The organism is Trichococcus sp. TS_SC_9, from assembly GCF_056156325.1.
In genome coordinates, this window is record NZ_CM149591.1 from 910001 (window position 1) to 967671 (window position 57671).

Annotated in this window: 52 protein-coding genes, 1 riboswitch and 1 other annotated feature; of the genes, 11 read left to right on the forward strand and 41 right to left on the reverse strand. The window is 48.4% G+C overall.

Annotated elements, in window-relative coordinates; all coding sequences use genetic code 11:
• Nucleotides 1-37: 37 nt before the first annotated feature.
• The 33 genes from msrA to purE form a co-directional block, all read right to left on the reverse strand.
• Nucleotides 38-571: a peptide-methionine (S)-S-oxide reductase MsrA gene (gene msrA, locus AC0J5I_RS04205; RefSeq protein ID WP_475304088.1), complete on the reverse strand. Its 534-nt coding sequence runs from the start codon at nucleotides 569-571 to the stop codon at nucleotides 38-40.
• Between the two features lie 83 nt (nucleotides 572-654).
• Nucleotides 655-1956: a serine--tRNA ligase gene (gene serS, locus AC0J5I_RS04210; protein WP_475304093.1), complete on the reverse strand. Its 1302-nt coding sequence runs from the start codon at nucleotides 1954-1956 to the stop codon at nucleotides 655-657.
• Nucleotides 1957-2009: 53 nt separating this feature from the next.
• Nucleotides 2010-2243: a binding site (T-box leader), on the reverse strand.
• A gap of 98 nt (nucleotides 2244-2341) precedes the next feature.
• Nucleotides 2342-3685 (reverse strand): serine hydrolase, encoded by a 1344-nt coding sequence (locus tag AC0J5I_RS04215; protein ID WP_475304097.1) that lies wholly within the window; start codon nucleotides 3683-3685, stop codon nucleotides 2342-2344.
• A 116-nt stretch (nucleotides 3686-3801) separates the two neighbouring features.
• Nucleotides 3802-4941, reverse strand: a complete 1140-nt coding sequence (locus AC0J5I_RS04220; RefSeq protein ID WP_475304100.1) for a sensor histidine kinase — start codon at nucleotides 4939-4941, stop codon at nucleotides 3802-3804.
• Between the two features lie 56 nt (nucleotides 4942-4997).
• Nucleotides 4998-5690: a response regulator transcription factor gene (locus AC0J5I_RS04225; protein ID WP_475304104.1), complete on the reverse strand. Its 693-nt coding sequence runs from the start codon at nucleotides 5688-5690 to the stop codon at nucleotides 4998-5000.
• Nucleotides 5691-5869: 179 nt separating this feature from the next.
• Entirely contained in the window at nucleotides 5870-7354 is a 1485-nt protein-coding gene (gene guaB / locus AC0J5I_RS04230) for an IMP dehydrogenase (protein WP_475304110.1), read from the reverse strand.
• A 271-nt stretch (nucleotides 7355-7625) separates the two neighbouring features.
• Complete coding sequence (locus AC0J5I_RS04235) at nucleotides 7626-8312, reverse strand: DUF1129 domain-containing protein (protein WP_475304114.1); 687 nt, start codon at nucleotides 8310-8312, stop codon at nucleotides 7626-7628.
• A gap of 207 nt (nucleotides 8313-8519) precedes the next feature.
• Nucleotides 8520-9620, reverse strand: a complete 1101-nt coding sequence (gene ychF, locus AC0J5I_RS04240; protein WP_475304117.1) for a redox-regulated ATPase YchF — start codon at nucleotides 9618-9620, stop codon at nucleotides 8520-8522.
• A 50-nt stretch (nucleotides 9621-9670) separates the two neighbouring features.
• On the reverse strand, nucleotides 9671-9877 hold the full coding sequence (locus tag AC0J5I_RS04245; RefSeq protein WP_086628836.1) for a DUF951 domain-containing protein: 207 nt from the start codon (nucleotides 9875-9877) through the stop codon (nucleotides 9671-9673).
• A 37-nt stretch (nucleotides 9878-9914) separates the two neighbouring features.
• Nucleotides 9915-10808, reverse strand: coding sequence for a ParB/RepB/Spo0J family partition protein (locus AC0J5I_RS04250; RefSeq protein WP_086986306.1), 894 nt, complete (start codon nucleotides 10806-10808; stop codon nucleotides 9915-9917).
• Entirely contained in the window at nucleotides 10798-11562 is a 765-nt protein-coding gene (locus AC0J5I_RS04255; RefSeq protein ID WP_086628685.1) for a ParA family protein, read from the reverse strand. Before AC0J5I_RS04255 ends, AC0J5I_RS04250 begins: the two co-directional genes overlap by 11 nt.
• A gap of 315 nt (nucleotides 11563-11877) precedes the next feature.
• On the reverse strand, nucleotides 11878-12594 hold the full coding sequence (gene rsmG, locus AC0J5I_RS04260) for a 16S rRNA (guanine(527)-N(7))-methyltransferase RsmG (protein ID WP_475304126.1): 717 nt from the start codon (nucleotides 12592-12594) through the stop codon (nucleotides 11878-11880).
• A gap of 137 nt (nucleotides 12595-12731) precedes the next feature.
• Nucleotides 12732-13394 (reverse strand): HAD family hydrolase, encoded by a 663-nt coding sequence (locus tag AC0J5I_RS04265; protein ID WP_475304130.1) that lies wholly within the window; start codon nucleotides 13392-13394, stop codon nucleotides 12732-12734.
• 329 nt (nucleotides 13395-13723) lie between these two features.
• Complete coding sequence (gene thiD / locus AC0J5I_RS04270) at nucleotides 13724-14506, reverse strand: bifunctional hydroxymethylpyrimidine kinase/phosphomethylpyrimidine kinase (RefSeq protein ID WP_475304135.1); 783 nt, start codon at nucleotides 14504-14506, stop codon at nucleotides 13724-13726.
• A 7-nt stretch (nucleotides 14507-14513) separates the two neighbouring features.
• Entirely contained in the window at nucleotides 14514-15155 is a 642-nt protein-coding gene (locus AC0J5I_RS04275; RefSeq protein WP_475304139.1) for an HAD family hydrolase, read from the reverse strand.
• Nucleotides 15152-15793, reverse strand: a complete 642-nt coding sequence (gene thiE, locus AC0J5I_RS04280; protein WP_475304142.1) for a thiamine phosphate synthase — start codon at nucleotides 15791-15793, stop codon at nucleotides 15152-15154. Before thiE ends, AC0J5I_RS04275 begins: the two co-directional genes overlap by 4 nt.
• On the reverse strand, nucleotides 15780-16604 hold the full coding sequence (thiM, locus tag AC0J5I_RS04285; protein ID WP_475304144.1) for a hydroxyethylthiazole kinase: 825 nt from the start codon (nucleotides 16602-16604) through the stop codon (nucleotides 15780-15782). Before thiM ends, thiE begins: the two co-directional genes overlap by 14 nt.
• A gap of 75 nt (nucleotides 16605-16679) precedes the next feature.
• A riboswitch (TPP riboswitch) is annotated at nucleotides 16680-16787 on the reverse strand.
• 213 nt (nucleotides 16788-17000) lie between these two features.
• Entirely contained in the window at nucleotides 17001-18896 is a 1896-nt protein-coding gene (gene mnmG / locus AC0J5I_RS04290; RefSeq protein WP_475304146.1) for a tRNA uridine-5-carboxymethylaminomethyl(34) synthesis enzyme MnmG, read from the reverse strand.
• A 65-nt stretch (nucleotides 18897-18961) separates the two neighbouring features.
• Nucleotides 18962-20353: a tRNA uridine-5-carboxymethylaminomethyl(34) synthesis GTPase MnmE gene (gene mnmE, locus AC0J5I_RS04295; RefSeq protein ID WP_475304149.1), complete on the reverse strand. Its 1392-nt coding sequence runs from the start codon at nucleotides 20351-20353 to the stop codon at nucleotides 18962-18964.
• 189 nt (nucleotides 20354-20542) lie between these two features.
• Nucleotides 20543-20752 carry a hypothetical protein gene (locus AC0J5I_RS04300; protein WP_475304152.1) on the reverse strand — a complete coding sequence of 70 codons (210 nt, stop codon included), beginning with the start codon at nucleotides 20750-20752 and terminating at the stop codon, nucleotides 20543-20545.
• Between the two features lie 118 nt (nucleotides 20753-20870).
• Nucleotides 20871-21863, reverse strand: coding sequence for a zinc-binding dehydrogenase (locus tag AC0J5I_RS04305; RefSeq protein ID WP_475304156.1), 993 nt, complete (start codon nucleotides 21861-21863; stop codon nucleotides 20871-20873).
• A 97-nt stretch (nucleotides 21864-21960) separates the two neighbouring features.
• A complete protein-coding gene (gene purD / locus AC0J5I_RS04310) occupies nucleotides 21961-23235 on the reverse strand; it encodes a phosphoribosylamine--glycine ligase (RefSeq protein ID WP_475305514.1) in 1275 nt (424 codons plus the stop codon).
• Between the two features lie 148 nt (nucleotides 23236-23383).
• Complete coding sequence (gene purH, locus AC0J5I_RS04315) at nucleotides 23384-24925, reverse strand: bifunctional phosphoribosylaminoimidazolecarboxamide formyltransferase/IMP cyclohydrolase (RefSeq protein WP_475304160.1); 1542 nt, start codon at nucleotides 24923-24925, stop codon at nucleotides 23384-23386.
• Nucleotides 24926-25040: 115 nt separating this feature from the next.
• Nucleotides 25041-25613: a phosphoribosylglycinamide formyltransferase gene (purN, locus tag AC0J5I_RS04320; RefSeq protein ID WP_475304164.1), complete on the reverse strand. Its 573-nt coding sequence runs from the start codon at nucleotides 25611-25613 to the stop codon at nucleotides 25041-25043.
• Nucleotides 25610-26659 (reverse strand): phosphoribosylformylglycinamidine cyclo-ligase, encoded by a 1050-nt coding sequence (gene purM / locus AC0J5I_RS04325; RefSeq protein WP_475304168.1) that lies wholly within the window; start codon nucleotides 26657-26659, stop codon nucleotides 25610-25612. Before purM ends, purN begins: the two co-directional genes overlap by 4 nt.
• Nucleotides 26659-28119 (reverse strand): amidophosphoribosyltransferase, encoded by a 1461-nt coding sequence (gene purF / locus AC0J5I_RS04330; RefSeq protein ID WP_475304170.1) that lies wholly within the window; start codon nucleotides 28117-28119, stop codon nucleotides 26659-26661. The genes purM and purF overlap by 1 nt, the downstream gene beginning before the upstream one ends.
• Nucleotides 28095-30323, reverse strand: a complete 2229-nt coding sequence (gene purL, locus AC0J5I_RS04335; protein ID WP_475304172.1) for a phosphoribosylformylglycinamidine synthase subunit PurL — start codon at nucleotides 30321-30323, stop codon at nucleotides 28095-28097. Before purL ends, purF begins: the two co-directional genes overlap by 25 nt.
• Complete coding sequence (gene purQ, locus AC0J5I_RS04340; protein ID WP_463274864.1) at nucleotides 30323-31003, reverse strand: phosphoribosylformylglycinamidine synthase subunit PurQ; 681 nt, start codon at nucleotides 31001-31003, stop codon at nucleotides 30323-30325. The genes purL and purQ overlap by 1 nt, the downstream gene beginning before the upstream one ends.
• Nucleotides 31003-31254: a phosphoribosylformylglycinamidine synthase subunit PurS gene (gene purS / locus AC0J5I_RS04345; protein WP_068562113.1), complete on the reverse strand. Its 252-nt coding sequence runs from the start codon at nucleotides 31252-31254 to the stop codon at nucleotides 31003-31005. Before purS ends, purQ begins: the two co-directional genes overlap by 1 nt.
• A gap of 70 nt (nucleotides 31255-31324) precedes the next feature.
• Entirely contained in the window at nucleotides 31325-32035 is a 711-nt protein-coding gene (gene purC, locus AC0J5I_RS04350) for a phosphoribosylaminoimidazolesuccinocarboxamide synthase (RefSeq protein WP_475304181.1), read from the reverse strand.
• Nucleotides 32036-32227: 192 nt separating this feature from the next.
• The gene (gene purB / locus AC0J5I_RS04355; RefSeq protein ID WP_475304186.1) at nucleotides 32228-33526 is read right to left on the reverse strand and encodes an adenylosuccinate lyase; all 1299 of its coding nucleotides are present in this window, start codon (nucleotides 33524-33526) and stop codon (nucleotides 32228-32230) included.
• 1 nt (nucleotide 33527) lies between these two features.
• A complete protein-coding gene (gene purK, locus AC0J5I_RS04360) occupies nucleotides 33528-34670 on the reverse strand; it encodes a 5-(carboxyamino)imidazole ribonucleotide synthase (protein ID WP_475304191.1) in 1143 nt (380 codons plus the stop codon).
• Nucleotides 34654-35142: a 5-(carboxyamino)imidazole ribonucleotide mutase gene (purE, locus tag AC0J5I_RS04365; RefSeq protein WP_475304195.1), complete on the reverse strand. Its 489-nt coding sequence runs from the start codon at nucleotides 35140-35142 to the stop codon at nucleotides 34654-34656. Before purE ends, purK begins: the two co-directional genes overlap by 17 nt.
• A gap of 379 nt (nucleotides 35143-35521) precedes the next feature.
• Between purE and treR the strand changes: the two genes are divergently transcribed.
• Nucleotides 35522-36238, forward strand: a complete 717-nt coding sequence (treR, locus tag AC0J5I_RS04370; protein ID WP_475305518.1) for a trehalose operon repressor — start codon at nucleotides 35522-35524, stop codon at nucleotides 36236-36238.
• A 53-nt stretch (nucleotides 36239-36291) separates the two neighbouring features.
• Here the strand turns inward: treR and AC0J5I_RS04375 are convergent, their stop codons facing one another.
• Complete coding sequence (locus AC0J5I_RS04375; protein ID WP_475304198.1) at nucleotides 36292-37428, reverse strand: GerMN domain-containing protein; 1137 nt, start codon at nucleotides 37426-37428, stop codon at nucleotides 36292-36294.
• Nucleotides 37429-37609: 181 nt separating this feature from the next.
• Here AC0J5I_RS04375 and AC0J5I_RS04380 point away from each other — a divergent pair, with 181 nt between their 5' ends.
• On the forward strand, nucleotides 37610-39115 hold the full coding sequence (locus tag AC0J5I_RS04380; protein ID WP_475304200.1) for a DUF438 domain-containing protein: 1506 nt from the start codon (nucleotides 37610-37612) through the stop codon (nucleotides 39113-39115).
• 368 nt (nucleotides 39116-39483) lie between these two features.
• On the opposite strand, the gene treC is transcribed toward AC0J5I_RS04380, so the two are convergent.
• The 7 genes from treC to rpmH all read right to left on the reverse strand — a co-directional run bounded on the left by treC (nucleotide 39484) and on the right by rpmH (nucleotide 46481).
• Complete coding sequence (gene treC / locus AC0J5I_RS04385; RefSeq protein WP_475304203.1) at nucleotides 39484-41139, reverse strand: alpha,alpha-phosphotrehalase; 1656 nt, start codon at nucleotides 41137-41139, stop codon at nucleotides 39484-39486.
• Between the two features lie 79 nt (nucleotides 41140-41218).
• The gene (treP, locus tag AC0J5I_RS04390; RefSeq protein ID WP_475304208.1) at nucleotides 41219-42664 is read right to left on the reverse strand and encodes a PTS system trehalose-specific EIIBC component; all 1446 of its coding nucleotides are present in this window, start codon (nucleotides 42662-42664) and stop codon (nucleotides 41219-41221) included.
• A 228-nt stretch (nucleotides 42665-42892) separates the two neighbouring features.
• Nucleotides 42893-43900 (reverse strand): oxidoreductase, encoded by a 1008-nt coding sequence (locus tag AC0J5I_RS04395; protein WP_475304211.1) that lies wholly within the window; start codon nucleotides 43898-43900, stop codon nucleotides 42893-42895.
• A 155-nt stretch (nucleotides 43901-44055) separates the two neighbouring features.
• A complete protein-coding gene (gene jag / locus AC0J5I_RS04400; RefSeq protein ID WP_475304215.1) occupies nucleotides 44056-44880 on the reverse strand; it encodes an RNA-binding cell elongation regulator Jag/EloR in 825 nt (274 codons plus the stop codon).
• Nucleotides 44881-44915: 35 nt separating this feature from the next.
• Nucleotides 44916-45746 (reverse strand): membrane protein insertase YidC, encoded by an 831-nt coding sequence (gene yidC / locus AC0J5I_RS04405; protein WP_475304219.1) that lies wholly within the window; start codon nucleotides 45744-45746, stop codon nucleotides 44916-44918.
• Nucleotides 45747-45777: 31 nt separating this feature from the next.
• Entirely contained in the window at nucleotides 45778-46122 is a 345-nt protein-coding gene (gene rnpA, locus AC0J5I_RS04410; protein WP_475304222.1) for a ribonuclease P protein component, read from the reverse strand.
• A 224-nt stretch (nucleotides 46123-46346) separates the two neighbouring features.
• On the reverse strand, nucleotides 46347-46481 hold the full coding sequence (gene rpmH, locus AC0J5I_RS04415) for a 50S ribosomal protein L34 (protein ID WP_072763781.1): 135 nt from the start codon (nucleotides 46479-46481) through the stop codon (nucleotides 46347-46349).
• Between the two features lie 571 nt (nucleotides 46482-47052).
• Between rpmH and dnaA the strand changes: the two genes are divergently transcribed.
• The 9 genes from dnaA to rpsR all read left to right on the forward strand — a co-directional run bounded on the left by dnaA (nucleotide 47053) and on the right by rpsR (nucleotide 57434).
• The gene (gene dnaA, locus AC0J5I_RS04420) at nucleotides 47053-48384 is read left to right on the forward strand and encodes a chromosomal replication initiator protein DnaA (protein ID WP_068562126.1); all 1332 of its coding nucleotides are present in this window, start codon (nucleotides 47053-47055) and stop codon (nucleotides 48382-48384) included.
• Nucleotides 48385-48561: 177 nt separating this feature from the next.
• Nucleotides 48562-49713 (forward strand): DNA polymerase III subunit beta, encoded by a 1152-nt coding sequence (gene dnaN, locus AC0J5I_RS04425; RefSeq protein WP_475304226.1) that lies wholly within the window; start codon nucleotides 48562-48564, stop codon nucleotides 49711-49713.
• A gap of 363 nt (nucleotides 49714-50076) precedes the next feature.
• A complete protein-coding gene (gene yaaA, locus AC0J5I_RS04430; protein ID WP_320163836.1) occupies nucleotides 50077-50343 on the forward strand; it encodes a S4 domain-containing protein YaaA in 267 nt (88 codons plus the stop codon).
• The gene (recF, locus tag AC0J5I_RS04435; protein ID WP_475304230.1) at nucleotides 50340-51461 is read left to right on the forward strand and encodes a DNA replication/repair protein RecF; all 1122 of its coding nucleotides are present in this window, start codon (nucleotides 50340-50342) and stop codon (nucleotides 51459-51461) included. Before yaaA ends, recF begins: the two co-directional genes overlap by 4 nt.
• Before the next feature lie 4 nt (nucleotides 51462-51465).
• A complete protein-coding gene (gene gyrB, locus AC0J5I_RS04440; RefSeq protein WP_475304234.1) occupies nucleotides 51466-53403 on the forward strand; it encodes a DNA topoisomerase (ATP-hydrolyzing) subunit B in 1938 nt (645 codons plus the stop codon).
• 54 nt (nucleotides 53404-53457) lie between these two features.
• Complete coding sequence (gene gyrA / locus AC0J5I_RS04445) at nucleotides 53458-56049, forward strand: DNA gyrase subunit A (RefSeq protein ID WP_475305522.1); 2592 nt, start codon at nucleotides 53458-53460, stop codon at nucleotides 56047-56049.
• A 215-nt stretch (nucleotides 56050-56264) separates the two neighbouring features.
• Entirely contained in the window at nucleotides 56265-56558 is a 294-nt protein-coding gene (gene rpsF, locus AC0J5I_RS04450; RefSeq protein WP_086628719.1) for a 30S ribosomal protein S6, read from the forward strand.
• Nucleotides 56559-56596: 38 nt separating this feature from the next.
• A complete protein-coding gene (ssb, locus tag AC0J5I_RS04455; RefSeq protein WP_475304242.1) occupies nucleotides 56597-57148 on the forward strand; it encodes a single-stranded DNA-binding protein in 552 nt (183 codons plus the stop codon).
• A gap of 43 nt (nucleotides 57149-57191) precedes the next feature.
• A complete protein-coding gene (gene rpsR, locus AC0J5I_RS04460; protein ID WP_068562133.1) occupies nucleotides 57192-57434 on the forward strand; it encodes a 30S ribosomal protein S18 in 243 nt (80 codons plus the stop codon).
• Nucleotides 57435-57671: the final 237 nt, after the last annotated feature.

A 57671-nucleotide genomic window follows, 5' to 3' on the forward strand; every position in this document is an offset into this window, starting at 1 on the left:
GGGCTCTTCTTTACTATATGTGGCCTCGAAAAGCTTTCTACTTTTTCCAATGCGATTCGATATACGAATCTCTGCCTGAATGGGAACGATACCCATGATAATGCGCACTGCTTTTTTTGTAGAAATCCTGATGATATTCTTCCGCCGCATAAAACGGTTGTGCCGGCTCGATGGAAGTCACGATTGGTTTAGTGAATTTCCCGCTTTCCTGCAGTGCTTGTTTCGAAGCTTCCGCTATCTCTTTTTGTTCCGGTGAATGATAAAAAATAACCGGACGGTAAGAAGCACCACGATCTACGAACTGACCCATAGCATCAGTGGGATCTGTTTGCTGCCAATATACCTCCACTAAATCTTTGTAGGGAAACAAAGCTGGATCAAATGTGATTTGGACGGCTTCCGTATGCCCGGTCGTTCCGGCACAAACTTCTTCATAGGTCGGATTCTCTGTGTGGCCGCCGGTATAGCCCGAAACAACTGATTCTATGCCCGGAAGGCTATCAAACGGTTTGACCATGCACCAAAAACAGCCTCCGGCAAAAGTAGCTTTTTCCAATCTTGGTTCTGTCACTATCCTCATTCCTTTCGTACGCATTTTCGTCTGAAATGATTGTATCACATGACCAAAAGCTTACTCGCATATCTTGCTTGCGATCAGCGTTTGTTGCTTGCATTTTCTTTGGTTATTTTTGTGATGCCGCCCATGTATGGCACAAGTGCATCAGGAATCGTAACGGAACCGTCCTCGTTTTGGTAATTCTCAAGTATCGCAGTCACAGTGCGGCCGACTGCCAACCCGGAGCCATTCAACGTGTGCACGAATTCCAGCTTCCCTGTTTCTTCGTTGCGGTAACGGATTTTCGCGCGGCGGGCTTGGAATGCCTCTGTATTTGAACAAGAGCTGATTTCCCGATAGGTATCTTGAGCTGGGATCCATACTTCTATGTCATACGTTTTGGCTGCGGAGAAGCCCATGTCCCCCGTGCATAATGTGATAGTGCGGTGCGGCAACTTCAAGCCTCTCAGCACAGCTTCAGCATCGTCTGTCATTTTTTCCAATTCTTCATAGGAAGTTCCCGGTTTGCTGAATTTCACCATCTCTACTTTATGGAACTGGTGCATCCTGATTAGGCCCCTTGTGTCGCGTCCTGCACTTCCGGCTTCAGAACGGAAAGACGGACTCATCGCCGTGAAATAGACAGGCAGTTCTGCTTCATTCATGATTTCATCGCGGTAATAATTCGTCAAAGGAACTTCTGCTGTAGGGATCAGCGTGAAATTGCGCTCATCCGTCAATTGGAAAACATCCTCTTTGAATTTAGGGAATTGTCCGGTACCGAACATGGAAGCTTCGTTCGCCATGTATGGAGGGATGATTTCCGTGTAGCCATGTTCTTCGGTATGCAGATCCAGCATGTAGTTGTAGCAAGCGCGTTCCAGGCGAGCTCCCAAGCCTTTATAGAAGACGAAACGGCTTCCGGTCACTTTAGCGCCGCGTTCAAAATCCAGGATATCCAACGCCTCGGCGATATCATAGTGGGCTTTCGGTTCGAAATCGAACGCGCGCGGTGTCCCCCATCTTCTTACTTCCACGTTATCGTCTTCATCCGCACCGACAGGAACAGAGGCATGCGGCAAATTAGGCAATCTTGTGGCGATGTAGGTCGTCTTCTCTTCGATTTCATTCAGTTCTTCATCCAGCGCTTTGATTTTGTCGCCGACTTCTTTCATTTCGGCAATCTTATCATCCGCATTCTCTTTATTGCGTTTCAATTGCGCGATTTCCTGGGAAACGCCATTGCGGTATTGCTTGAGGTTTTCCGTCTCAACGATTTTCTCGCGGCGTTGCGCATCCAATTCCTGGAACGTCGCCAATTCTTCCGCTTTAACGCCACGTCCAGCCAACTTTTCTGCAGTGGCTTCAAATCCATCCCTTAAAAATTTTACATCCAACATATACTTTCCTCCTCATTAATGTGTACAAAAATAGCCACTCCATCCCTAGAATAATCTGGGACGAAATGGCTTTAACGTTCGCGGTACCACCCAACTTCAGCCAATCCTTTAAATGGACGGGCTGCGCTTCATTGCGTTAACGGACGGATCCGGAACAATTTAGTCAATTTCTTGTTTTCATTGTTCGCTTCATGTGGGGATTCAATAGGTGAAGGGTCAGTTCTCACCGAACCACTGACTCTCTGGGGCGCTTCACATTATCTACTGGTCACATGCATGGCTTTCTCTATTCAATTAGGCTAAGCTTCGATACCCTCATTTTACTGAACAAACCTTGTGCTGTCAATAAAGCGGCCGGTCCAAATTAGCCTGCAGCTATTCCGGATCAGTCAAAGAATCCTCCGACAAAATCGGATACCGTTTGCCAAGCTTTACCGAACAAATCTCCGACAACACGGCCGCCGCGCACAAAGATATTGGCTTTCTCAACGCTGCTTGCGACTGCGACTTTGACATCCTCGGAGGTCGCTCCATCCAGGTAGCCCAACTCGTCGCCTTCGACTGTCACAGCGACGGACCCTACTTCTGTGCCTTTTTCGATAGGCGCTTCAATCTCGCCGTCCTCATTCAGACTCTTTTCCGCCGGTGTGAAAACAGTTGTGAGCGCGAGCTCTTCGGCACCTTTTTCGGTAACGGTCACAAGGTCTTCGTTGTAGACAAGCCCGACCTCAGTTTGCTTCCCTTTGGCCACCGTAATCGGTTCTTGCGTGGAAACAGCATCGCCTTTTGCCGCTACCGTCGTCTTCTCGAAGGTCGAGAAGGCATAGTCCATCAAACGTCCTGTTTCTTTAAAGCGTTTGGTGCTCTCATCCGCGCCGATGACCACGGTGATGATCCGCATTTCATCTTGCATTGCGGTACCAGTAAAGGATGCGCCGGATTCCAGCGTTGTTCCGGTCTTCAGACCATCCACACCTTCACGGTAATAAAACATACCAGGCAACATCACGTTATAGCTGTGCATCATGATTTCGTCGGACGTTCCCGCTTGGAAAGCCAACTCCGGAATGGAAGTCGTTTCCAAAACTTCAGGGTAATCATCGATCAGATGATCTGCAACCATCGCGACCCCACGCGCAGTCATTTTATTGTAGCCGTCAGACGATGCACCGGGATATAGGTTTTCTTCCGCGACATCGCTGTTCGACAAGCCGGTTGCATTATAGAGCTCATAGTTTTCTACGCCCCACTCATCCAACTGAGCCTTCATCAGATCGACGAATTTCGCTTCGGAACCAGCCAAAGCTTCTGCCAAAGCGATCGTCGAGCCGTTTGCAGAATAGATCAATGCGGATTGGTACAGCTCTTCCACAGAATACGTGATATCCTGACGCAAAGGCACATTCGAAAAATTGTAGTTCTGGCTGACTTCATAGACGTAATCACTGACAGTGATTTGCTTGTCCCAAGTCAATTTGCCTTCCTCGATGGCTTCCAGTATCAAGTAGATGCTGAGCATCTTTGTCATTGAGGCTATGCCCAGCGCTTCTTCCCCATTTTGGTTGACAAGCACTTTGTCGGTCTCGTCTTCTATCACGAAAGCTGCTTTCGCATCGACAGACGGTTGTTCAGCAGCCAAAGCAACCGGTGCTGCAAACAAGCTGCTCACCAATACAGAGGCAGCCGATAGTGTTCCCATAATCATTTTTCTGTTTTTTATAGTTATCATTGTTTGTAGTTATCTCCATTCAGTCATTTCATTCAGTTCATATACCCTTCTATGTTAGCGGAAATAGTATAAAAAGACAACCAAAAAAAGGAACGTACCCAGAAAGTGTACGTTCCTTATTCCTTAACAGGCGGAGTCTGCTTCAAAGGGAGATGCAGCACAAATTTGGTTTCCGCCTCATCCGATTCCGCATAGATATACCCGCCATGAAGGGTGACGATGCTTTGGGCGATCGCGAGCCCCAGCCCGGTCCCACCGGTCTCTTTCGAACGGGAATTTTCCACCCGATAGAAGCGACCGAACAATTCCTGCAGCGATTCTTCAGGGATACGCTCCCCGTTATTTTTCACGGCAACAATCACCTCAGAACCGATCTTTTCCGCTTCGATATGTACCCAAGTGCCGCCATGCGCATACTTGAGGGCATTGGAAATGAGATTATTGAAGACGCGGGCCATTTTATCGACATCCATTTCGATCATCAAAGGACTCGTCTTCATGATCACTTCGGTCTCCATATGGCGTTTGCGCGACTCCAGTTCATAATCCGCGACGATCTGCTCCAAAAAGTTCCCGATATTGATCGTCTTCAACAGCAGCGGAGTCGTTGGTTGCCGCACTTTCGTATATTCGAAAAGATCATCGACAAGCACCTTCATCTGCAGCGCTTTTGTATAAGCGATATGGATATAACGCAGGGCATCCTCTTCACTCGTGAATTGCTTGTCCTCTATCAATCCTAGGTAGCCGATGATGGAAGTCAAAGGGGTGCGGATATCGTGACTGACGTTCGTGATCAATTCATCTTTCGATTGCTCAATTTTTCGTTCCTCTGCCATCGCTTGGACAGTGCTCTCCACTAGTGTATTGATGCTGTCCACAACATCAACATAGCTGCCGGCATTGTTTGCGTCGATCCGATGATCGAAGTGTCCCGCTGCGATATAATGCAACTCGTCCAGGATATGCGTCAGCTGCATCTGCTTGTATCTTCTGGCCAAACGCCAACCGGTGAAGACGGCCGCAAAAATCGCCGCTATCCATTGGAAAACATTATCATAAATGGTCAGAAATGCGTCAACCACCATTACGAATCGTCTTAAAGAGGGAATTTCCCTCAAGAAAGCGGGAGGAGTCGCAACCAGCCGGTTGAACATCAGCTCCATCCCGATGTAGAGCAGATAGACGATGCCGAGCGTCAAGGCCCCTTCAAAAACGAGTTCACTCAATTCTTTCTTCTTCAACTTGTTAAACAAAGCTGCACCCTCCCGACTCAGCTGATTTTTCCAGGCCAGCCTGCAGGCAGGTCTGCCTATTCCCCAATCTTATAGCCTACACCCCATACTGTCTGGATGACTTTCTCGCCACCTGTAGCCTCTTCAATTTTATCGCGAAGATGGCTCACATGCACCATCACTGTTTTGGCCGATACGATGCTTTCCTGTTGCCAAACACGTTCAAAAATCTCATCGGCACTGAAGACGCGATTCGGATGGCTCGCCAATAAATGCATGATGCCGAATTCCAGCGCGGTCAATTGGATGCTCTTTCCGTTCAGTGTCTTGACTTCATGGGAATCCTTCTTGATGATCAGCGGACCTATTTCGATCGCGTCCATCTCCGAAGCATCCACCTGCATATTCGTCCGGCGCAATAGCGATTTGATGCGGGCCATTACTTCCAGCGGGTTGAATGGCTTGGAAACATAATCGTCCGCACCTGTCGTCAAGCCTTGGATTTTATCCATGTCTGTGGATTTGGCGCTCAACATAAGAATCGGGATCGGGTTATTCTGTTCCCGCAGCTCCCTCACCACCGATATGCCGTCTTTTTTTGGCATCATCACATCCAAAATGATGAGTTGGATGTCCACGTTTTCCTCAAGCTTCCGGAAAGCATCGGTGCCGTCATAAGCCTTTATCGGTTCGTACCCTTCATTTTTGCAATAGATGCTCAGCAAATCCACGATTTCCCTGTCGTCATCGACGATCAAAACTTTATTCATATAGGACAACCCTTTCCTAAAAATACATATTTTCCCTCATCGTACCAAATTCTTCTAAATTTTTGCTTAAGGAAGCATAAAGAAATTCCATTTTAATTATATCAGAAAGTTCCAACAAACCGTGAACATAAAAAAAATGCCCGGGAACAGTGTCCCGGACATTTTGATTTCTTGCAGTTTTATCTTTGGATGGAGTAGTTTGGTGCTTCTTTTGTGATTTGGATGTCATGCGGATGGGATTCAATCAATCCGGCACCGGACATCTTGATGAATTGCGCATTATCACGAAGCTCTTGCAAATTAGCTGCACCGACATAACCCATACCGGAACGGACACCACCGAGCAATTGGAAGATGATATCGCTGGCTGCCCCTTTATAGGCTACACGACCTTCGATACCTTCCGGCACCATTTTCTTCGCTTCATTTACGCCGCCTTGGAAGTAACGGTCGCTTGAGCCTTTTTCCATTGCTGCCAGACTGCCCATACCACGGTAAGTCTTGAAACGACGGCCTTGGAAAATTTCGAATTCGCCCGGAGACTCATCCGTACCTGCCAACATGCTGCCCAGCATGACTGCGTGTCCACCGGCAGCCATCGCTTTGACGATGTCTCCCGAATACTTGATCCCGCCGTCAGCAATGATTGCTCTGCCGTATTCTCTCGCTACGCTTGCGGCATCATAGATGGCTGTTATCTGAGGAACACCGACACCGGCTACGACACGAGTTGTACAGATGGAGCCCGGTCCGATTCCGACTTTGACTACGTCGACCCCGACGTCAAAGAGTGCGCGGGTCCCGTCGGCAGTCGCTACGTTTCCGGCAATCAAGGTTGCTTCAGGGAATTGTTCGCGGATTTCTTTAATTTTACGGATAACGCCGGCGCTGTGGCCATGCGCTGTATCGATGACGATTGCATCTGCACCTGCATCCAATAAGGCTTGGGCGCGTTCAAATGTGTCACTTGTCACACCTACTGCAGCCGCAACGATCAAACGGCCGTGTGCATCTTTTGCGGAGTTGGGAAACTCGATTACTTTTTCGATATCCTTGATTGTGATCAGGCCCGCCAGACGTCCGGTTTCATCGACTAAAGGCAGTTTTTCGATTTTGTATTTTTGCAGAATGGATTCAGCATCTTTCAAAGAAGTACCTACAGGAGCGGTAACCAAATGTTCTTTGGTCATGACATCGCCGATTGGAACTTGGTAATCTGTAATGAAGCGCAGATCGCGGTTCGTCAAAATCCCTACCAACTTGCGTTCTCCCATATCGTTAACGATAGGAACGCCGCTGATGCGGTATTTGCTCATCAGATTCTCTGCTTCAGCAACCAAGTGATCAGGAGTCAGGAAGAATGGGTCGATGATGACGCCACTTTCGGAACGTTTTACTTTGTGCACTTCTTCAGCCTGCGCTTCAATGGTCATGTTTTTGTGGATGACGCCCAAGCCGCCTTGGCGAGCCATTGCGATTGCCATTGCCGCATCGGTAACAGTATCCATACTTGCGCTCATTATAGGAATATTCAAGTGTAAATTTTTAGCTAAATCAATCGATAAATCCACATCGTTAGGTAATACATGGCTTTCAGCCGGGACTAATAATACATCATCAAAAGTAAAACCTTCTTTAGCGAATTTTGTTTCCCAATTTGACATTTTCGATGAACACTCCTTTTTATTTATGCTGATTTTTTATCATCTAAAATACCACCACCAACAACCTACGTCAAGCGCAAACCTCCCTTTATCATACAATTCTCATATAGAAGCGTTTTTATCGAATACTATGCATTCACAACTACCTCAATGTTCGGAATTAATGCGTATGATTGCATCCAGGGATTCATCTACAGTTTATTTCTGTCAATATACGAAAATAGCCGAGATACAAGTTTTATTTGCATCTCGGCCTCCACCCATTGACGGCCTACAAAATGCCGCCCACGATATGATATTTTTTCTTCAGATATACTTTTGCAGCAAAACCTACACCCGCGATTCCAAGGTACAACCATGCAGGCAAAGCGATATTGATTGTGGCTGGGATAAGCATCATGGAAACAGTCATGATGAGCATCCAAAGCAACATAGCGCCGGTCGTCGCAAAGATGTATTTCCCGAAGCCTTTTTCGCCTTTTGGCGCATCCGGATTCGGCGTGTATTTGGAGATGATGAGCATGGCGATGCCGCCCACGATAAAGTTCAGGATTAAGCTGATCAGACCCATTCCGATTACGTCTTCGCCACTGTTGGTCAGCAAGGAAACGCCTGAAATCATCGCGAAAAGAGACCCCAGCAATAAGCCGCCATCCAAAGCGATCAACCAATCAGTCGAACGGACTTTAACTTCGTTATCTGTTGGATTGACCAAGATGTTTGATGCGCACTCAGACACTGTGCCGTATAATTGGCGGGCAGTTTTCCCGGTTTTTTGGGCGTCCAACAATTCCCGCATCATTTTGTTGTATATTTCCTCTCTGCGCCCCTCTTCCAGGTTTGCAGCTCTCAAGGTTCTGTCCAGCCCCAGCATGTATTGTTCATTTCTTTTTGTCAAACTCTGCCATAACGCTTTGTTTTCGAACTTCATTTGTTCAACGCTCTTCGTTTCTTCCAATGGTAAATCCTCCCTTGATTACATGCGGCATCCTTTATAGAACGGTTCTAAATCCTATAGTTGAGTTCTGATTCGCAGATACCACTCCCGTTTTGTCATGGCTCTTGCGATTTTTAATCGCTTAGAGACATGATACACTTGACCGGTACGGTCACAGTGCTTCCTTACCCAACGTCTGGGTATCTAAACGCGAATCATCACATCCTGTTATACGTTAAAGCGGAATTCCATTACGTCGCCGTCTTGGACTACGTAGTCTTTTCCTTCAAGTCTTACTTTTCCTGCTTCTTTGGCTGCTTGCATGCTGCCGTATGACAGTAGGTCATTGTAAGAAACTGTTTCGGCACGGATGAAGCCGCGTTCGAAGTCGGAATGGATGATGCCGGCTGTCTGCGGTGCTTTCATCCCTAATCTGAATGTCCAGGCACGGACTTCTTTTTCGCCTGCTGTGAAGTATGTTCCCAGCCCAAGCAGCGTGTAAGCTTTTTGGATCAGTTGATCAAGTCCGGATTGTTCGATGCCTAACTCCGACAGGAATTCGGCTTTTTCTTCATCATCCAATTCAGCCACTTCTTCTTCGATACGGGCACAGACGGTAACAACTTCTGCACCTTCTGTCGCCGCAAAATCACGGACAATTTTCACCATTTCATTGTCTCCGCCGGCTATTACGTCCTCTTCAGAGATGTTTGCGACATAAAGAACAGGTTTTGTCGTTAAAAGGAACAGGTTTTTCACGTACACTTCTTCTTCCGGTGTAAATTCGATGGTACGTGCGGATTTACCAGCTTCCAGCGTTTCTTTGATTATATCCAATATAGCTAATTCGTAAACAGCATCTTTGTCCTTCGTACGCGCAATTTTGCTGATGCGTGTATAGCGTTTTTCGATGGATTCCAAATCCGCGAAAATCAGTTCCAAGTTGATGGTTTCGACATCATCCAATGGATCCACTTTACCGCTGACGTGTGTGATGTTATCGTCTTCGAAACAACGGACGACGTGACAGATGGCATCCACTTGACGGATGTTGGCCAAGAATTTGTTTCCCAGACCTTCCCCTTTACTGGCGCCTTTAACGATTCCGGCAATGTCCGTGAACTCAAAAGTGGTCGGGACGGTTTTTTTGGGTTTCACCAATTCTGTTAGTTTATTCAAACGTTCATCGGGAACTTCGACTACTCCGACATTTGGGTCGATCGTCGCGAATGGGTAGTTTGCGGCTTCCACTCCCGCTTTGGTGATGGCGTTGAACAAAGTGGATTTACCGACGTTCGGTAACCCTACGATTCCTGCTGTTAATGACATTTCTTCACACTCTTTCCACTTATATTGCTTTTATTTATTTCTTCAAAGACCTATTCGACAGTTTCTTCTGCCTTAGTCAGTACTTTTTTCATCTTCTTCTCGAATTCACGGCGCGGCATCATGACCATCTGCCCGCATTTCAGGCATTTGATCCGGATGTCCATACCCATTCGGATGATTTCCCATGAGTTGTTTTTGCAGGGATGCGGCTTTTTCATTTCCACCACATCATGCAATCCATAATCTTGTTGTACCAAGGCTAGATGCACCTCTTTCTGATGTCTTCGTCTATTCTTAATCGTCCAGGGAAATTTGCAGGATATCCAAAATCCGGGTCAGGTCGGCTGGAGAAAGATATTCGATCTCGATCTTGCCTTTTTCGCCCTTGCTGGATATTTGTACGGATGTCCCGAATTTGTCCATCAAGCGTTCTTCGCTCTCTTTGATGTATACTGGCTTCGTTTCTTTTTTCTTCTTGGTTGTCTTTTTAGCGACATCTCCAGGATTGTTCAGCTGTTGGACCAGCAATTCCAGATGTCGGACCGTGATACCTTCTTCGGCAGCACGTTTCGCCAATTCGCTGATCAACGATTCATCGTTCAAGCCTAAAAGCGTGCGGGCTTGCCCCATGGAGACCAATCCCTCTTGCAACATCCGTTTGACGTCCTGCGGGAGGTTTAACAAGCGCAGGTGGTTGGCAATGTACGGACGGCTCTTCCCTAATCTTTGGGCTACATCCACTTGCGTAAGATTCAGCTTGTTCATCAATGTTTGGTAGCCTTCCGCTTCTTCCAACGGAGTCAGATCCTCACGCTGCAGATTTTCCAGAATGGCGACTTCTATCATGGCTGTTTCGTCAAATTCACGGACGATTGCCGGGATTGTTGTTTTGCCGGCCAAGCGGGACGCGCGGACGCGGCGTTCGCCTGCAATGATTTCATAGCCTTTCACGCTGGATTGGCGCAGGATGACCGGTTGGATGACGCCGTTCAGCATGATCGAGTCAGCTAATTCCCGCAAAGTCGAGTCATCGAAGGTTTTCCGTGGCTGGTAAGGATTGGGACGGATTTCGTCTAAAGGGATCTCCTGTACCTTCTCTGTCTTTTCATCGATCTTCTCGATATCTTCAAAGTTGCTGAAGAGCGCGTCGATGCCGCGTCCTAGCCCTTTGCTGTTTTTATTCGCCATCTGCTAACACTTCCTTTGCCAACTCAAGATAAACTTCCGCTCCTTTTGAACGGATATCATAGTCAACGATCGATTGTCCATAGCTTGGCGCTTCGGATAAACGGACATTTCGTGGAATGATTGTCTTGTATACTTTTTCTTTGAAATATTTTTTGACCTCATCAACGACTTCGAAGCCGAGATTCGTACGGGCATCCAGCATCGTCAATAAGACCCCTTCCAATTTCAGGTCCTTATTGAAATGCTTCTGAACCAAGCGGAAGGTGTTCAACAATTGGCTCAGCCCTTCCAAGGCATAATACTCGCACTGGACCGGAATCAATACCGAATCACTGGCGGTGAAAGCATTGATCGTCAAATGCCCCAGTGATGGCGGGCAATCGATGAAAATGAAGTCATATTCGTCACGCAACGACTGCACTGCATCATAAAGGCGCGCTTCACGATGCGGTTGATTCGTCAACTCGATTTCAGCCCCTGCCAATTGGATGGTTGCCGGCACGACCCATAAGTTTTCCCGCGAGGATTCTCGGATGACATTCTCGATGGGCTCTTGGTTCACTAATACATCATATATATCTTTTTCAACATCTGCTTTTGAAATGCCGAGTCCGCTGGTAGCGTTCCCTTGGGCATCACTATCTATCAATAACACTTTTTTGCCTAAGTAGGCCAAAGAAGCTGCTAAATTGACGGTGGTCGTCGTTTTTCCGACGCCGCCTTTCTGATTTGCGACTGCAATAATCCGTGCCATCTGTTCTCCTCCACTTTCTGTCGTTCATTTGAAGCTGCTGTGCCGCCGTTCCACTTTTTTGCCTAAAAAAAGAGAAAAAACGATACCTGCGCCTTTTCCCCTACGCATTTCTTCAAAATGAATCATCATTTATCGCTCAGTATGTCTATTTATAAAAAAGGCTATAACTTTACCAGACTATTGTAACAAAAAAATTTGGAAAAATATAGGATAGATAAAACCGATGCCATAAAATCACTTTTTACGCGCATCTTAACCCCAAAAAGCCCGGCCTGCCTGCAAAGAAGCAGACGGTCGGGCCGTTCCTTTTCCGATTTACAATGGATTTTTGTTCGGTGTCCCGGCTTTTCTCGGGTAGGTCTTCGGAGTTTCTTTCGTCTTCTTGATCTTCACGATGTGGCGTTCGCCTGCTTCGTTCGGCAGTTCAAAAAAGATATCCTCCTCGATTTTGCCGCCCAAAATCGTGATGGCGCGCTCTGCATCGCGGAGTTCCTCTTCCGTGCTGGCTGCTTTCATCGCCACGAATGTACCGCCTTTTTTGGCCAAAGGCAGGCACAGTTCGCTCAGGACGCTCAAGCGTGCGACCGCACGCGCCGTCACCACATCGAATTGGCCGCGGAATTTCTTGTTCTGTCCAAAAGTCTCCGCACGGTCATGGAAGCAGGAAACGCCCGTCAAACCTAATTCGGAAACCAAAGTCTCCAAGAAGGTGATCCGTTTGTTCAATGAATCCACGATCGTCACCTGCAATTTCGGGAAGGCGATCTTGAGTGGGATGCTCGGGAAACCGGCGCCGGCACCGACATCGCAAAGTGTGACTTCCGCTTGGGTGAAATCCATGTGGAAGCCTAACGAAATCGAGTCATAGAAATGCTTCAGATAGACTTCATCCGGCTCCGTGATCGCCGTCAGGTTGATTTTTTCGTTCCATTCGCGCAATAAACGCAAATAAGTTGCATACTGTTCGAGTTGCGTTTCATTCAAAAGGATCCCTTTTTCGGCAAGTGCCTGGGTAAATTGTTCTGGATTCATAATGTTTCCTTTCCTCATTGGCTTCGTCTGTTTTTCTACCTCTCTACTTTATCCTGAAAGAGCGGTCTGTACAAGGGCTAAATCAACTTTAAAGCCGCTGTCCCTTATTCGGGGAACAGCGGCTTTTTCCAATCTATTTAAGCAACAAGCAAGTTTGCAAGAATGATTTCCAGTTCGACGAATGAGTTGGCGATGCGATCGGGATGCTCCGCGCGCAGGGTTTGGGCGGAACTTCCGCCCCAGGTGATGCCGATGGTCTTTATGCCTGCCATTTTCCCCATCTGCATGTCATAAATGGTATCACCGATCATGACGGTCTCTTCTTTCGCCATCGGGATTTTCTCCCAGGAGGTGAAAATGCCTTCCGGATTTGGTTTGTGCTGGTTCATGTTATCCAAGCCAATGACCACATCCATCAGGTCCAACAGATCCACTGCAGCAAGACTGCGCAACAACGCCTTGGTTGCTTTGTTGGAAATCACGCCCAGATGGTGCCCGTTCCCTTTCAGTTCCATTAAGGACTCCCGCGACAGATCGTATGGTTCCAACAGCATATTTTCATATTTTTCGTAGTTGTCCCAAAAGACTTCCATCAGCTTATCCATCTCGACCGGAGAGAGTGCATACTGCTTCAGATAGCCGCTAAACTTCACAAAATGGGGCTTTCCTCTATCCTTACGCAGCTGCTCAACAGTTGGGACGGGATACCCGAATTGTTCAAATGTATCCATCGTAGCCATCTCGCTGATTTTGCATGTTTCTGCCAAGGTACCGTCAAAATCGAATAATAGTAATCCCATCTTCTATCTTCCCTTCGATCGCGAATATGAACTGAATGCGGACAATAGCGATGTAAGCCACTATGACGCAAAAACTCAAAATTCCGAATGTTCACTATAATCAAAATTATAACAAACAAAAACAACAGAATAATGAGGTTTTATTTAGAATTTGGAAAGAATTCACTCGTTTTCGCTATCTCAAAACGCCAATTTCCGAACGTTAGGAGTTAGGCACTTTATCAATGTACTGAATTTACCCATCCAGTGCTTGCCCGTTGACGTCTCCATCTTTGGATCGGGGCAATTGACCGAATTAAGGGCTACCTCGAAATGAGATAGCCCTGTTTTTATGTGATGCGGTACGCGTGATTGAGCGGGCCGCTACCCTTGCCTAGATCCATTCCGTCGCGGAGCGCGCCGGTGATGTAGACTTTGGCCAGGCGGATGCTCTCTTCCATTCCGTGACCCAAAGCCAGATTCGCGGCGATGGCTGAGGAAAGCGTGCAGCCGGTGCCGTGCGTATTCGGGTTTTCGATCCGTTCCGACTCGAACCAACTGACTTTCCCGTCCCTAAAGAGCAGATCATCGGCGCTGTCCTTGAGATGGCCGCCTTTCAGTAGCACGCTGGTTCCCGCAGCCGAAGCGATACTGTCCGCTGCAGCCAGCATATCCGCCTTCGTCTCGATTTTGATGCCGCTCAGCACCTCCCCTTCCGGCACATTGGGGGTGATCACATCAGCCAAAGGCAACAACAGCGTCCGCAAATCCTGGCTGGCATCGTCCTGCATCAGGCTGCTGCCGCTTGTTGCCACCATGACGGGATCCACGACGATATTTTCCGCTTTGTATTCGAGCAGCTTCTCGGCGATGACTTTGATGATTGCGGCATTCGATACCATGCCGATCTTCACCGCATCAGGGCGGATATCCTTGAACACGCTATCCATCTGCTGCGCCACAAATTCGGGCGTCACTTCCATTATTCCGGCCACACCTGTCGTGTTCTGCGCCGTCAGCGCCGTGATCACGCTCATCCCATAGACTTTATGCGCCATCATCGTCTTCAGGTCCGCTTGGATGCCCGCTCCGCCGCTGCTGTCCGAACCGGCGATCGTCAATACTGTTTTCATGTTTTGCTCATCCTTTCCAATCCGAAAATGAATAGATGTACTGCTCCGTCAACGCTTTGATGCGCTCCATATCCTTTGTTGCCGTCTCATCATGGACGCCGACTACCCGGAAACCGGCTGCCGTTGCCGTTTCGACGGCGTGCAGCGCGTCCTCAAAGATGACGGTCTTCGTGAGGGGCGCCCCAAGGTGTTCGAACGCCCGCTGAAAAATGAGCGGATCCTCTTTGCCTGCCTTTACTTCACTGCTGGTCAGGATGGCGCTGAAATATTTCCGGATGCCCAACCGCTCCAAGGCGCTCTCGGCCAAATTCCTTTCGGTCGCGGTGGCGATGCACATCTTCACATTCTGCTCCTGCAATGTCTGAAGATATTCCGCTGCTCCGGCCTTAAGCGGGACTTCATAACGGTAAAGATCCGCAAGCAGCGTTTCGATTTCCGCAATGATCGTCTCTTCATCTTCACGCAATCCATAGGCCGATTGAAAATATTGTGCGGCTTGCGGCAGGCTCATCGTCTTCAACACATCCTGCAATCCGGAAGCTGGCTGCAGCTTTTTCTGAAGCAAATAATTTTCCCCCAGCCCCTGCCAGATCGGCATGGAATCCAGCAGCGTCCCGTCCAGATCGAAGATGGCAGCTTCCATTGTCATGGCTGCACCATTGCTTCGGCTAACGGGCGCAGTCTCTTCACCGCCGCTGTGATGTCCGGCTGCGCAAAGATGGCGGATACGACGGCAATCCCGTCGATGCCGCTGCCCTTGAGCTCGAGGATATTCCCTTCAGAAATGCCTCCGATCCCCACAACAGGTATGCTCACCGCCCGGCAGATCTGCTGCAGTGTTTCGATCGACAGCGCGTCGACATCCAGCTTCGTCGCTGTCCCGTAGATCGCACCTACGCCCAGATAATCGGCCCCGTTCCGTTCCGCCGCCAGCGCCTCTTCGACGGAATGCGCAGAAACGCCAAGGATTTTCCCCTCGCCGATCCGGCTGCGGACGTCTCCAGCCTGCATATCGCTCTGTCCCACGTGAACGCCATCCGCATCCAGCGCCAAGGCCACATCGACTGCATCATTGATGATGAAAGGGATGCGGTGGCGTTTGGCCACGGCCTGCAGTTCTTTGCCCAGGGAGACAAAGGCATCGAAATCCAATTCCTTCTCGCGCAATTGCACGACGGTAACGCCCGCTTGGATAGCTTCTTCAAGCTGTTCCGCCAAGGACGCGTTCCCCAGCCATTGGCGATCGGTCACCGCGTAAAGCAGCAAATCGTTCTTATCTACTCTCAATTTTAGCGCTCCCTTCCAGTTTTTCGACCGACATCTTGCTGATTTCATCGATGATGTAGCTGCGGTAGGATGAAGTCCCTGCGGCATTGCTTATCATCCTTTCGTAAGCCAGCTCGCCGCTGACTCCCATCAGGCACACCGCTGCCGCCGTGGCATCCAGCAACTGCTCCGGGTTTGCTCCGCAATAGGCTGCGATCAATCCCGACAGCATGCAGCCAGTTCCGGACACTTTTGCCATCCGCGGATGCCCGTTGCGGATGATGTAGGCTTTGTCCCGGTCCGCGACGATATCGATCGCGCCGGTGATTGCGACGACCGCATCATTCCGATCGGCCAATCGTTTGGCGAAAGCGACTGTTGCCTCGAGCGTTTCCTCGGTCACCGCATCACTGATGTCGGCATCCACGCCTTTTGTCGTGCCGCTTCCGGAATGGATCGTCTTCATTTCCGAAATGTTTCCTTTGATCACGGTGAAGGCAATTTCCTCCAGCAAGCTGAAGGTCGCTTCGGTCCTGAAAGGGGATGCCCCCGCGCCCACTGGATCCAAAACGACGGGATGGGCGAGCGCATTGGCTTGGCGCCCTGCCAGCAGCATGGACTCCACGGATCTGCTGTTCAGTGTTCCGATGTTCAGATTCAGGGCGGTGCAGATGCTTGTGATATCCGCGACTTCCTCGGGGGCATCCGCCATGATCGGGGAGCCTCCAGCAGCCAAGAGGACATTGGCGACATCATTCACAGTGACATAATTGGTGATGCAGTGGACCAGCGGTGTCTGTTGCTGTACATTTTCGAATAGCGTATTGAACATGGGTTACCTCCAAATAGTTTGTTTGATGCGACAAAAAAAGCGGGAAATGTCCGAATAGGCATTTCCCGCTGAATGGATTCATTCAATGTTATTTCCCTACGTTGGCATTATCCAAATCAGGTAATAGGTCGAAGTTGATTACTTCCTCTCAGCCTGCTGACACAAGCTCCCTTTTTTCGTATGCAGTTATGTCATCATCTTAGCATATGCGCCATCCTTACTCAAGGATGATTTTGTCGTTTTAATTGTTCATTCAGCCACCTGAAAATATTCGTATAGGCAATTTCACTGACTGTCGCTGCCCGATTATTCAGGAAATACCTTCATACTCTATTAAACGCTTTGTGTTAATCCTCTTAATGCTCGATTTCTACCCGGGATTCATCTCGCTCTGAGTTATTCTGAGATTTTGGCGATCTTTCCTTGGGTTACGTAGACCATCAAAACGGAAATGTCGGCTGGGTTGACGCCGCTGATCCGGCTTGCTTGGGCAATTGTTTCCGGTTGGATCTTCTTCAGATTTTGTTTGGCTTCGTTCGCGATTCCGTTGATGGCATCATAATCGATGTTCGCAGGGATGCGTTTTTCTTCCATTTTCTTCAGCTTGTCCACTTTTTCGACGGCTTTCTTGATGTAGCCAGCATATTTGATCTGCACTTCCACTTGCTTGATGACCTCTTTCGGCAAGGCTACTTCAAACGGCGCAAAAGCGATCAGACCTTCATACTTCAATTCCGGACGCTTCAGCAGGTCAGCAAACAAAATGCCGTCCTTCAGCGGAGCGGAGTTTTGTTCCGCAAGGAAAGCCTGCAATTCTTCAGTCGGTTTCAGACGGGTTTTTTCAAGGCGGGCGATTTCCTTTTCAACGGCCTGTTTTTTCTCCAGGAATGTTTCGTAGCGTTCTTCCGTCACCAAACCGATTTCGCGGCTCATTTCGGTCAAGCGGAAGTCGGCATTGTCATGGCGAAGCAACAGACGGTACTCGGCGCGTGAAGTCAACAAGCGATACGGTTCCATTGTTCCTTTGGTCACCAGATCATCGATCATGACGCCGATGTAGCCATCGCTGCGTTTCAGGATCATTGGTTCTTTCCCTTGCACAGCCAAAGCGGCATTGATGCCGGCCACGATGCCTTGTCCGGCAGCTTCTTCATAACCGGATGTGCCGTTCGTTTGGCCGGCAGTGAACAAGTTCTTCACCAATTTCGTCTCCAAGGAAAGGCGCAACTGATGCGGTTTTACGACATCGTATTCGATGGCATAGCCTGTCCGCATCATTTGTGCATTTTCCATACCCGGTACGGAACGGATCAAATCAAGCTGAACATCCTCCGGCAATGAGGTGGATAAACCCTGCACATAGACTTCTTCGTTCTCGCGGCCTTCAGGCTCAAGGAAGAGCTGATGGCGCGGCTTGTCGCTGAAACGGACGATTTTGTCTTCGATCGACGGGCAATAACGCGCCCCTACGCCTTCCACGATACCCGTAAACATCGGCGCGCGGTGGAGATTATCGCGGATAATTTCATGGCTTTCCGGACTCGTATAGGTCAGCCAGCAGGATAATTGATCTTTCAGATAGTCTTCATCTTTGGAAAGGAAACTGAAATGGTTCGGCTCAACGTCACCGGGTTGTTCCTCGGTTTTGGAATAATCGATGCTCGAAGCCATTACCCGCGGCGGCGTGCCGGTCTTGAAGCGCGCCAATTCAAATCCCAGATCAAGCAGATTTTCGGATAATTTAATGGATGGCTGCGAGTTGTTCGGTCCTGATGAATAAACCAAGTCCCCGATGATGATCTTGCCTCGGGAAGAGGTTCCGGCCGTGATGACGACGGCACCAGCACGGTAAACGGCGCCAGTATGCGTCACTACGCCCTTGACTTCGCCATCTTCCACAATCAATTCCTCAACGATGGCTTGCTTCAGCAGCAGGTTCTCCTGTTTTTCGATAGTGTGCTTCATATGGTGGGCATAGTCATCCTTATCCGCTTGTGCGCGCAACGCTTGGACGGCAGGGCCTTTCCCTGTGTTCAGCATGCGCATTTGGATATACGTCTTATCGATGTTGCGTCCCATCTCGCCGCCCAATGCATCGATTTCTCTTACGACGACACCTTTCGCAGGCCCGCCAATGGATGGGTTGCAGGGCATAAAGGCAACCATGTTCAAATCGATCGTGACCAGCATCGTGCTGCATCCCATACGCGCTGCGGCAAGCGCCGCTTCGGATCCGGCATGTCCGGCTCCTACAACAATCACATCAAAACTTCCAGCTTCAAATCTGTTCATTTTTCCATTCCTTTCGTTTGTGCTAGCTATTTGTTCTTATTATTTTAGTTGATTTCTGAATTCTTTTATTTACCCAAGCAGAACTGTGTGAATAGTTGGGTGAGGAGTTCGTCCTGCACGCTGTCGCCGGTGATTTCTCCGAGGAGGTCCCAACAACGGGTGAAATCGATCTGGACGAGGTCGATTGGCATGCCTGATTCGATGCCGCTCAGCACTTCATCCAGCGAATCCATCGCATCGTTCAGCAGCGCGATATGGCGGACGTTGGATACATAGGTTGCATCCGTCTCGCCGGTTTCACCGGAGAAGAACATCTTCGTGATCTGTTTTTCCAGTTGGTCCAGTCCGGTTTCGCTCAGCATCGATGTTTCGATGATTCTTTCAGGATCGCTCCAAGGTTCCAGCTCATCGGTTGTCATCTTCGCTTCCAGATCCATTTTGTTCATAAGGATGATGCGGTTCATGTCCTTCGTGTCTTCCAGAAGCTGCTTGTCCTCTTCCGTCAGCCCTTCGTTCTGGTTGATCAACAGGAGAATCAGATCGGCTTCGGCCAAGGCTTTGCGGCTGCGTTCGACTCCGATCTTTTCCACGACGTCATCCGTTTCGCGGATGCCCGCAGTGTCGATCAGCTTCAAAGGCACGCCTCTGACGTTCACGTATTCCTCGATCGTATCGCGGGTGGTGCCGGCGATGTCCGTCACGATGGCTTTCTCTTCGCGCAACAGGCGGTTCAGCAAACTGGATTTCCCTACATTGGGGCGGCCGATGATGGCCGTCTGAAGGCCTTCGCGCAGGATCTTTCCTTGCTTGGCGGTATCCAACAGATGCTGGATGTGTCCGCGCACTTCAATGGTGCGTTCCTTCAACAGCTTCGTCGTCACTTCCTCGACGTCATCGTATTCCGGGTAGTCGATGTTCACTTCGACCTCAGCCAACGTGTTCAGGATGATCTGACGGATATCACGGATCATGCCGGATAATTTGCCGTCCAACTGATGCAGCGCCACATTCATCGCTCGATCGGTTTTGGCACGGATCAAGTCCATGACCGCTTCGGCCTGCGACAGATCGATCCGGCCGTTCAGGAAGGCGCGCTTCGTGAATTCCCCTGGTTCGGCCATGCGGGCACCGTTCTGGAGAATCGTCTGCAGAATCCGGTTGACGCTCACGACACCGCCATGGCAGTTGATCTCCACGACATCTTCGCGGGTGAAGGTCTTCGGTCCGTGCATGACTGACACCATGACTTCATCGATCATGTCGCCTGTGCGCGGATCATAAAGGTGGCCGTAATTGATGGTGTGCGTGGCGACATCGGCCAAGTGCTTCGTTCCGGATCGGTATAAGGCATCGGCTATCTGGATCGCTTGGTCCCCGCTCAAACGCACAATCCCGATGGCCCCTTCTCCCGGCGGCGTCGAAATGGCGGCGATGGTATCAAATTCATTTATAATCATTCATTATCGTCCTTTCTCGGTTGTTTCAGCGTACAAAAAAAGCGCCCACTCCTCCCCTTCGTTCAAGCGGGAGGAAAAGCACTTTGACTGCATTTCATTTTGGATATTCTTTTCAGCTTACTATAAATAGATTTCTAGCCGATTATACAAGCAATGCCGGCGCAATGCAAGCATTTAATGAACGGTTATTTATTTCATCATGAGGTAGGCCGTACTCAACAAACCTCCGACCACCAACAGGATGATGACGTTACGAATGTATTTTTTCCTGTTCACATAGACGCGCAAATGGATATGCATCAAATCCATCACACCCAACACAATAATCATCACCACACCAACAAATCCTACGATCAAGGTAATCATCGATGCGATGAACAACAACTCACTGACGTTCATGGAAATCCCCCTCAAATAGTACGCGCTCAACTTCTGAAACAGCATTCCCAATATAGCATAGCGTTATGGGGAGGCCCTGCTTTCCCGCGGGAATTGTTTTTTTCCATTTTGTTACAGTTCAGCCGATCTGCAGGGCGATTTTCCCCATCTGTTCGGCATTTTCCAACCGCAGGAAGGCCGCCTTGAAATCCTCTGCAGGATAAACGGCGTCCACAACGGGATGGAGCTTATGTTCCTTGACAAAACGGATCATCGCTTCATATTCTTCAAAACTGCCCAGCGTGGAGCCTTTCAACGTGTACTGTCCGTAAAAGAATTTCCGCAAATCGAAGGTGACCAGATCGCCCGTCGATGAGCCGAAAGTCACGATGGTGCCGCCTCTGCGCACCGCATCCAGCGATTTATCGAAAGTGGCTGCTCCGACCGACTCGATTACGACATCCACTTTTTCGCCACCCATCGCTTCCACCCAATCCTCATCGTGCAGCAAGCCTTTGGCGGCTCCATGCTGCAGCGCCTTCGCCAATTTTTCCGGGGAGCGGGAAGTGACGTATACAGTCGCTCCAGCAGCCTTGGCGAATTGCAGCAGGTAGTTGGCCACTCCGCCGCCGATGCCTGGGATCAGAACTTTCATGCCTTCCGACACGCCGCCTTTTGTGAACAAGGCGCGGTAAGCCGTCAACGCGGACAGGGACAGGACGCCTGATTCTGCCCAAGACAGATGAGCCGGTTTATGGACAGCATTGTCTTCGGAAACAACGATTTCCTCCGCCATCGCCCCCTGCTCCGAACTACCGAGGATCGTGAAAGTTTCCGGTGCCGTGTCGCTGTTCTCGCGCCAACCGCTGCCGGGATAAAGCATCACTTCATCACCGATTTGGAAACGCGTCACCTCTGCTCCGACAGCGACAACGATGCCGGCAGCATCCGAGCCGATGACAACCGGGTGCTTCTCATGCACTTGGCTCAAGGCAAAAAGGTCGCGATGATTCAGGCCGGCCGCTTTGACCTTTATTTTTATCCCGGAAGGTCCTGTTGGCTGTTCCGCATGGTCTTCCCATTTCAAACCTTCCAATCCGACTTGCCCGCTGTGAATCAATGTTTTCACCATATCGCTCACTCCTCAAATGGATATTTCCGTTAGATTCAGTATAGCTTTTCAGGACAGAAATACAAAGAGGGAGACCGCAGCCTCCCCCCTCAACTTGCTATTTTTCCGTAAAACGGATTGCTTTTGCTCCGATATCGGAACGATAGAACGTATGCGCGATCGGATTTGCATTCAGGTAACGGTAAGCTTTGTCCTGCGCGTCCTGCAGCGTTTCGCCTTGGCCCGCGATCAACAGGATGCGTCCGCCGTTGGACAACAAACCTTGTTCGCCGGCCTTCACGCCTGCTGCATAGACGATGCAATCCGCATTTTCCGTGTCCAGATCAGGCAACGGGATATCTTGCATAGGTGCTTCCGGATAGCCTTCAGCGGCAACAACGACACCTAAAGTGTAACGATCGGTATACATTTCGATGACCGGATCTTTTCCGTTCAGGATGTCATCGATGACTTGCGCCAGGTCGGAAGCCATCTGATTCATGATGACCTGTGTTTCCGGATCTCCGAAACGGGCATTGAATTCGATGACGCGCAACCCTTTGGCGGTGATCATCAAGCCGGCGTAGACAACTCCCTTGAACGGGATGCCCTCAGCAACCATCGCCTCTACAGTCGGTTTTACGACCGTATCCAGCACTTCCTGAATCATCGCTTCGGATACTTGCGGTACAGGCGAATAGGCGCCCATGCCGCCCGTATTAGGGCCTTTGTCGCCGTCATAAGCCCGCTTGTGGTCTTGTGCGACACCTGAATAGTAATATTTCGCACCGTTCGCCAGCGCGAACAATGAGAACTCTTCCCCTTCAAGGTACTCTTCGATGACAACTTTCGGCTTGCCTGCTGCATATTTGCCTTGCAGGAGCATGTCGTTCAGTGCATCCAGAGCCTCAGTCATCGTCATCGCGACGACGACGCCTTTTCCGGCTGCCAGACCGTCCGCCTTGATGACGATCGGAACACTATTGGCTTCCACATAAGCAACCGCTGCTTCATAGTCTTCGAATGTCTCATAGGCTGCAGTCGGGATGCCGTATTTCTTCATCAGGTCTTTTGCGAACTGCTTGGAGCATTCCAAGTCGGCCGCTTTTTTGGAAGGTCCGAAGACTTTCAGTCCAGCCGCTTCAAATGCATCCGTAACCCCCTCAAATAACGGGATTTCCGGTCCGACGAAAGTCCAAGCGATGTTGTTGTCTTTGACGAATTGAACCAATCCTTGATGGTCGTTTTCCGCAATGTCGACTAACGTGATGCCGTCATGGGCCATCCCTGGGTTCCCTTTGGCGCAGTAAACAGTCGCCACCAACGGGCTGTGAGTTAATTTTTTAGCGATGGCATGCTCGCGTCCGCCACTGCCGATTACAAGAAGTTTCATCATTGAGATCCTCCAACCTTTTATATGAAGCTTGATAATAGTGCCAGTACTCAAAATGCTAAAGACCTCAAACGTCGCACTGTGACGTTTGAGTGCCTAAGCTGTCAACCGCACACGGGCAAAAAACGCCCGCTTTGCGTTTTCCCTCTTAGTGTCTGAAGTGTCTTACGCTAGTTTTCAGCATTGTGATGCCGTATTTGTTTGCCATTTCGATTGAATCTTGGTCCTTGATGCTGCCGCCTGGTTGAACGATTGCTTTGATGCCGTGTTTGGCAGCATATTCCACGCTGTCGTTCATCGGGAAGAAAGCATCACTCGCCAATACAGCGCCTTCGATGGCGTTGGCCGCTTCAGCTTGCTCGATTGCGATTTTGACGGATCCGACACGGTTCATCTGACCTGCGCCGATGCCCACTGTCTGTTTGCTGTTTGCCAATACGATGGCGTTGCTCTTCACGTGTTTAACGACTTTCCAGGCGAAATCCATTGCTTTCATTTCATCCTCAGTCGGTTGACGGTCAGTCATGACTTCCCAATTAGCCGGTACGTCTTCAGTGTTGATGTCTTGCGTCTGTTCCAGCATGCCGCCCAATACGGAGACAAATTCTTTTCCGCCTGCTTTTGCAGCCGAGAAATCCAAAGTCATGATGCGGACATTTTTCTTCTTGAACAAAATGGCTAAAGCCGCTTCCGTATAGCTTGGTGCCAATACGATTTCCAGGAACATGCTGTTCAGTTTTTCGGCAGTCGCCACATCCAAAGAACGGTTCGCAACCACGATGCCGCCGAAGATTGATACAGGATCAGCTGCATAGCAACGATCGAAGGCTGCATCGATGTCGTCTGCGATACCTACGCCGCATGGATTCATATGCTTAACGGCAACCACAGCCGGCTCGTCAAATTCGCGGGCGATGCGGATAGCTGCGTCAGCATCTTTGATGTTGTTGTAGGACAATTCTTTTCCGTGCAATTGGATAGCGCTCGCGATCGAGAACGGCACAGCCAAAGGTTCTTGGTAGAAAGTCGCGGTTTGGTGGCCGTTTTCTCCGTAACGCAGGCTCTGTTTCAGATCATAAGTCACTGTCAATTTTTCAGGTTCGGTTTCGCCGACCACATTTGTCAAATATTGCGCGATCAAAGCATCATAGCTAGCTGTATGACGGAATACTTTTGCAGCCAAAGCTTGGCGCGTTTCGAAAGTCGTTTCGCCTGCAGCTTCCAATTCGGCAAGGACTTTTGCATAGTCGATCGGATCGGTCAGGACAGTCACGCTAGCATAGTTCTTAGCCGCGCTGCGGAGCATGCTTGGGCCGCCGATGTCGATGTTTTCGATGGCATCAGCCAAAGTCACATCGTTTTTGCTGATGGTTTCTTTGAATGGGTACAGGTTCACGACAACGAAATCGATCGGTGCAATGTTGTGCTCTTTCATGGCTTGCATATGGTCCGCAAGATCACGTCTGCCCAAAAGTCCGCCATGGATCAGTGGGTGCAACGTTTTTACGCGGCCGTCCATCATTTCAGGAAAGCCAGTTACATCCTCTACGGAAATAGTCGGTACGCCAGCCTCTTCCAAAGCCTTTTTCGTTCCGCCAGTGGAGATGATTTCGATTCCTTTTGCTGCTAATGCCTGCGCAAATGCTACAACGCCTGTTTTATCTGAAACACTGATCAATGCTCTTGTCACTGTGTGTCACTCCTTAAATTTATGATGGATTTTGCTCTGTCACTACTGTATACGGCATACTGCGGATTTAACAAAAGGAAGGACTTCCGCAAGCGCGGAGTCCTCATCCCTTTTGTTAGCCTTTATTCTTTTGTGCCAGTTGTTGGATCACTTGCGGGAATATCCGGTGCTCCACTTGATGGATACGGGTTTCCAAAGTCTCCAGCGTGTCCTCCGGAAGGATCGTCACTTTTTCTTGCGCGATGATTGGTCCGGTATCGACGCCTTCATCAACGAAATGGACGGTGACGCCGGTCTCCGGAACGCCTGCTTCGAAGGCGTCCTGGATGCCATGCCGACCTGGAAAATCTGGAAGCAAGGACGGGTGGATGTTGACGATGCGGTCGGCGTAGGCCGTCAACAAAGTCGGTCCGACGATCCGCATATAGCCGGCCAAGACAACCAAGTCGACCTTCTCTTCAGCCAGATGCTTCAAAATTTCATTTTCGTAGGCGACCCGATCCTCGAAGCCTTTCGGCGTAAAGGAGATCACCGGAATATTGTATTGATTGGCGCGCTCGATCGCATAGGCTTTCGGCTTGTCGCAGAACAGGAAAGCGATCGTCGCATCCACTTCACCTGACGCGATGGCTTCGGCGATGGCTTGAAAATTCGAGCCGTTTCCTGAAGCAAAGACAGCTATCCTCATGCTTGAGCCTCTTTCAGGATAACCTCTTTTTCTGATGTTTTTGCAGCCACAGATCCGATCACATAAGCTTTTTCATCATTTTCAGTCAGAACGCCCAGCACTTCCGTCAAGTTTTCGGGAGCGACCGCCAGCACCATGCCGATGCCCATGTTGAAGATTTCATACATTTCAAGAGCCGGAATCTTGCCGATTTTTTCCATCACTTGGAAGATCGGCAAAACAGGCCAGGTGCCTAATGTGATTTCCGCTTGGACGTTCTCAGGAAGCATGCGCGGCACGTTTTCGACGAAGCCGCCGCCCGTAATGTGGGCAACGCCATGTAGGAGTTGTTTTTTGATCAACGGCAATAAGGCATTCACATAGATTCTTGTAGGCGTCAATAAAACATCGCCCAATTCTTGGTCTTCGATACCTTCGACCTTGTCGGCCAATTTGTAGTCATTGTCTTTGAAGAAGATTTTGCGCACCAAGGAGTAGCCGTTCGAATGAATGCCTGATGAAGGCAAGCCAACCAGAACATCTCCTTCTTTGATCAAGGCAGGCGTCAACAAGGCATCTTTTTCCGCAATCCCAACCGTAAATCCAGCCAGATCGAAATCTTCCGGATCGTACATATCAGGCATTTCAGCTGTTTCTCCGCCAATCAGGGCAGCACCGGCTTGGACGCAGCCTTCAGCCACGCCAGCAACGATCTGCTCCAGTTTTTCCGGACGGTTTTTGCCGACAGCTACATAATCCAAGAAATAAAGAGGTTCTGCGCCTTGCGCTACGACATCGTTGACGCACATTGCGACGCAATCGATCCCGATTGTGTCGAATTTTCCGGCTTCGATGGCCAGCATCAGCTTCGTGCCGACACCGTCCGTACCCGATACAAGCACAGGTTTTTTGTAGTTCAATTCAGAAAGGTCAAAGTTTCCGCCGAATCCGCCGACTTCGCCAAAAACGCCTGGACGTTTCGTGCGGTCGATGTGTTTCTTGATGCGGCTTACTGTTTCATAACCGGCTGTGACATCCACACCCGCTTTTGCATATGCGTTTTCCATCAAACTTGTCCTCCCTTTAGATTCTCTTTTTGAATAGCTGTCATATTGTTCACGTAATCCGCTTCATAGTCATAAAGCCCAGTCGGGTAGACCCCGTTGAAGCTGTCCATGCACAAGCCTGAATACGGCATATCAAATTTCAAACCGATTGAATCGATCAGACCCTCTTGGCTAAGGAAAGACAAGCTGTCCGCCCCGATATATTCACAGATTTCATCGACTGTCATTTTAGCAGCGATCAGTTCAGCTGACTTGCTGATGTCGATGCCGTAGAAACTTGGGTAGATCAAAGGCGGCGAAGAGATGCGGACATGCACTTCTTTCGCTCCCGCTTCTTTCAACAAAGTCACGATGCGTTTGCTGGTCGTCCCGCGCACGATGGAATCATCCACCATGACGACGCTCTTGCCTTGGACAACCCCTTTTACGGCGGACAACTTCATTTTTACGCCCAACTCGCGCAGCTCCTGCGTAGGCTGGATGAATGTACGTCCGACATATTGGTTCTTGATCAAGCCCATTTCGTAAGGCGTTCCGCTTTCTTCCGCGAATCCGCTCGCCGCGGACAGGGAAGAATTGGGCACACCGATTACGATATCGGCCGTCACTGCAGGTGCTTCGATGGCCAAACGCGTTCCCATCCGTTTGCGCGCAGTATGCACGTTCACGCCGGCAATATTGGAATCCGGACGCGCGAAGTAGATATACTCCATCGCAGCGATGGAGATGGTTGTGTCATCGGTATATTTTTCGATCGTCAAGCCGTTGTCGTCAATGATTGCAAGTTCGCCGGCGTTGACATTGCGGACAAAATCAGCACCGATTGTATCGATGGCACACGTTTCACTGGCCATCACATAAGCGCCATTCGGCAATTGGCCGATGACAAGCGGACGGAATGAATTCGGATCGACGGCACCGAACATTTTTTCTTCCGTCAAAAGGATATAAGTGAAGCCGCCTTTGACCTGATTCAAACTCTCTTTGATCTTTTCGATCAGGCTGTCTTTCTGGCTGCGTCTGATCAGATGCATCAGAACTTCCGTGTCCGAAGTCGAATGGAAGATGGCGCCATTTTCCTCAAGATTGCGGCGCAATGATTTGGCATTCACCAAGTTGCCGTTGTGGCAAATGGCGATATCCATATCATAGAAATGGTACAAAAACGGCTGCACATTTTCTATGCTGTTCTGTCCGGAAGTGGAGTAACGCACATGTCCGATGGCACGGTTACCGGTCAGTCTTTGCAGATCCGATTCGTCCTTGAACACTTCGCTGATCAGTCCCAGATTGCGGTGAACCAACAGTTTTCCTTCATCACATGAAACTATCCCCGCACCCTCTTGTCCGCGGTGCTGCAAGCTGTGCAAACCGAAGTAAGTCAACTGGCTGGCATTATCGTCTCCCCAAATGCCGAATACGCCACATTCTTCGTTTAAGCTTTTTGTTTCAGCAAGCATGGAATAGCCTCCTCCCATTTCGTTTGTACTTCTTTCACATCCAAAGTGATTGTTTCGTTCTCGGCAGCGATTTTTGCGACAGCGTCAGCAGTCACCGTTCCGATTTGTGCAGCAGCAGATCCGAAGATTGCTTCCACAGCGGCAACATTTTCAGGTTTCACGGTCAGGATGAAGCGTGATTGCGTTTCGCTGAACAACAACGTTTTATCCATGGCAACCGTCACGTCGAAACCTAAGCCAGTGTCAAAGACGCTCTCCATCAAGCCGACAGCCAAGCCGCCTTCTGATAGGTCATGTGCGCTTGCGATCAGACCAGCTTTGATTGCTTTCAGGACGTTCGCTTGGTTTTCTTTTTCGACAGCCAAGTCAAAGTCCATCAGTTTCCCTTCGATTTTGCCCAATTCCATTTTTTGCAGTTCGGAACCGTTGAAGTCCGCTTTGGTGTCGCCGATCAGGATAATATGGTCGCCTGCAGCTTTGAAAGCTTGCGTAGTGATGTGCGCAAGATCCTCGATCAAGCCGACCATACCGATCATCGGTGTCGGATAAACGGCCACGCCGTCTGTTTCGTTGTAAAGGGACACGTTCCCTGAGATGACAGGTGTATCCAATTGGCGGCAAGCTTCAGAGATGCCGTCCGCGGAAGTGCTCAATTCCCAGAAAATTTCTGGTTTATCAGGGTTTCCGTAGTTCAAGCAGTCCGTGATCGCCAATGGTTTTCCGCCGCTGGCAACGATATTGCGGGCAGCTTCAGCGACAGCGATCTGTCCGCCGATTTCCGGATTCAGATACAGGTAACGGCCGTTGCAGTCGGTTGTCATTGCGATCGCTTTTTTCGTGCCGCGGACGCGGACGACTGCAGCATCGCTTCCTGGTCCTACGACCGTGCTGGTGCGGACCATGGAATCATATGTGTCATAGACGCTCTTCTTGGAAGCCAACGTCGCTTGTTGCAATAAAGCCACTAATGTATCCTGCGCTGATGTGAAGACAGGTTTGTAGTCTTCCATGGCTGCGAATGCAGCGATGCGAGCAGGCACTGCAGTCGGTTTGTAGTAGACCGGTGCATCTTCAGCCAAAGCATCAACCGGAAGTTCAGCCACCACTTTGCCTGCATGGGATAGACGGTACATGCCATCATCGGTAACTTCACCGATCACGACTGCATCCAATTCATATTTTTTGAACAAGTCGACGATGCGTTGCTCTTCGCCCTTCTTGATGCACAACAGCATACGCTCCTGCGACTCGGAAAGCATCATTTCGTAAGGTGTCATTTCTGTTTCGCGCTGCGGAACATCATCAAGGTTTAACAGCAAGCCGCTGCCTGCCTTTGAAGCCATTTCCGAGCTGGAAGAGACCAAACCGGCAGCACCCATGTCCTGGATACCGATCAAAGCGTCGGAGTAGTCATAAATGCATTCCAAACAAGCTTCCATCAATAGTTTTTCCATGAAAGGATCGCCTACTTGGACAGCCGAACGTTGCGCTTCTTCCTCTTCCTTGAATTCTTCGGAAGCGAAAGTGGCGCCATGGATACCATCGCGGCCTGTTTTTGCGCCAACGTACATGATCGAGTTGCCGACTCCGGCAGCTTGACCTTTTTGCATATCTTTTTGATCGATCAAGCCGACGCACATGGCGTTGACTAACGGGTTGCCTTTGTAGCAAGGGTCGAAGACCGTTTCACCGCCGACAGTCGGGATGCCGATACAGTTGCCGTAACCGCTGATGCCGGCAACGACTTCTTCGAAGATGTGTTTCGTGCGGTCATTGTCCAATTCGCCGAAACGCAAAGAGTCCAGGATCGCAATCGGGCGTGCGCCCATGCTGAAGATGTCACGGATGATTCCGCCGACACCGGTAGCCGCGCCTTCATAAGGCTCGATAGCTGATGGGTGGTTGTGGCTTTCCGCTTTGAAAACGACAGCTTGACCGTCGCCGATGTCCACGATACCAGCGCCCTCACCAGGTCCTTGCAATACTTGCGGGCCGGTAGTAGGGAATTTTCTCAAGACTGGTTTTGAATTTTTATAAGAACAGTGTTCGCTCCACATAACGGCAAACAGGCCAGTTTCAGTATAATTCGGCAAGCGATGCAAAATTTTATCGCAGATTGTGCCGTACTCTTCGTCTGTCAGACCCCATTCACGATAAATTTTGGATTCTTTCACTTGTTCTGGCGTTGGTTCTAAAAATGCCATTATTTGTTCAGCTCCTTCTTATAATTTTCAACCATGGATTGGAACAAGCGCAGGCCGTCCGCTGATCCCAACAAAGCTTCGACAGCACGCTCCGGGTGAGGCATCATGCCGAGGACATTGCCTTTTTTGTTGATGATGCCGGCGATATCTTCGATGCTGCCGTTCGGGTTGCCGTTGGCGTAAGTGAATACGATTTGATTGTTGGCTTTCAGATCCGCCAAAGTCTCTGCATCGCAGAAGTAGTTTCCTTCACCATGCGCGATCGGAACAGAGATGATTTCGCCTTCTTTATAGAGGGAAGTGAATTGCGTATCGGCATTCACGACTTTCAGATCCTGCGGTTTGCAGACGAACTTCAATGTATCATTGCGGCGCAAAGCACCAGGCAATAGGCCAGCTTCAGCCAAAATTTGGAATCCGTTGCAAGTGCCGAATACTGGTTTGCCTTCTTCAGCGAAACGGACTACTTCGCCCATGATGTTCGAAAAGCGGGCAATCGCACCTGTACGCAAGTAATCGCCATATGTGAATCCGCCGGGCAATAGAACAGCATCGAAACCTTCAAGACTTGTTTCATAATGTTGCACATACTCTGCATCTTCTCCAAGAATATCTTTAATGGCTGCATACATATCTAAATCACAGTTAGATCCAGGAAAAACGATGACAGCGAATTTCATTAAGCTTCAACCTCCTGGATTTCATAACGGTAAGTTTCCATAACCACGTTAGCCAACAACTTGTCGCAGATCTCTTCGATGACTTGTTCAACGTTTTCTTCATCTTTGGATACTTGAATTTCAAAATATTTTCCGATGCGGATATCTTCGATCGTTGGGTAGCCCATACGGTGGACGGCACCCTTCACGGCTTCTCCTTGCGGGTCCAATACTGAGTCTTTATACGTTACATACACGGTTACTTTATACATGTCCAAATTCCTCGCTTTTGTTTTTTTATTTTTTTTTTTTTTGTTTATTCGTTGATTTTATTCGGATGGCTTACATTTTATTCAGGCGGTCCAGCACTTCCACGTAGACAGGTATCAGATCTCCCAAGTCACGGCGGTAGATGTCTTTATCCAAGTGTTCGTTCGTTTCGATATCCCAAAGGCGGCAAGTATCCGGTGAAATTTCATCAGCCAGGATGATTTCTCCCTCAGCTGTCTTGCCGAATTCGATTTTGAAATCGATCAGGCGGATGCCGATTGCTTTGAACATCTCGATCAAGGCTGCATTGATTTTCAGCGCTTGCTTCTTGATTTCCGTAACTTCTTCATCCGTTGCCGCTCCCAGAACTTGTACATGGGCATCATTGATGAACGGATCATTGAGCGCATCGTCTTTGTAATAGAACTCCAAAACAGGGAACGGTAAGTCGATACCTTCCTCCATGCCGAAGCGTTTCGCGAAGCTTCCTGCGGATACATTACGCACAACCACTTCCAATGGGAACATATTGACTCTTTTTACTGATTGTTCGGTTTCTGATAGTTCTTGGATGTAATGGCTTGCGATTCCCTTTTCAGCCAGATACTCGAAGATGCGGCCGGTGATCTGGTTATTGAGTCTGCCTTTGCCCTCGATAGTGTCCTTCTTTACGCCGTTTAATGCGGTAGCCTGATTTAGGTATTCTGCCCAAAGGACATTTTCCTGATCTGTAGCGTACATCTTTTTAGCTTTCCCAGTATAAAGCAATTCTTTTCTTTCCATCGTTCCCGTCCCTTTCTAAATCCGAACATTAATTTGTATAAACGCCTAATTCATTCGTTTATATTGTATCATCTGCCACCCGCTTGTCAATGGAATTTTCATGAAAATTGAAATAAATTCCGGATTTTCTTCACTGTTTCCAAGGCATCCGCTGTACGAAAAAAGGCCGGAACCGTAGTCCCAGCCTTTCCATCAGTCGCCTAAACCAAGTCTTTCGAATACTTCGTCGACGTGACTCAAGTGATAGTTATAGTTGAAGGCATCTGCGATGTCTTCTTTCGTTAATTTTGCCATAATGACTTCGTCGGCTTCCACCAGTGGACGGAAATCTGTCTGATTATCCCATGAAAGGGCAGTCTTCGGCTGTACCAAGTCATAAGCCTCTTCACGGCTCATGCCACTGTCGATCAATTTCAACAGAACGCGTTGGCTATAGATCAAGCCGAAAGTCGCATTCATGTTGCGGAGCATATTCTCAGGGAACACGGTCAAGTTCTTGATGATGTTCGCAAAACGGTTCAATTGGTAGTTCAACAATGTCGTTGCGTCCGGCAGGATGATCCGTTCCGCGGAAGAGTGCGAAATATCGCGTTCATGCCATAAGCCTACATTCTCGTAAGCAGTGACCATGTAGCCGCGGATGACACGGGCAAGGCCAACCATATTTTCGGAACCGATTGGATTGCGTTTGTGCGGCATAGCGGAAGAACCTTTTTGGCCCTTCGCGAAGAATTCTTCCACTTCACGGGTTTCCGATTTCTGCAGTCCGCGGATTTCAGTAGCGAAGCGTTCGATGCTTGTCGCAATCAGAGCGATTGTTGCCATGTATTCGGCATGCAGATCGCGCGGCAGAACCTGCGTCGAAATTTCTTGCGGTCTTGTGCCCAATTTTCCGCAGACGTACTCCTCTACGAACGGCGGGATGTTTGCGAAAGTCCCGACAGCCCCGCTGATTTTTCCGGCTTCAACGCCTTTAGCAGCATGTTCAAAACGCTCGATGTTGCGTTTCATTTCCGAATACATCGTAGCCAGCTTCAGTCCGAATGTCGTAGGTTCCGCATGTACACCATGCGTACGGCCCATGCAGACAGTCTTTTTGTGTTCTTTCGCTTTTTCGCCGATGATTTCCAGCATGTTCTGCAGATCCTTGCGCAGGATATCATTGGCTTGTTTTAATTGGTAACCGTAGGCAGTATCGACCACATCGGTACTCGTCAGGCCATAGTGGACCCATTTTCTTTCTTCTCCCAAAGATTCGGAAACGGCGCGTGTGAACGCTACTACGTCATGTCTGGTCTCTTTTTCGATTTCAAGGATACGGTCGATGTCAAATGTCGCATTCGCGCGGATTTTAGCCACGTCTTCCGCAGGGATTTCGCCAAGGGCAGCCCAAGCTTCATCAGCCAGGATTTCGACCTCCAACCAGCATTTGTAACGATTGTATTCGGACCAAACTTCAGCCATCTCAGGGCGTGTATAACGTGTAATCATTTTAAATTGTTCCTCCGTTCCAGATTTGGGTGTTGTCTATTTCTGTTAAGGTTGCTTCTTGATCATCCGTCAAAATGGTGATATGTCCCATTTTTCTGTCTGTGCGTGATTCCGCTTTGCCGTAGTAATGGAAAGACCAATCCGCTTTTTCTTCCCGCAGTGCGATCGTGCCTTCCATATGCTGTCCCAGGATATTGACCATGATGGCAGGCGACAATTGCCGCGCTGTCGGCATCGGCAATCCGGCGACTGCTTGGATGTGGGCATCAAATTGTGAAACATTCATTGCTTCGATTGTGTAATGGCCCGAATTATGCGGACGCGGCGCCAACTCATTGATGAAGATCGTGTCATCCGCTGCCAGGAACATTTCGATGCCCAGCGTACCCACCAACTGCAGCGCATCGGCAATCTGGTGGGCCGCCTTGTTGGCTTTTTCGGCTACCGCAGATGTGACGCGGGCCGGCACGATCGATTCGTGCAGAATATTATTGATGTGGATATTTTCGGAAACCGGAAATACCGTAGCTTCGCCTTTTTGGTTGCGTACGATCATGACCGAAAGCTCTTTGGTGAACGGAACCCAAGCCTCCAGAACGCAGATGCTGTCCGCTGCCAATTTCGTGGCTTCCGCTATGTCGGCTTCCGATTTCAGGACAACCTGTCCCTTACCATCATACCCGAAACGGGTCGTTTTTAAAACACTCGGATAGCCGATTTTAGCGATGGCCGCATCCAGTTGTTCCGCATTTTCGACTACCGCGAATTGCGCGATCGATACCCCGGCGGATTGAAGGAATTCCTTCTCCTTGATGCGATCCTGCGTAATCGTCAAAATTCCGCTGCCTTGCGGAATGCTGGACAGTGTTTCCACTTCCTGCAGGGCTGCCGCATCGATGTTCTCAAATTCGAATGTCACGACATCGGATTTTTCGGCTAGTTCACGCAATGCCACAGCATCAGCGTATGCCGCTTGGATGTGCCAATCCGCTACTTGGGCTGCCGGGCAATTTTCCCCCGGATCCAAAATCCCGACTGTGAATCCCATCCGCTTTGCGGACTGTGCCAGCATGCGCCCTAATTGTCCCCCGCCGATGATGCCGATCACGTCATTTGGTTTCAGTACTTTATACAAGGTCTTCACTGCTTTCCAAAACTTTTTGTTTTAATTCTTCCCGTCTCTTTTCCAATTGATCGGCCAAATCCTGATTTTCGATCGAAAGGATCTGTACCGCCAGCAGACCGGCATTGATTGCCCCTGCTTTGCCGATGGCTACCGTCGCGACCGGAACACCGCCGGGCATCTGGACGATGGACAACAAAGAATCCATACCGCTCAATGCGCGCGATTGGACAGGAACACCGATGACCGGAAGCGTCGTTTTTGCAGCGATCATACCCGGAAGGTGCGCTGCGCCGCCTGCGCCAGCAATGATGACTTTCGTTCCCGCAGCCCGTGCTTGTTCCGCAAAAGTGAACATCAGATCCGGTGTCCGGTGAGCCGAAACGACCCTCTTTTCATAAGCGATGCCGAATTCATCCAGTATCAAGCAAGCTTCTTTCATAGTCTCCCAGTCAGAAGTACTACCCATTACGACAGAAACAACCGTATTCATCCATTTTTCCCCCATTATCAATTTTTCATTTTTAATATAGCACATCATCTCTCATTATTCCAAACGTTTTTGGGAACGCATGGCATTTTCGTTCGGAAATGATCTGTTTTGATTCCATTCCGTACAACCGATGCCGGCATTTTGCATTAAAAAAATCCCTTTGTTTTTATTCAAAAATCTACCCTTTACCACCATGAATGGCAATAATATGATAAAATGATGATATGCAAACCCTTCCAAACTAAAAAATTACTGATTTCCTTTTTATTTCTCTTCTTATCCTATAGAATAAAATGGAATAATATTATTAAACATGATTTTTTCAACTTACTTATTTAATTTCCAACAAAACCATCTGCTCACAGGAGGAACGATGATCATGAATAAATTCTTCGATATCTACATGGATTTGAGAAAAAAAATTGAGCATGCAGAATTCGAAACCGGATCCTTGTTGCCCAGCGAAAAGACCCTGTCGGACCAATATCATGTTTCACGGGAAACAATCAGAAAGGCTTTGGCGCTGTTGCTGGAAGGTGGCTATATCCAGAAGAAGCAAGGCAAAGGATCGATTGTGCTGGACATCAGACGGTTCAACTTTCCCGTTTCCGGGCTGACCAGTTTCAAAGAGCTTCAGGATTCCCAGCAGATTCCCAATGAAACGATCGTCATCAAGAATAAACTTGAGACTATTCCGGATTTCCTTGCCGAAGATCTGAAAGTGGATCCCGGCCGCAAAGTGATTTCCCTTATCCGGCTGCGGAAGATTGCGGGGGAAGTCGTCATCATGGATAAGGACTATCTCTTCCATGACATTATCGAGCAGATCCCTTCCGAAGCTGCAGAAAATTCCATCTATGCATACTTGGAGAATGACTTGGGCCTGAATATCGCTTATGCCAAAAAGGAATTCGTCGTGGAAGCAGCGACACGTGAAGATCACAAGCTGATGGATCTGAAGGATGACACACACATCGTCGTCGTCAAGAGTGAAGTCTATCTGGAAGACACCCGTCTGTTCCAATACACAGAGTCCCGCCATCGTTTGGACCGCTTCCGATTCGTCGAATTCGCCCGCAGAAAACACAGCCTATAAGAAAAAAGATGAAGCCAAGCCGGCTTCATCTTTTTTGCTTATGTAAGAGCTGATCACTCATTGACATTCGTATAATCAACGGTGAAATAGGCACCCTCGGCCATCAGGATATGCCCTGATTCATATGGGTTCCCCGCTACGGTTAGATACACTTCCTGGACACCGTAATATTCCCCGATCGTATTGACGACTCCCTGCAAAATCAGCGATTCCGCCGATGTCCCGGCATTCATCTCAGAAACGAATTCCTGCGAGAAGTCCACATAGACACGCCCATCATCACTCAAGGACAAGCTGTTGATGGAGACATTCGGTCCGATCAGACTTCCCCCTGGCGCATCCGGCACGTTCTTCAGTGATTGCGCCAGAATGGTTCGGGTAACCTCATTGGTCGCATAGGATAATTCAATACTTGTTGCATCCAATCCCATCAGCTCGCTATCCGGATAAAAGACGCGCAGTTGTTGCGTTTCCGGAACGTTCTCATTGCGGGCTTCCAGACTGGAAGAGACAATCATATCATCCCCAAGATCCGTGACCCGTTTCACCAAACCCATATTCTGCACGTAGTAGTCCTTAGTGGTGGAGGCTTCATACGTCGTCGTCACTTCAAGCGCGTCGAAATTGCCCATCGGCGTTTCAATCTGGGCAGTCAGATTAGTGATTTCGGAAGGTATTCCGCTCGCATTCACCCAACTGTTCCCGACTTCCAAAGGCTCCTTCAACAGAATATCCAATTGGTTGGCGGCATCACCACTTGCTGTTTTTTCCAGCATGTTTTCCCTGAAGTAGGTTTCCGGACGAGTGAACACTTCCCTGAGTTCCCCGTCAGCAAGTTCCAATACCGTCACAATCTGAGTGCCTCCATTATTGGAAGTGATCTGCATCCGGTTGCCTTCGATATATTGCGGATAGACAGTGAAGGAAGCGTACTCATTCCCTTCACCCAGATATTTTGTGAATACGGATGCGCTGAACGGGTAGTAAGCCTCGATTGTCATTGCGTCTGCAGGTTCCGAAGAGGACGAGGAAGCCGAGCCGCTGTCTGTTGAACTGGACACGGAAGAAGACACACTGCTGACATCTGAAGAATCGGATGACGAATCGGTGGCCGATCCTCCAAAGAGACTGCAAGAAGCTAATAAGGGCACCAACAACGCTACCATCAGATTCGAAACTTTCTTTCTCATGTTTTGTCCCACCTTCTGCCTTAGTTGTCTTCATTATATCACAACCGCTTTCTAAGGCATTACCCTAACTATCGCTGCAACGCACGAATGCTGTGGCACTAAGCGGCTCCTTTCAAGTATAATGAAGCCAGCACGAAACCAAAAGAAACATTTCACAAATTCAAATAGAGGTGGAAAATTTATGAAGGAAATCAGTTTGAATGATACCGTCTACAGTCTGGTGAAGCAATACCCTGAAATCAGGGAAGTCATCATCAGCCTGGGCTTCGAACCATTGCGCAGCGACAAGATGCTGAATACTGCCGGCCGGATCATGACCATCGGGAAGGCACTCAAACGTAATGACGTGCCGGAGGATACATTCGTCGAAACGCTGGCAAAAAACGGGTTCAGCGTGAAGGAATTGGCATCATCAGAAGCATTTGCTCCAAATGAAGCGGCAGAACCCGCTGCTCCAAGCGGCGGAATTGCCCGTATGGGTTCAACGGAATTCCAGGAGCGCCAGGACGTTCTGCAGAGCCTCATCCTGCGCTTGCATAAAGGCGAGAATTGGGATGCGGTGCAAGCCGACTTCAAGAAGCATTTCACGGGCGTCAGCGCCTATGAGATTTCCGTCATGGAGCAAGGCCTGATGGGCAAAGGGATAGACGCCGAAGACATCCAACGCCTCTGCAACGTGCATGCCTCGCTCTTCGGTGGATCCATCGAAGCGGTCTACACCACTTCAGCGGAACAGCAGCATGCCGGGCATCCGATCCAAGTTTTGAAACTCGAAAATTTGGCCATCGAAAACACGCTGGAAAAAGTCAGCAAATTATTGGCCGTTTACCTTGAAACGAAGGAACCGAGCCTGAAGGACGGCATCCAGAAACAATTGGCGCTGCTGGGCGAATTCGACAAGCATTATGCCCGCAAAGAATACGCCATCTTCCCGATCATGGAGAACAAAGGCATCACGGCCCCGCCGAAAGTCATGTGGGGTGTCGATGACGATATCCGCAGCATGTATAAGGACTTCAAAACCCTGCTGCAGAACGAGGATTTTGACGCGATTCCCAAATCTTTCTCCGACCTGAAATACGAAATGACGGAAATGATCACGAAGGAAGAAGACATCCTCCTGCCGATGATCATCGATATCTTCAACGAGGACCACTGGCTGCAGATCGCCAAGGAGTCCGACGAAATCGGCTACTGCATCGTAAAACCGGAAACAAAATGGGTGCCGGAGCGTTCCCTTCCCGAGGATGTTTCACATGAAACACTGGCGACGGAAGCAAATCCTTACATCACTTTCCAAACCGGTCATCTGACGCCGCACCAGTTGGAGAAGATGCTGAACAACATCCCTTTGGAATTAACTTTTGTCGATGCCGACAACATCGTGTGCTACTACAATGACAACGGCGAAGAAAAATTCTTCAAGCGCACCAGCAGCGCAATCGGCCGCGATGTCATGAACTGCCATCCGCCGAAGAGCCTGGCGATCGTCACGCAACTGCTCGCCGACCTGAAATCCGGCGCGAAAGAGAGCGAATCGATGTGGTTCCGCGCGATGGGCAAATTCATCTTGGTCACCTACCGTGCCGTCAGGGATGACGACGGCAGCTATATGGGAACCCTTGAATATGTCCAGGACATCCAACCGATCATCGATCTTGACGGCGAAAAGCGGACACTGTCCTAAACCACCGTTCCGGAAATGACTACCGAAAACAAATGCAAGCTGTCTCTTTTGAGGCAGCTTTTTTCGTTGGCAAGGAATTTACTATCTGTGTGTCGGCCGCTCGCTCTCTCCATCCGCCTCTATCTTCCCCCTCCTCCGGCGAGCGAGGCCACGCCGGAGGAGGCCAGCATTCTCTTCTGCGTGCTCCGACGATGGCAGCTTCGCCGGAGGAGACAACACTGACCACTGGTGTGTTCCGGTGGACGCACGCTTCACCGGAACTGAGAAGGGATCCCACCTCTCTCCTCCGGTCAGCCCGCAGCCCAGCCTTTATAGGCAGCGAACCCAAAAGAAGGGCCATCCCCGGAGGAGATGGCCCTTCTTGCTGTTTATTTGGTTATCATGAAAGCGATGGTTTCGTACGGCTTCAGCGTGAAGGACGGCGCAAGCTGGCTCTCCCCGTAGTTGCCGGCCAGGAAACTGCTGGCCTTATCTGCCCATTCTTCCGGTACGGCGATTGTGTACTCGCCCGCATAGAAATGGTTCAGGACAAGCACTTTTTCCACTTCATTCTCGCGGATGTAGGCAAACACTTCGGGATCGTCCAACAGGATCCCCTCGTAGGAACCGTCCGAAATGACTGCATGCTCTTTGCGGATACGGATCAATTCTTGGTAGTAACGGAAAATTTTGCCCTCAGCGAGCTCCTTCTCGACGTTCACTTCCGGATAATTGGCTGCGACCTGCAGCCATGGTTCGCCTGTCGTAAAGCCGGCGTGCGGACTGCTGTCCCATTGCATCGGTGTCCGGCTGGTATCGCGGGATTTTTGTTTGATGATGCGCATGGCCTCCGGGTGCGTCAATCCGGCAAGTTTCAGGTCGCGGTAGGCATTGTGCGATTCGATATCCCGATAAATGCTAATGTCGTCATAATCCGGATTCGTCATGCCGATTTCCTCGCCCTGATAGATGTAAGGCGTACCCCGCAGCAGATGGATCGTTTGCGCCAGCATAGAGGCTGTTTCGAAAGGATAACGGATCGGATCACCGAAGCGGCTGTTGGCGCGCGGCTGATCATGATTGTTCCAGAACAGTGCATTCCAACCGTTCCCATCCGACATTCCAGCCTGCCATTCATTCAAAATCCGCTTCAGTTCAAGAAAATCAAACGGATGATCCGTCCATTTTTCACCATCCTTGTAGTCGACCTTCAGATGGTGGAAGCTGAAGATCATCGACAATTCATTCCTGTCCGGATTCGAATAAAGGATCCCGTTCTCAACAGTGGTCGAAGACATCTCGCCGACCGTGATGATGTCCTCCAACGTACCGAACGATGCCTGATTCAGCTCGTGGATGTAGTCATGGACGATCGGTCGATCCGTGTAGAGGCTCTTTTCGTTGTTTCCTTGGCTGTCCACCAACGCGACATCCTTACCGATGAGGTTCAACACATCAAAACGGAAACCCTTGATGCCCTTTTCCAACCAGAAATTGACGACTTCCTGCAGTTCCTGGCGCACTTTCGGGTTGCGCCAATTCAGATCCGCTTGCGTGACATCAAACAGATGCAGATAGTACTTGCCGGTGTCCCCGAATGGCGCCCACGCCTCCCCGCCGAATTTCGAACCCCAATTGGTCGGCAGGCTGCCGTCCGCTTTCGGATCGCGGATGATGTAATAATCCTGGTACTCTTTGTCCCCGGCCAAGGCTTTCTGGAACCATTCATGCGTAGTCGACGTATGGTTGAACACCATGTCGAACATGATTTCGATGCCGTGCTGCTTCAGCTTCCGGATCAATTCTTCAAAATCTGCCATCGTGCCGAAAACAGGATCGATGGCATAATAATCAGTGATGTCATACCCATTATCCATCTGCGGCGATACGAAGATCGGGTTCATCCAGATCATATCGATGCCCAATTCCGCCAAATAAGGCACTTTGCTAATGATTCCCTGGATATCACCGATGCCGTTGCCGTCGGAATCCTTGAATGATTTTGGATAAAGCTGATAAATCACCTTTTTTTGAAACTCTTTCATTGTAATACCCCCTGTCTTCTCACTATGACTGAAGGCAAAAAGCTTCACGAACAGCTTTTTGCCTCCAGTAATTCATTTTTTACTTTTGCGTTTGGATAACCGGTGCATCCTCAACTTCGCCTTTGGGAGCGAAAAGTTGTTTCTTATCGAACACAATCGTCAACAGGAACGGCACAACGATCGCGATGGCCATACATACGAAGAACATCGCCATCGAATCGGTCTGGATGCTGAGGAAACCAGGAATCCCGCCGACTCCGATACTGTTCGCCATGACGTTGAAGGTCGTAGCCACCAAACCGGCGATACCGGATCCAATCATCGCTGCAACGAACGGATAGATATATTTGATGTTGATACCGAACATGGCCGGCTCGGTTACGCCCAAGTAACAGGAGATGGCAGCCGGGATGGAAACCTGTTCCTCTTTCTCATTCCCTCTGTGCAGGAAGATGATCGCCATAACGGCCGAGCCTTGTGCGATATTCGAAAGAGCAATCATCGGCCACAGGTTGGTGCCGCCGAAATCGGCGATTAGCTGCAGGTCGATGGCATTGGACATATGGTGAAGCCCCGTGATGACGAGCGGCGAATAGAGCGTACCGAAGAACAGTCCGAACAACCATCTGAAGTCCCCTGTCAATCCGGCATAAACAACTTCCGAAACCCATTGTCCGATGGTCCAACCGATGGGTCCCAGTACAGTATGCGCGACGATGACAGTAGGAACCAAGGCCAACAGCGGAACAACAATCATCGAAATGTACTGTGGAACCCATTTACGCAGCCAGATCTCCAAGTATGCCAGGAGGAAACCAGCCAACATGGCGGGAATGACTTGTGCTTGATAACCGATCTTGTTGATCGTGAAAGCACCGAAATCCCAGAATGGAATTTCTTGCGCCCCGGCGACACCATAAGCATTCAATAATTGCGGTGATACCAATGTAATCCCGAGAACGATACCCAGAATCTGCGTAGTGCCCATCTTTTTCGTGATGCTCCAAGTGATGCCGACTGGCAAGAAGTGGAAAATTGCTTCACCGATCAGCCAAAGGAAATCATTGACGCCTGTCCAGAACTGCGAATTGGAAACGATCGTGCCGTTGGCAAAGTTGATTCCTTCAAGCACGTTGCGGAAGCCGAGGATAAGCCCCCCTACTACGATGGCCGGAATCAGCGGCGTAAAGATTTCCGCCAGCACAGCCATGGCACGCTGCACAACATTCTGATTCTGCTTGGCTGCCGCTTTTGCCTCATCTTTTGAGACGCCCTCTTTGCCGGATACCTTCGCGAACTCGTTATAAAATTGTGGCACTTCATTACCGATGATGACCTGAAATTGTCCTGCTTGGGTGAAGGTTCCTTTTACTGCGGGTATGTCTTCGATCTTCTTGATGTTGGCGGCAGCGGGGTCATTCAGGACGAAACGCATCCGAGTGGCACAGTGACTGACTGCAGAAATATTATCGGGTCCCCCGATATGTTCCAGCAGATCCTTTGCATCTTTGTTGAAATCTACCATTTTTTCTCCTCCTAAACTTGTATATACATGTTCCTGACATTTCTATTCTACCGTGAAAAACTTTATAATGCAAACGTTTTCCACTCGCAATATTTTTACTTGTATAGACAAGTTGTTTGTTTTCCGCATGTTATGAAGCGTTAACAAGCTGGACAACACCATCAAAAAAAACGGCAAAAAGAATCGGATGGCCCGGTTCCCTGCCGTTTTTTGATTGTGCTGAGCCATTTATATCGCTTGTTTCACGTTCACTAGCGTACGCCCATGCATCTTCCCGTCCATGATCTTCCCGAAAGCCGTTGGCAAGTCTTCCAGCATGATTTCCTGTTCGACCAGCAACTCCAGATTTATCGGCTTCAGATCGCTTGCCATGCGTTCCCAAAGTTTGATGCGCTCAGCGTAAGGATGGTTGACTGAATCGATCCCCACAAGCTTGACGCCCCTCAGTATGAATGGCAGCACGGTCGCTTCGAATGCGATTCCGCCGGCATTTCCGCTCAAGGCCAGACATCCGCCGTAGTGCAGCTGCGCCAGCAACTCAGGCAGCATCGGACCACCGACCGGATCGATGATCGCTGCCCAACGCTGCTGAGCCAAAGGCCGCTTCTTCTCCAGCGCCACTTCATCGGGATGGAGAACGCCTTCAGCACCGAGTCGCTTCAGGTAATCCAGGCAGTCCGCTTTCTTCCGGGAAACAGCTTCAACCGTATACCCAAGACGCTTCAGCATGGCGATTGCCATCCCGCCGACACCACCGGAAGCTCCCCTCACCAAAACAGCACCCGTTTTCGGCTGGATACCTTGTTGCTCCAAAGCATCCACCGACTCCGCAGCTGTGTAACCGGCCGTCCCGATGATCATTGCTTCCCTTAAACTCAATCCTTCCGGCAACGGAACAATCCAGGCTGCAGGGACCCGGGCATATTGGCTGAATCCGCCGAAATGACTCACCCCTAAACCGTAGCCCGTCACGATTACCTTATCCCCTGCCCGGAAAGCCGGATGGAGCGATTCCACAACCACGCCGCTCAGATCGATCCCCAAAATCATCGGATAATTGCGGATGACCCCGCTTTTCGGATTAGTCCCGGCCAGCCCGTCCTTGTAGTTGACGCTCGAATAGTGCACTTCGATCAGCACCTCCCCGTCAGGCAAGTCCTCTTTGTTGAATGTTCTCACCGTCGTTTCCACTTTCGCAGCTATATTTTCCGCCCATAAAGCCTTGAACTCTTCCATACTACCCCTCGTTTCAGCTTATTTTTATCTTTAGTTTAGTCCATCTTCCCATAATTTGCGACCTCTTCCACGCAACCAGCAGGAAAAAAGAGCCAAATAAAAAAACCTTCACCGGGAATCAAGCTGATACCTGGTGAAGGTTTTTGGATGTATGCTTATTCCGCTATCTCAACAACCAAATAACGATGCGGCTCTTTGCCCTCGGAATGGGTTTTGATGCGTTTGTTTTGGCTCAAGCGCGCATGGATCTGTTTTCTTTCGAAAGCAGGTAGAGGCTCAAGAAACACGGGCTGTTTCGTTTTGATGACGCGTTCCGCAGTACGGTCGGCGATGCTTTCCAAAACGGCAGCTCTGCGCTCACGGTAGTCACCGACATTCACGATTACGGACAGGCGGCGACGCACATAGCGCTGCACCAACGCTTGCGCCAAAATCTGGAGCGCATTGACGATTTTTCCGTATTTGCCGATCAATAACCCTGGCTTTTCGCTTTCCATTTGGAAAATCAGCATATTGTTCTTCTCTTCGACCGTCACGATCGCAGGAGCCCCGTATGCTGAAGCTACCGAAGTAAGATACTCGGTCACTGCAGCAATTGCTTCATCGCGGCCGGATTCTTCATCATAATCTTCATATTCTTCGGCTTCTTCATCCTCATCGGAAGAAATCACTCTATCGATTTCAGGTTGATCAGCCAATATCTTTTCGGCAGTTTCCGGATAATCCTCTTCAAGATCTTCTACGATATCTTCGACTGTCTCTTCGATTTCAGCTAATTGGATATCGCCTGCTTCATCAAAGTCCCTGATTTCCTTGCGCGTGATTTCCACGACTGCCTCTTTTTGTCCGAATCCAAAAATCCCTTTTTTACCTTCAGAGATTACGACGATATCGGCTTCATGGCTATCGACGCCCAACAAATCCAGACCTTTGCGAATCGCTTTATCAACGGTCGTATCTTTCGCAATTACTTTATCCATAATAGAATGTCATCCTTTCCTACTTCAAAGTATAACTAGTTTTTCTTTTTCTTTTTAGGATTTTGAGCTTTCTTCAATGCTTTTTCGCGCGCTTTTGTTTCTGCTTCCGCTTGTTCGCGCTCGCGGATAGCCGTGTACGGGTTGTTCAGCATCAGCGTCTGCCCTACAGAGAAGGCATTACTTGCTACCCAGTACAATGACAAGGCGCTCGGAAAGTTGATACCCATCATCAAAATCATGATCGGCATCGTGTACGTCATCGATTTTGTCGCAGGATTCGCTTCCGTCTGTGACATCATCGTCAACTTGCTTGTGGCATACGTCAGGATGGCGGCCACTACCGGCAAAATAAAGAATGGATCGCGTTCTCCCAAGTTCATCCATAGGAAGCTGCCGCTCTTCAAAATTTCAGTCCGGCTGATTGCTTGGTACAACGCCATCAAGACAGGCATCTGAACCAAAACAGGCAAACAACCCATGTAAGGATTCACATTGTTATCGGCATACAGCTTAGAAACTTCCTTTTGCAGGACTTCCTGTGTTTCCCGATCTTTAGAAGCATATTTTGCCTGCAACGCTTTTATCTGTGGTTGAACAGCCGACATTTTTTTCGTGCTCTTCGTTTGGAAATGATTAAGCGGCAACAGGATAACGCGGATGATGATCGTAAAGGCAATGATTCCTAGGCCATAATTACTGAAAAATAGATCGGACAACCACACGATCATGTTGGAGAAATTAAAGACAACATAACGATCCCAAAAACCGGCACTTTCTGAGGTAATGGGTTCCGTTCCACACGCTGACAAAACCATCATAACAGCAAATAAGCTGAGTGTAAAAAGTAATCGCTTACGCTTTGACAAGAGAACTCCTCCTTAATAGGAATAATATAGTTTATTTATTTTTCAAAAGGCTGGAAAGCTTAAGAACGTGGGTCAGACTTTTCTTAACCTCCGCAGCCGACATTTCAGCAACCGGCTTGCGCGCGATAACGATAAAGTCAATGTCCTGAACCAAATCTACCTTCAATTCCGTGAGTGCCTGGCGGATTTTTCTTTTGACGGCATTCCGCACAACGGCGTTGCCGATTTTTTTACCGACGGACAGACCGACCCGAAAATGCGATTGTCCCTGTTTATCAAGCACATAAATCACGAATTGGCGGTTCGCTTTGGACACACCATTATGAAATACTTTCTGAAACTCTTTTTCTTTCTTAACACGAAAAGATTTCCTCATGTTCTTCCCTCAAATCTGCAATCATAACATGCAAAAAAATCTCTCCCAAATGGAGAAAAACAGAAAAATTTCTCTCTCCGTTATCATCACAAATGTGGACCCCTTCCCGAGGCATCTCTGCTGTCGGTTCTGTTGGACACATTTGTCATACTCTCCATTTAAGAAAGACCTTTTTGCATTTTTCGAAATACTTAAAAAAAAAGACCACTGAAACGGTCAGTGATCTATGCAGAGATAACTTTTCTGCCTTTAGCGCGTCTTCTTGCTAATACTCTACGGCCGTTTTTTGTGCTCATACGTTTACGGAAACCATGAACGGATTGACGGTGACGTTTTTTAGGTTGGTATGTTCTTTTCATTGATCTTTACACCTCCTGATAAACTATCTTTCAAATAGGTTATATTTCACTGTTTAGACAGTCCATTAACATTATAAAGAGACAGAATGTGACCTGTCAAGTAAAATTGGTTCATTTTTATTGAACTCACTGAGATATAATAGCACAAATCATTGAAAGATAAAACACTTTTCTTGAAAAAAATTTGATTCTCATCGAAATAAAATTATCCACAACCTTTTTTTTAATACACAATGCCATGGGATAACTCCTGCAGCCTCCCTGATTGCTCACACCTTCGACCCGATTTATCCACATTCCTACAGCCTGTGCACTTCTTCAGAAACACTGCCTGTCAAACCTGTGGAAAAGTGTATCAAACACTGTAACAATCAAGATTTGTAAAACACACCGTTCCACAACGGGCCGTGGACAACAGCTTCGTTCACAAACCTTTTCCACACCCTCCTTGAGCCTGTGGAAAACTATTTATGCACCGGTTAATTGTTTTATTCACAGATGAAAAGAGTTGTGGAAAACTTTTTGATATAATGCTAAAATAAAAAGGACTCACTAAAAGGAGGTGTCCCATTTGGATGACATCTATTCATTATGGCGTTATCTGCAAGAAAAATTTCAAGAATCATTGTCAAAAGTCAGCTACGATACTTGGATAGACAGCGCAGTCCCGGTCCGACTGACTGACACGAATATCATCATCGAAGTTCCCTCTTCTTTACATAAAGATTATTGGCAAAATAACTTGATGAGCAGAATTGTCGAAGGCATATACGAATTCAGCGGCAAAGAACTGACTCCCATTTTTATGATCAAGAATGAGGAAATGCCTGATATTGCAAAACCGACCATCAAACGCACCAACAACAATCGTCTCTTCAAAGATGCCCAACTGAACAGCAAGTATACCTTTGACACCTTTGTTATAGGAAAAGGAAACCAGATGGCTCATGCTGCCGCCCTCGTCGTGGCGGAGGAACCCGGTACAATCTACAACCCGCTCTTCTTCTATGGAGGAGTAGGCTTAGGCAAGACTCATTTGATGCACGCCATCGGCCATCAAATGCTGCAACTGCGGCCAACAGCCAGAGTAAAATATGTCAGCAGCGAAACGTTCGCCAATGATTTCATCAATTCCATCCAGAATCGGACGCAGGAGCAATTCCGCAATGAATACCGTAGCGTCGACTTATTGATGGTCGATGATATTCAATTTTTTGCCGACAAAGAAGGAACACAGGAAGAGTTCTTCCATACTTTCAATGCGCTTTACGATGAACGCAAGCAGATCGTGCTGACGAGCGATCGCTTGCCGAACGAGATCCCGAAACTGCAGGAACGGCTTGTCTCCCGTTTTGCTTGGGGCTTATCGGTTGATATCACGCCGCCCGATCTGGAGACACGCATCGCCATTCTGCGTAAAAAAGCCAATAGCGAGCGCCTTGAAATTCCCGATGACACTCTCAGCTATATCGCTGGGCAGATAGATTCCAACATCAGGGAACTGGAAGGCGCCCTCGTCCGGGTTCAAGCCTATTCAGCTATACAAGGGACCGACATCACCACCAGTCTGGCAGCAGACGCTCTGAAGAGCATCATGCCTTCCGAAAAGCCAAAAGCTTTATCCATCTATGCCATCCAGCAAGCGGTAGGGAAATATTACCACGTGACCGTCGAGGAATTGAAAGGCAAGAAGCGCACCAAGGGAATCGTTGTGCCAAGACAAATTGCTATGTACCTTTCCCGAGTGATGACGGATAATTCCTTGCCGAAAATCGGTTCGGAATTCGGCGGTAAGGATCACACGACTGTCATTCACGCTCATGACAAGATTGCCCTTTCCGTAAAAAAAGACCCTGTTCTGCAACGCGAAATCGAGACGATCCAAAACAGTTTGAAAAAATGATCCTCTCGCGCATTGTGGATAAGCCAATAAATTAGACGGCATTTACGAACACGTTATCCACAGGTGGAAAACGATTGGTTTTATCGGCTTCTTTCACTTATCCACAGTATGAACAGGCCCTACTACTATTACTAATATTATTTAATTTATATTAATAACCATCGGAGGTCCCTTATTATGAAATTTTCCATTAATCGTCAGGTTTTGATCAAACACTTATCTGACGTACAAAGAGCTATTTCCAGCAGAACGACAATCCCGATTTTGACAGGGGTAAAAATCAGCGCTGATGAAAATGGGATCGTATTGAGCGGAAGCGACTCGGATATTTCCATCGAAACGCTGATCCCTGTGTCGGAAGAGAATAATCAGATCGAAATCAACACACAAGGCGGCATTGTCCTGCCGGCTCGTTTCTTCAGTGAAATCGTAAAAAAATTAGCTGACGAAAAAATTACGATTGAAGTCAAAGATCATTTCCTGACAAACATCACTTCTGCCAAAGCATCTTTCACCATCAACGGAATCGATGTAAACAACTATCCTAATTTCCCGGTCATCGATTCGAATGAAGTCATCACCTTGCCGACCGCTTTATTCAAACAAGTGATCCAGCATACGGTAATCGCAACGTCGACACAGGAAAGCCGGCCAATTTTGACCGGGGTGAACATGACCATCCAAAATGGGAAATTGACAGCTGTCGCTACGGACAGCCATCGTTTGAGCCAGCGCGTCATCTCGATCGCGGCTCCCGAATCGCAGATGGAAAAAACCTACAATGTCATCATTCCCGGAAAAAGCTTGGTGGAACTCTCGCGGATCGTTGAGAACCAAGCGACCATCGAAATGATGATCACCGAGAACCAAGTCCTTTTCAAAGCCGAAAATGTTTATTTCTACTCGCGCTTGCTGGAAGGCTACTACCCGGATACAAACCGGTTGATTCCGGCTAGCTCCAGCACGCAGATCGTCCTGAATGCCTATGATTTGCTGCAGGCTACCGACCGTGCCTCCCTGCTTTCGCATGAAGGCAAAAACAACGTCGTCAAACTATCCATCGATGCAAACAAAGTCGAGTTATCAGGAAACTCTCCTGAAGTCGGCAATGTGGAAGAATCCTTGGCCTATGAGTCCGCTAGTGGTGATCCGCTGATCATTTCCTTCAATCCCGATTACATGAAGGATGCGCTACGCACATTCGGCCAACAGGATGTCCAAGTCAATTTCACTTCGGCTGTACGGCCATTCACAGTCGTGCCCGCAGATCGTGAAGACGATAACGATAATTCGTTCATCCAATTGATCACGCCTGTAAGGACTTATTGATCCGATAGATACAGTCAAAAAAGCAAGGAGACGATTCAATCGTTTTCTTGCTTTTTGCTTATCCAAAAATGAAAACGCTCAGACCAGCTGTTTTTAACATAGTAAGAAAGTCTGCATTCGCTCCATTTGTTTAACTAAAGATAAAATGATCGAAAAACGCGAATTTTTAATTTATAAGCCTATAGACGCCTTCGTTGGGATATAGCTAATTTGTATTGTTTTCGAAAAAAATTGAAATAAGGGCCTTTTTTTTCGCGAAAATTTGAAATTGATCAAAAAAAATAGTATAATAAACATATTAAATAGCGTTGTTGCGTGGATTTTATTTTCCACGCTTATTTTATTGGAAAATAGGTGAATTTCTTGAAAAATATTGTGAATATTGATGCAGAGTTCATTACTCTTGGTCAACTACTGAAACATGTCAATCTGATTTCCAGCGGCGGAATGGCCAAATGGTTCCTTTCAGAATATGTGGTGTACGTAGATAACGAAAAAGAAGACCGCAGAGGCCGCAAATTGTTTCCCGGTACGATGATCGACATCCCTGGTGAAGGCACTTTCTTCATCCAGTCAACAAAATCGGATAAAGAAGAGGCTGAGCAAAACAACAGTGAGTCCGAAGCATGATCCTGAAAGAAGTGACGCTGCAAAATTTTCGGAATTATCCGTCTCTTTCCGTGTCCTTTTCAGATGGCATCAATGTGTTTTTGGGTGAGAATGCGCAAGGCAAAACCAATCTCATGGAAGCAATCTATGCCTTGGCTTTGGCAAGGAGTCCGCGCACGTCAAACGAAAAAGAAATGATCCGGTGGCAAGAAGAGTCCGCCAAGATAACCGGCAAAATCCAAAAAAGGGTTTCCACGTTCCCTTTGGAAATCATTTTTTCCAAAAAAGGTAAGATTGCCAAAGTCAATCACCTGGAACAAAAAAAACTGAGCCAATATATCGGCCAGCTGAACGTCGTGCTGTTCGCCCCGGAAGACCTGAATCTGGTGAAGGGCGCACCCGCCAACCGGAGAAAATTCCTGGATATGGAGCTGGGCCAGATGAACCCGGTCTATCTGCATGATCTTGTACAATATCAGCGGATACTGAAGCAACGGAATCTTTATCTGAAGCAGTTGGTGACCGGCAAAGCCAAGGATGAAGTCTATTTGGATGTGCTGACTGAACAATTGGCCATTTTGGGTGCCGATCTGTTGGTCTATCGTCTCCAGTTCATCAAAAAATTGGAAGCCTGGGCCCAACCGCTGCACAAAGAGATTTCTTTGGAGCGTGAAGAACTGACGATCGCCTACAAGTCCAACATCGAGTTGTCTGATGAGATGGATAAAGACGCTATTTTTTTGAAACTGATGGAAGCATTCAGTCAAGGGAAAAGCCGGGAACGGGATCAGGCGGTCACCCTTTTCGGTCCGCACCGCGATGATCTGACCTTTCAGGTGAACGGACGCAATGTCCAAAATTACGGCTCTCAAGGGCAGCAAAGAACGACTGTCCTCAGTCTCAAATTGGCGGAGATCGAATGCATGAATGAGGTCCTCGGGGAGTATCCGATCCTGTTGCTGGATGATGTCCTGTCAGAATTGGATGATGAACGCCAGACCCATCTGCTGAAAGCGATCGAGAAGAAGGTTCAGACCTTTTTGACGACAACCAGTTTGGATGGCATAAAAAAGAATAAGATAGACGAACCGACTATCTACCATATAAAAAACGGTGAAGTAGAAATGGAAGGTGTGTAACAGAATGGCAGAAAACGAAATGAACAAAGCTGAACGAGCAAAAGAATATGATGCCAGTCAGATCCAGGTCCTGGAAGGACTGGAAGCAGTCCGCAAACGTCCTGGGATGTACATCGGCTCTACCAGTGGCGCGGGTCTGCACCATTTGGTCTGGGAAATCGTAGATAATTCCATCGATGAAGCGCTTGCCGGCTTTGCGACGAAAATTGAAATAATAATTGAAAAAGACAACAGCGTAACCGTAACCGATAATGGCCGTGGTATTCCAGTCGATATCCAAGCGAAGACTGGTCGCCCCGCTGTAGAAACGGTCTTCACTGTTCTTCATGCAGGCGGAAAATTCGGCGGTGGAGGCTACAAGGTTTCAGGTGGTCTCCATGGTGTTGGCGCTTCCGTCGTGAATGCCTTGTCTTCTGAATTGACCGTAAACGTCTTTAAAAACGATAAAATTTATACCCAAACGTTTGTACGTGGAGACATCACATCCGATTTGACCATCACAGGAGATACAGATAAGCATGGTACGGAGGTCCGTTTCCTGCCTGATCCGGAAATTTTCAAGGAAACGATTGTCTTTGATTTTGAAAAACTGGCCGTACGCGTCAGGGAATTGGCTTTCTTGAACAAAGGATTGAACATTTCCATCACGGATAAACGTCCAGAAGAACCTGTGGGACAAGACTATTATTACGAAGGCGGAATCAAGAGTTACGTCGAGTTCCTGAACCGCAATAAAAAAGTCATTTTCGAAGAACCCATCTACATCGAAGGCGAGCAGGACGATATTCAAGTTGAAGTAGCGATGCAATATACGGATGGCTACCATACAAACTTTCTGAGTTTCGCCAATAATATCCATACCTACGAAGGCGGAACCCATGAATCCGGTGCAAAGACAGCTTTGACCCGTGTCATCAATGACTATGCAAAACGCAATAAGATCATCAAGGAAAATGAAGAGAATCTGACCGGGGAAGATGTGCGCGAAGGCCTCACCCTTGTCCTCTCCATCAAGCATCCTGATCCGCAATTTGAGGGACAAACAAAAACAAAATTGGGCAATTCAGAAGCGCGTACCATCACCGATCGACTTTTTTCAGCGTACTTTGATAAATTCCTGATGGAAAACCCGCAAGTCGCCCGTCAGATTGTCGAAAAAGGTATGTTGGCTGCCCGCGCACGTTTAGCTGCTAAAAGAGCCCGTGAAGTGACACGTAAGAAGAGTGGCTTGGAAATCAGTAATCTGCCCGGTAAATTGGCCGACTGTTCAAGTAAAAATCCAGCAGAATCCGAAATTTTCATCGTCGAAGGAGACTCAGCCGGAGGTTCGGCAAAACAAGGCCGCTCTCGTTTCTTCCAGGCAATCCTGCCGATCCGAGGAAAGATTCTGAATGTAGAAAAAGCATCCATCGATAAAATCCTCGCCAATGAAGAGATCCGTTCGTTGTTTACGGCAATGGGTACCGGCTTCGGTGGAGACTTTGATGTTTCCAAAGCCCGTTATCATAAATTGGTCATCATGACCGATGCCGATGTCGATGGCGCGCATATCCGTACGTTGCTGTTGACGCTTTTCTACCGCTACATGCGTCCATTGGTTGAAGCTGGATATGTGTATATCGCACAGCCACCTTTGTATCAGGTGAAGCAAGGCAAAAAAGAGAAGTATCTCGATACCGATCAGGAGCTGGAAGAGTACCTTGCCTCCATCCCTGACTCGCCAAAACCAATCATCCAACGCTATAAAGGGCTTGGAGAAATGGATGCAGAACAATTATGGGATACGACCATGAACCCTGAGAACCGTCACTTCCTGCAGGTGACCGTCGACGATGCCGTCAAAGCTGACGAAACATTGAATATGCTTATGGGGGATCATGTAGAACCAAGAAGGAACTTCATCGAAGAAAATGCGGTTTACGTGAAGAACTTGGATATCTAAAAGGGGGTTGGAAATTAAATGTCTGATGAAATTGAAAAAATAAATGATCAAGCCATGGAACAAAGGGAATTAAGCCATGAAATGGAAACTTCATTCCTAGAGTATGCCATGAGCGTTATCGTAGCCAGGGCTTTGCCTGATGTCCGTGACGGACTCAAGCCGGTCCATCGCCGTATTCTTTACGGCATGAGCGAATTGGGCGTTACGCCTGATAAAGCACACAAAAAATCCGCACGTATCGTCGGGGACGTAATGGGTAAGTACCATCCCCACGGTGACAGTGCCATCTATGAATCCATGGTGCGTATGTCCCAGGATTTCAGTTACCGTTATCCGTTGGTCGATGGGCACGGAAACTTCGGCTCCATCGATGGAGACAGCGCCGCAGCGATGCGTTACACCGAAGCGCGGATGTCAAAGATCGCCTTGGAAATGCTGCGCGACCTCAACAAGGATACAGTCGATTACCACGATAACTATGACGGTTCCGAAAGTGAACCCGATGTATTGCCGGCTCGCTTCCCTAACCTACTGGTGAATGGGGCTTCCGGTATCGCCGTTGGGATGGCGACAAATATCCCGCCGCACAACCTGACGGAAGTCATTTCCGCCCTGCATATCCTGATGAATGATCCGGAGGCGACGACTGCCGATTTGATGGAGGCCGTTCCCGGCCCCGATTTCCCTACAGGCGGTATCGTCATGGGCAAATCAGGCATCAGGAAAGCCTATGAAACGGGCAAAGGCTCCATCATTGTCCGCGGACGTGTAGAGGTCGAAATCCTGAAAAACGGCAAAGAACGCATCATCATTTCCGAATTGCCGTATATGGTCAACAAAGCGAAATTGGTCGAACGGATTGCTGAATTGGCCCGCGACAAAAGGATCGAAGGCATAACCGACTTGGCGGATGAGTCTGACCGCGACGGCATGCGTGTCGTCATTGATGTCCGCAAGGATGTCAGTGCCGGCGTGATTCTGAATAATCTTTATAAATTGACGCCGCTCCAATCTTCTTTCGGCTTCAATATGTTGGCGATCGTAAAAGGCATCCCTAAAGTGCTGGGACTCAAACAGATTTTGGTCCATTATCTGGAACACCAAGAAGAAGTCATCCGCAGAAGAGCCGCATTCGACAAACGAAAAGCGGAAGCCCGTGCGCATATCTTGGCCGGCTTGCGGATCGCTTTGGATCACATCGATGAAATCGTAGCGATTCTGCGCGGTTCAAACAATGGCGATGCAGCCAAACAAATCTTCATCGACAAATACGGCCTTTCCGACAAACAAGCGCAAGCCATTTTGGATATGCGTCTGGTGCGTCTGACCGGTTTGGAAAGAGAAAAAGTTGAAGCGGAATATGATGCGCTGATGGCTTTGATTGCTGATTTGACTGATATTTTAGCGAATGAGCAGCGTGTCTTCGACATCATCTATACGGAATTACTTGAAATCCAAGAAAAATTCGGCGACAAACGCCGCACGGAACTGTTGGTCGGAGAAGTATTGTCGCTTGAGGATGAAGACTTGATTGAAGAGGAAGACATCGTCCTGACTTTAACACATAACGGCTACATCAAACGTTTGCCAAACAGCGAATTCAGAGCCCAAAAACGCGGCGGACGCGGTGTCCAAGGCATGGGTATCCATGATGATGATTTCATCGAAACACTGATTTCGGCATCAACGCACGATGTGTTGCTGTACTTCTCGAACCAAGGGAAAGTATACAAAACAAAAGGCTATGAAGTACCTGAATACGGCCGTCAGGCAAAAGGCTTGCCGATCATCAACTTGCTGAACTTGGATGCCAACGAAAAAATCCAAGCCATCATCAACGTCAAAGGCGGCCCGCAAGACGGAGATTACTTGTTCTTCACGACGCGGATGGGTACCGTCAAACGGACATCTGCTACTGAATTCCAAAATATACGTCAAAGCGGTCTGCGCGCAATCAACCTGAAGGATGAGGATGAGCTGATCAAAGTATCCTTGACTGACGGCAACCAGAACATCATTATCGGAACGCACTTCGGTTACTCCGTAAGCTTTGATGAAAAGGACGTCCGTGATATGGGTAGGACTGCTACCGGTGTCCGCGGTGTGAAATTAAGAGGAGATGATTATGTTGTCGGCATGGATGTGCTGAAACACGAGTCGGAAGTTCTAATCATCACGGAAAATGGTTACGGCAAACGTACGGCAGCAGATGAATATGCCATCAAAGGACGAGGCGGTAAAGGGGTCAAAACAGCCAACATTACTGAGAAAAACGGGAAATTGGTAGGTTTGACAACTGTCTCCGGCGATGAAGACATCATGATCATCACGGATAAAGGCGTCATGATCCGTTTCCACGCTGATGCCATTTCCCAAACAGGCCGTGCCACTCTCGGCGTACGCCTGATCAAGCTTGATGGCGAAGCCATAGTATCGACAATGGCAAAAGTTGAGCGCGAAGAGGATGAAGAAGCTGTTGTTCCACTGAATACAGCCTTGCTTCCAGAAGGCGAAAATAACGCCTCAGAAGTAGCTGATTCAACCGAACAGGCAAATACACCAGATACAGCGGGAAACTCCGAAATAGCCGATAAAATGAGCGATTTCGCAGATGAACTGTTGGATGAGGAAGATTCGGAAGAATAAAACTTAGATACCAAAGCTAATAGCGCAAAAACAGAGGAAACTGTCCTGTGACGGTTTTCTCTGTTTTTTTTGGCCCTCTTTCAAGGCGGTTGAAAAAAAGGCTTGCCATAAAAAATGGAATATGGTACAATCTTTAGATGTGAGTAATCCTGAAAAGGTACTCTCCTTGCTCTTACATAAGTAAGGGCCAAAGTCCACAAGGAGGTGACAGTCAAATGAGCAATTACGAAATCAACTACATTATCCGTCCTAACATCGAAGAAGAAGCTAAAGCAGAATTGATCGCACGTTTCGATTCTATTTTAACTGATAATGGCGCTGAAGTTATTGAATCAAAAGACTGGGCGAAACGCCGTTTAGCTTATGAAATCAAAGATTTTCGTGAAGGTATCTACCATATCGTGAAAATTTCTGCTTCAGATGCTAAAGCAATCGACGAATTCGACCGTCTAGCAAAGATCAATAGCGATATCATTCGCCACATCGTTGTTAAAGTAGAAACTAAGTAAAGTGTTCCACGTGAAACATTTTGAAAGGAGTAAGATGAATGATTAATAATGTTGTCTTAGTCGGCAGACTTACAAAAGATGTTGATTTACGCTATACATCCAGCGGCACAGCAGTCGGAACCTTCGCTCTTGCAGTAAACAGACAGTTTACTAACCAAGCAGGAGAAAGAGAAGCTGACTTCATCAATTGTGTCATGTGGAGAAAATCTGCAGAGAATTTCGCGAATTTCACTCGCAAAGGCTCTTTAGTCGGTATCACTGGCCGAATCCAAACAAGGAATTATGATAATCAACAAGGACAGCGCGTATACGTGACTGAAGTTGTTGCAGATAATTTCACATTGTTGGAATCGAAAACAACTACCGAACAAAGACCGAGAGAGACTGGCGCAGCTTCTTCAAATCAAGCAGCTCCGAGTGCAAACTTCGGATCAAGCAAATCTTTTGAATCGAACCAAAACCAAGGACAGTATAATAATCAATACTCTTCTCCGAAACAAAACGGTTTTTCTGATTTTAACTCAACTGCTGATCCGTTTTCATCAAACGGAGAATCAATTGACATTTCAGATGATGATTTGCCGTTCTAGTCTTTAGGACAGAATGGTTAGTTTAGGAAAAGGAGGAATTGACATGGCATTTCAACGTAACAGCAGAGGCGGACGCAAACGTAAAAAAGTTTGTTATTTCTGTGCTAACCACATTGATCATGTAGATTACAAAGAGACTGATTTATTGAAACGTTATATATCTGAAAAAGGTAAAATTTTACCTCGTCGTGTAACAGGTACATGCGCTAAACATCAAAGAACTTTGACTGTATCTATCAAACGTTCTCGTATCATGGCTCTTATGCCATTTACATTAGCAGAATAATATTAAGGGAGTCGCTTCCAGGAGCGCTCCTTTTTTTGTACCCAAAAACAGTTGCTGTTCGTACATGGACACAGCTCACTGCACCCGGATGTCGCAACCACTCCCCTTTTCCTTCTTCTGGGTACAAATTTTTTTCGATGCGCTCTATCCGTTTCTGTTGAATAGATCGTATGGTCAGTTGAAGCAAACTGCGTACTGCATCTTTCTGAGTGTCTACTCCCATATCTCCTTCGGGCA

Bases quoted from the DNA above. Each gene is read 5' to 3' on its own strand.
- jag (WP_475304215.1), bottom strand. From the start codon at position 44,880: ATGGATAAAGTAATTGCGAAAGATACGACCGTTGATAAAGCGATTCGC.
- guaB (WP_475304110.1), bottom strand. From the start codon at position 7,354: ATGTCAAATTGGGAAACAAAATTCGCTAAAGAAGGTTTTACTTTTGAT.
- treR (WP_475305518.1), top strand. From the start codon at position 35,522: ATGAATAAATTCTTCGATATCTACATGGATTTGAGAAAAAAAATTGAG.
- rnpA (WP_475304222.1), bottom strand. From the start codon at position 46,122: ATGAGGAAATCTTTTCGTGTTAAGAAAGAAAAAGAGTTTCAGAAAGTA.
- purC (WP_475304181.1), bottom strand. From the start codon at position 32,035: ATGGAAAGAAAAGAATTGCTTTATACTGGGAAAGCTAAAAAGATGTAC.
- purE (WP_475304195.1), bottom strand. From the start codon at position 35,142: ATGAATACGGTTGTTTCTGTCGTAATGGGTAGTACTTCTGACTGGGAG.
- purD (WP_475305514.1), bottom strand. From the start codon at position 23,235: ATGAAACTTCTTGTAATCGGCAGTGGCGGACGCGAGCATGCCATCGCT.
- AC0J5I_RS04375 (WP_475304198.1), bottom strand. From the start codon at position 37,428: ATGAGAAAGAAAGTTTCGAATCTGATGGTAGCGTTGTTGGTGCCCTTA.
- rsmG (WP_475304126.1), bottom strand. From the start codon at position 12,594: ATGAATCCAGAACAATTTACCCAGGCACTTGCCGAAAAAGGGATCCTT.
- AC0J5I_RS04305 (WP_475304156.1), bottom strand. From the start codon at position 21,863: ATGGTGAAAACATTGATTCACAGCGGGCAAGTCGGATTGGAAGGTTTG.
- rpmH (WP_072763781.1), bottom strand. From the start codon at position 46,481: ATGAAAAGAACATACCAACCTAAAAAACGTCACCGTCAATCCGTTCAT.
- purB (WP_475304186.1), bottom strand. From the start codon at position 33,526: ATGATTACACGTTATACACGCCCTGAGATGGCTGAAGTTTGGTCCGAA.
- dnaN (WP_475304226.1), top strand. From the start codon at position 48,562: ATGAAATTTTCCATTAATCGTCAGGTTTTGATCAAACACTTATCTGAC.
- purF (WP_475304170.1), bottom strand. From the start codon at position 28,119: ATGCTTGCTGAAACAAAAAGCTTAAACGAAGAATGTGGCGTATTCGGC.
- gyrB (WP_475304234.1), top strand. From the start codon at position 51,466: ATGGCAGAAAACGAAATGAACAAAGCTGAACGAGCAAAAGAATATGAT.
- purQ (WP_463274864.1), bottom strand. From the start codon at position 31,003: ATGAAATTCGCTGTCATCGTTTTTCCTGGATCTAACTGTGATTTAGAT.
- serS (WP_475304093.1), bottom strand. From the start codon at position 1,956: ATGTTGGATGTAAAATTTTTAAGGGATGGATTTGAAGCCACTGCAGAA.
- rpsR (WP_068562133.1), top strand. From the start codon at position 57,192: ATGGCATTTCAACGTAACAGCAGAGGCGGACGCAAACGTAAAAAAGTT.
- mnmE (WP_475304149.1), bottom strand. From the start codon at position 20,353: ATGATTATAAATGAATTTGATACCATCGCCGCCATTTCGACGCCGCCG.
- purM (WP_475304168.1), bottom strand. From the start codon at position 26,659: ATGGAAAACGCATATGCAAAAGCGGGTGTGGATGTCACAGCCGGTTAT.
- AC0J5I_RS04225 (WP_475304104.1), bottom strand. From the start codon at position 5,690: ATGAATAAAGTTTTGATCGTCGATGACGACAGGGAAATCGTGGATTTG.
- AC0J5I_RS04395 (WP_475304211.1), bottom strand. From the start codon at position 43,900: ATGGAAGAGTTCAAGGCTTTATGGGCGGAAAATATAGCTGCGAAAGTG.
- mnmG (WP_475304146.1), bottom strand. From the start codon at position 18,896: ATGAACAGATTTGAAGCTGGAAGTTTTGATGTGATTGTTGTAGGAGCC.
- ychF (WP_475304117.1), bottom strand. From the start codon at position 9,620: ATGTCATTAACAGCAGGAATCGTAGGGTTACCGAACGTCGGTAAATCC.
- AC0J5I_RS04265 (WP_475304130.1), bottom strand. From the start codon at position 13,394: ATGGGATTACTATTATTCGATTTTGACGGTACCTTGGCAGAAACATGC.
- AC0J5I_RS04275 (WP_475304139.1), bottom strand. From the start codon at position 15,155: ATGACAATGGAAGCTGCCATCTTCGATCTGGACGGGACGCTGCTGGAT.
- recF (WP_475304230.1), top strand. From the start codon at position 50,340: ATGATCCTGAAAGAAGTGACGCTGCAAAATTTTCGGAATTATCCGTCT.
- AC0J5I_RS04300 (WP_475304152.1), bottom strand. From the start codon at position 20,752: ATGAACGTCAGTGAGTTGTTGTTCATCGCATCGATGATTACCTTGATC.
- purN (WP_475304164.1), bottom strand. From the start codon at position 25,613: ATGAGGATAGCTGTCTTTGCTTCAGGAAACGGCTCGAATTTTCAAGCC.
- gyrA (WP_475305522.1), top strand. From the start codon at position 53,458: ATGGAACAAAGGGAATTAAGCCATGAAATGGAAACTTCATTCCTAGAG.
- rpsF (WP_086628719.1), top strand. From the start codon at position 56,265: ATGAGCAATTACGAAATCAACTACATTATCCGTCCTAACATCGAAGAA.
- purS (WP_068562113.1), bottom strand. From the start codon at position 31,254: ATGTATAAAGTAACCGTGTATGTAACGTATAAAGACTCAGTATTGGAC.
- AC0J5I_RS04250 (WP_086986306.1), bottom strand. From the start codon at position 10,808: ATGGCGAATAAAAACAGCAAAGGGCTAGGACGCGGCATCGACGCGCTC.
- thiD (WP_475304135.1), bottom strand. From the start codon at position 14,506: ATGAAAACAGTATTGACGATCGCCGGTTCGGACAGCAGCGGCGGAGCG.
- AC0J5I_RS04255 (WP_086628685.1), bottom strand. From the start codon at position 11,562: ATGGCACGGATTATTGCAGTCGCAAATCAGAAAGGCGGCGTCGGAAAA.
- AC0J5I_RS04215 (WP_475304097.1), bottom strand. From the start codon at position 3,685: ATGATAACTATAAAAAACAGAAAAATGATTATGGGAACACTATCGGCT.
- treP (WP_475304208.1), bottom strand. From the start codon at position 42,664: ATGGTAGATTTCAACAAAGATGCAAAGGATCTGCTGGAACATATCGGG.
- treC (WP_475304203.1), bottom strand. From the start codon at position 41,139: ATGAAAGAGTTTCAAAAAAAGGTGATTTATCAGCTTTATCCAAAATCA.
- ssb (WP_475304242.1), top strand. From the start codon at position 56,597: ATGATTAATAATGTTGTCTTAGTCGGCAGACTTACAAAAGATGTTGAT.
- purL (WP_475304172.1), bottom strand. From the start codon at position 30,323: ATGGCATTTTTAGAACCAACGCCAGAACAAGTGAAAGAATCCAAAATT.
- thiM (WP_475304144.1), bottom strand. From the start codon at position 16,604: ATGTTCAATACGCTATTCGAAAATGTACAGCAACAGACACCGCTGGTC.
- AC0J5I_RS04380 (WP_475304200.1), top strand. From the start codon at position 37,610: ATGAAGGAAATCAGTTTGAATGATACCGTCTACAGTCTGGTGAAGCAA.